This is a genomic window from Rhizobium sp. AAP43 (genome assembly GCF_001296045.1).
Classification (GTDB): domain Bacteria; phylum Pseudomonadota; class Alphaproteobacteria; order Rhizobiales; family Rhizobiaceae; genus Allorhizobium.
Genome location: NZ_LJHS01000009.1, coordinates 169,183 through 211,932, shown reverse-complemented (window position 1 = coordinate 211,932; position 42,750 = coordinate 169,183). Strand labels below are relative to the sequence as shown.

Here is a 42,750-nt window from a genome sequence, read left to right as displayed (position 1 = left end):
GACAGGCTGCTTCTGGCGCCCCGTCCGAGACAAGTTTCAAGCACACCCGGAGGGAGTGATCCCGACCGGCGGCGAAGCTTGGGGTTTTTGACAGATTGAACACCATCGCTTCCCCCTCATGCTGAGGTGGGAGCGATAGCTCCCCTCGAAGCACGAGGCCACGAGGACAGCCCTGCAACAGATTATTTGGATGCTTCGAGGCCTGCGCTCTGCGCGTGCACCCCGGCATGAGGGCGTTGTGACAAGTGGCCTCCCGGGCCTTCTCCCTCACAAACAAAAGCCGCGGCGTTTGTCGCGCCGCGGCCTTAAGGTCAGATCGATGCCAGCCGATCAGTTCGGCAGGGCATAGGCGATCACGTAGTCGCCGCGGTCGGGCGACTGGCGGGCGCCGCCGGCCGAGATGACGACATACTGCTTGCCGGTTTTCGGCGACTTGTAGGTCATCGGGGTGCCCTGGCTGCCAACCGGCATGCGGGCCTTCCAGATTTCCTGGCCCGTCGCGGAATCGAAGGCGCGCAGGTAGTAGTCCTGGGTGGCGGCGAAGAAGACCAGGCCGCCCTGGGTGGCGAGCGAGCCGCCGATGGTCGGCATGCCGATCGGGATCGGAACGCCCATCTTGATACCGAGCGGGCCGGTATCCTCGACAGTGCCGAGCGGCACCTGCCACTTGATCTTCTGGGTGTCCATGTCGATTGCAGTCAGCGTGCCGAATGGCGGTTCCTGGCAAGGAATACCGAGCGCCGACAGGAAGCGGTTCTTGTTGACCGCATAGGGCGTGCCCTTCATCGGCACGACGCCCATGACGGTGTTGACCGCTTCGGAGCCGCTGGCGACCGTGGTGGCCGGGGCTGCTTCCGCCATCTGGATCCACAGGCCGAGACGCATGTCGTTGACGAAAATGGTGTTCGTCGTCGGGTCGGTGGAGAAGCCGCCCCAGTTCATGCCGCCGAGCGAGCCCGGGAAGTTGAGCGCGAGATCCGTGCCGGGCACCGTGTAGACGCCGTCATAACGCATGCCCTTGAAGGCGATGCGGCACAAAAGCTGGTCGAAGGGGGTCGCACCCCACATGTCGCTTTCGGTCAGCGTCTGGGCGCCGATCTGCGGCATGCCGACCGACAGTTTCTGCGTCGGTGCATAGGGCTCGTTCGGGATCTTGCCCGGCTTGACCGGCACGTCGGCCACTTCCGTCAGCGGCTGGCCGGTGGCGCGGTCGAGCACCCAGATCTGGCCGGCCTTGGTGCCGAAGGTGAGAGCCGGAACGGTAGTGCCATCGGCCTTCTTGAAGTCTATGAAGGACGGCTGCATCGGGGTGTCGAAGTCCCAGAGGTCGTTGTGGACCGTCTGGTAGACCCATTTTTCGCGGCCGGTGGTGGCGTCGAGCGCCAGCATCGAGGCGCCGTATTTGTGGTCGAGTTCGGTGCGGGTGGCACCATAGAGATCGACCGACGGGCTGCCGACCGGCAGGTATACGGTGTTGGACGCAGCGTCATAGGACATGGCCGCCCAGACGTTCGGCGTCGAACGCGTGTAGGTCTGGCCTTCCGGCGGCAGCGCGGTGATGGCCGGATTGCCGGGGTCGAACGCCCAGCGCAGCTGGCCGGTGATGACGTCGAAGCCGCGCATGACGCCGCCCGGCATGTCGACCTGGACGTTGTCGGCAATACGGCCGCCAACGACGACAGTGGTGCCGGCAAGTGTCGGTGCCGAGGTCAGAACATAGCTCGGATCGGCCGCTTCACCGAGGCCGACCTTGAGGTCGACGCGGCCATTGGTGCCGAAATCGGGGCAAAAGGCGCCGGTGTCGGCGTCAAGCGCGATGAGTTCCGCCGTGATCGTGTTCATCAGGATGCGGCGTTCGCACAGCGCACCGGGGGCGACCGTTGCGGCCATGACCGGGGTGGAGCCAGGTGCCGTCGGCTGTTGCAGCGGCCGGGTCGCGTCGAAATAGGCAAGACCGCGGCACCGCATCCAGACCTTGGACTGGGCGTTGATCTCGTTCTTCCAGATTTCCTTGCCGGTATCGGCTTCGAGAGCGATGACATTGTTGTGGGGCGTGCAGAGGAAGACCTTGTCGCCGACCTGCAACGGGGTCTGCTGGTCTTCCGCGCCGCCGCCGCCGGGGCTGATCGGGGTGTCACCGGTCCGGTAGGTCCAGGCGACCTGCAGTTCCTTGACGTTGTTGCGGTTGATCTGGTCGAGCGCAGCGAAACGCGAGCCGCCGGGCGTGTTGCCGTAATGCTCCCAGTTCTTCTGCTCGATTGCGGGGTCGACCGGCTTCAGGTCCGCGACCTGACCCGAGAAGGGGACCGTCGGATGCGGGATCATCATGCCGGCAAAGCCGGCCGCCGAGACGAGGGCGATGACCGCGCCGAGGACGACGGATGGCACGGTGGCCGGTGTGCGACCGGCGGCCTTCTGCAGCAGCGGATAGGTGAAGGCGATGACGGCGGCGCCAACGCCGAAGGCGAGGAGGCGCGAAATCAGCGGCCAGAAATCAAGGCCGGCGTCCCAGAGGGCCCAGGCTATCGTCGCGATGGTGACGAGGCCGAACAGGAGGGCGCCGGAGGGCTTGCGCAGGAGGACGAGCAAGCCGGAGACAATGATGGCGATACCAGAGATGAGGAAGTACCAGCTGCCGCCGAGCGAAACGAGCTTGCCGCCGCCAATGGCGAAGAACAGGCCTGCGATGATGAGGACGGCACCGAGCACGAACAGCCAAATCTTGGCGATCGCGGACAGGGTGCCCTTAGAATTTTCCATGGGTGTCACTTGCTCCGATTGTGGATTCGACAGTGTCGACGGCCGAAGTCCAGGGCGGTGCCATCAGAAGCGGGAGAAATCATCAAATGCGTTTACCGTACTGCTGTCGATGAAGCGCAGGCGGCGGGCCGATCTTGCGTCGGCGGGTCGGGAGCGCCTCGATCGAGGACTTCGAGCACCATCCGCGCCTCCCAACGCATGACAGTGGTTGGTTTTTTGGCCCAACGCATGCGGTATAGTGCCGCGTCCGAGATGATGGCAAGTGAAATTGGTGCCTGCCTGGGCAACACTGATTTCACAAATCCGACACTGCCTGTTGCTGCAGCGATCGCGTGCCCGGTCGCCCATGGTTGGGTCCGGATCGACCCGTCGCGGCTGTTGGCTGGCAGGCAGACCAAGCAGGGAATGCTGAAGAGGCCTTTATCTTCGGCCTATCCGGGAAAAGGCACGTATTCGACATTGTCCGGGCTTGAACAATGAGGGGGGTGTTGCCCATCTTGCAGGCGAGGCAATGATGCGGGAGGTGACGTGATGACGATAGAGGCAAGCAACAGCGGTTTGACCGCGACGGCGGAAGCGCGGATCCTGGAGTTGCTGCGTCGGCAGAAGGCAGGTTGGCGGGCGCAGATCAATCCGGCGCTTGAGATCCGGCTGGACCGCCTCGCGCGTCTCGATTCCATGCTGACGATCTGGCAGGACAGGTTTGCCTCGGCGATCTCGCAGGATTTTGGCCATCGCCCGGCGATCGTGACGGAGCTGACCGATGTCGTGCCGGTCCGGGCCGCAATCCGCCATGCGCGCCGGCATCTGAAGGAATGGATGCGTGCGCGACGCGTGGCGCTCGGCTGGACCGGCAAGCCGGCTTCGGCGATTGTGATGCGTCAGCCGCTTGGCGTGGTCGGCATTGTCGCGCCCTGGAACTATCCGCTCAACCTGATGCTTTCCCCGCTCGCCGGAGCGCTTGCCGCCGGCAATCGTGCCATTCTCAAGCCGTCCGAACTGACGCCCGCCTTTGCCGAGGCGCTTGATGCGGCTGTGCGGGAATTCTTCGCCGAGGATGAGGTGGCGGTGGTCACCGGCGGGCCGGAGGTTGCCACTGCCTTTACGGCGGCGCCCTTCGATCACCTGATCTTCACCGGCTCGACCGCCGTTGGCCGCAAGGTGGCGGAGGCGGCGGCGAAAAACCTGACGCCGGTGACCCTCGAACTTGGCGGCAAGTCGCCCGCCATTCTCGATAGCTCAGCCGATTTCGGCCAGGCCGTGCCCCGGCTCATCTGGGGCAAGCTCCTGAATTCCGGCCAGACCTGCGTTGCCCCCGATTATGCGCTGGTGCCGCGCGAGAAGGTTGCGGATTTTGTCGCGACGGTGAAGGCCGAGGTGGCGCGGCAATATCCTGGTCTTCCCGACAATCCCGACTATACCTCGATCATCAGCCCGCGCCATTTCGAGCGACTTGTCGGACTGGTCGAAGAAGCGCGCGCGGGCGGTGCCGAGATCATCGATTGTGGCGGGGCGAGGGACGTCGAAAGACGGCTGTTTTCGCCGGTCCTGGTGATCGGGGCGGGTGACGAGACGGCGCTGATGCGCGAGGAGATTTTCGGGCCCATCCTGCCGGTCGTGCCCTATGACACGCTCGATGAAGCGCTCGACTACATCAACACCCGCGACCGGCCGCTGGCGCTCTACTGGTTCGGCACCGATATGGCACACCGCGACAGGGTGCTCTCCGGCACGATTGCGGGGGGCGTGACGGTCAATGACACGATCCTGCATCTGTCGCAGGACGACCTGCCATTCGGCGGTGTCGGTGCCTCGGGCTATGGCAGCTATCACGGCGAGGCGGGTTTCCTGGCGCTGAGCAAGGAAAAGCCGGTGCTCAAACAGTCGAAATGGTCCGGCGTGAAGTTGCTCTACCCACCCTATGGGGGGCTCGCAAAGGGCATGTTGAAGTTGCTCGGGCGGATGGGGTGAGGGGCGGCAGGGTGCCGTAGGCGGCTTAGCCGGCGGCGAGACGGGCAGCTGGTCGCAGTGTTCCGCTTGCTGCCGGCCGCTCCGGTGGTGCGGAGAGTAAGGCCTCGAATTCAGCCAGCGGCATGGGGCGGCCGAAGAGCCAGCCTTGAAAGATTTCGCAACCGGCCTCGTCGAGGAATGCGAACTGGGCCTGCGTTTCTACCCCTTCAGCGACCGTGCGGAGACCGAGATCCTGGGCGAGCGTGAGGATCGAGCGAACAAGGGCGGCGGCGCGGTCGCTTTCGGTAATGCTCGCGACGAAGCTGCGATCGATCTTGAGCTCCGCCACCGGCAGGCTGCGCAGATAGGCAAGCGACGAGAAGCCGGTGCCGAAATCGTCCAGCGAGAAGGTAACGCCGAGCGTGGTGAGCTCCGCCATCTTTTCGGCGACGGGCTCAAGCCCGGCGATCAGGACGCTTTCGGTGAGCTCCAGCTGGAGCCGTTTCGGATCCACGCCATGGCGCGACAGGAGGTCTCGCACCGTGACGCAGAAATCGCTCTCGTTGAACTGGCTGGCGCTGACATTGACCGAAAGGGTGAGGGCCGCACACTTTGGATCTGCCTGCCAAAGGGCGAGGGTGGAGAGCGCTTGGTCGAGTACGTAGCTGCCGATGATCGGCATCAGCCCGACGTCTTCGGCGGCGGGGATGAAGCTTGCGGGCGAGATTGCCCCTTTTGTCGGATGATTCCAGCGCAGCAGCGCCTCGGCGCCGACAACCTTGCCCTCGCTATCGACCTGCGGCTGGTAGGCGAGTGTCAACTCCCCGCGCTGCATCCCGCGCACGAGATCTCGGGCCAGACCGGTTGGAGCCGAAAGGTGCTTCTGCAGGACGTAGATCGTGCTGCAGAAGACGAGTGTTGCAATTGCCGGGTTCATCCAGATCCCGACGCCGCGCAGTTCAGCCGGCAGGGGGTCGGCGAAGGGGAGCCTGAGGTCGGCGGCGTGCAGGACAATAAAGGTGATGACGCTTGCCGCGATAATCAGGATTTGCAGGCGCGATGGCCGGCGCAGGTGGTTGAGGTAGCCGAGCATGCCAAGCACCGGCAGGAAGAGATGCGTGACCCTCGGAAAGCCAGGTTCTGGTACATCAAACATCAGCGAAAAGCAGATGATGAAGACCAGAAAGGAGATCTGAACGATCAGATTGACCAGGCCAAACTTACCCCGGCTGACGAGAACGAAACAGGCGAGAGAGATGATGACCGGGACGCTCTCGGCGATAGCAACCGCGGGCAGGCCATTCATGGCGAAGATAAGCGTCCAGACGGAAGAGAACAGCGCGACCGCAAGGGTGGCAGCCTGATAGGCGCGGATCACCCGGATGGTCTTTTGTTCTTCGCTGCCCTTGCCGATCATACTCCGCCTGTCAGAACATGCCGTGCCTTGGAAAGTGCCCTGATGCTTGTGCGCGCAAGGCTCAATTTAGCACAACCTAACATCGAAATCGGAAAGAATCAGTGTTGCGGGATGCTTAAGGCGCGGTTAGTCCGACCGTTTCGGAACACACTTGCTGGAAGAGAGAAAGCGGCCGACCATTGCTGGCCAGCCGCTTGCCCGCGGACCGTTTGGTCCCTTCTCCCCCCGGAGATTTATCAACCAGCCTTTGCCATGCGCATGACCTCGGGGTCATAGACCCGGCCGAAGCGGTTTTCGAGGAAGGCGGGAAGGCTGATTTCTTCCTGGCGGACGAAGCCCTTCTGCGGCAGGGTGCCGTCGGCGAGCAGGTCGAGCACGGTGCAGATGCCGGCCGCCGTGGTGATCTGGATGGCGCTCATCTTCTTGCCCGCGACCACGCCGGCATAGACCTTGTTGGCATAGGTTTCTTGCAAATAGCGGCCGTCCTTCCAGCCGCAGACGGTGACGAAGACCACGACCACGTCTTGCATCGTGGCGGGCAGTGCGTTTTCGAACAGGTCCTTCAGGACATCGCGGCGGTTCTTCAGGTTGAAGTCGTTCAGAAGCGCCTTGATGATCGCCTGGTGCCCCGGATAGCGGATGGTGCGGTAGTTCATCGTGCGCACACGACCGTCGAGCGTTTTGGCCAGCGTACCGAGGCCGCCCGAGGTATTGAAGGCCTCGTAGGTGACGCCGTCGAGCGAAAATTCCTCACGCTCTTCCATGGCTGGCACGATCGTCAGCTTGCCCTCGACGATGGCTTCGCAGGGCTCGATATACTCGTTGATCAGGCCGTCGGTCGACCAGGTGAGATTGTAGTTGAGCGCATTCGACGGGTATTGCGGCAAGGCGCCAACGCGCATGCGAACCGTGTCCAGTGTGTCGAAATGCTTGGTCAGGTCGTTGGCAACGATCGAGATGAAGCCGGGGGCGAGGCCGCATTGCGGAATGAAGGCGGAGCGGGCGCCGCGAGCGAGTTCTTCGACCTTGCGCGTCGTTGCAACATCCTCGGTGAGGTCGAGATAATGGGTTGCCGTGCGGGCGGCACTTTCGGCAATCGCGCCGGTCAGATGGAAGGGGGCGGCGGAAAGCACGGCAAACTGGCCGGCAAGGGCGGTGTCGAGCGCCTGGGCATCGGAAATGTCAAGTTCCAGCGTCTTGACCGCCGCATGGGCGTCGAGCTTCGCCAACTGCTCGGCGCTCCGGTCGGCGATGGTTACGGTGTAATCGCCTGTTTCGGCCAGCATGCGGGCAATCGCTCCGCCAATCTTGCCGGCGCCGATGATGGTGACATTTTTCATGGTGGCCCCTCGTAAGCTTGCCCTCACGGCGCGGGCCGGAAGGCTTGTCATTGGTCAAGCCAGTGTGGTTCCAAGCCCTGCCGATTCCAAGTGACGGAATGGGCAATTCGTCGTATGAATTTCGGCGAAACGACATTGGATTTGATCGGAATGCAAATATCGGACAAGGATCGGGCGCTTCTCGCGCTGCTTTCGGAAAATGCCCGCATGCCGGTGGCGGAACTGGCGAGGCGGCTCGATCTGTCCCGCACCACGGTGCAGGCAAGGCTTGAGCGGCTGGAGGGGCAGGGCGTCATTGCAGGATATCAGGTGCGGCTCACGGATGCCTATCAGAGTGGCTTGATCCGGGCGCATGTCATGATTGTGATTGCGCCCAAGGTGCTCAATGCGGTGACGGCCGAGCTGTCGGCGATCGGCGAAGTGACGGCGCTTTATTCGGTCAACGGACCTTATGACTTGATCGCGATCGTCGCGGCTCCGTCAATTTCAGAACTCGACCGGCTCATAGACCGGATCGGTGAACTTTCCGGTGTTGAACGCACAGTGTCGTCGATCATTCTGTCGACCCGCATTGCGCGCTAGATCGTCTCGACCAATCTACCGCAGACGTAACTGAGAAAATCAGAAGGCGAGGGATGTGAAAAAGCGCAACCTGATGTAAACTCAACTTAATGGGGTTGGGGGACGTCATGAAAAAACTACTGGTGTTTCTAGTCGCGCTTCTGTTTTCTTCTTCCTTGGCGGCACACGGACCCTTTAATGCGCAAGGCTTCACCGATTTCGACAGTCTGTCCGGGACCTCCACCACCTGGGTCAACGAACTGGGGTCGGTGATGACGATTGACGTTGATCGGAAGGGCGGAGTCACCGGCTATTTTGTCAACAATGCCCCCGGGACCGGTTGTCGGGGCCTGCCCTATGACCTCAGTGGCCACGCGCATGGCAGCACGATTGCATTCAGCGTGGTCTGGTCGAATGGGATTGCAGACTGCAGGTCCGCGACATCCTGGGCAGGGTATGCGCGCAAGACCTTTGGCGGCGGCGTACAGATCGTGACGCAGTGGTCGCTGGCCTTTGTCGGCAAGGCCGGCGGGAAAATCGAAACCGGGCAGAACGTCTTCACCTATCAGGCTTACGATGCGCAGCCGTCACCGGCCGACAAGTAGTCGGCCATGAGGGCTTCGCCTGCATTCGCCGGGATCAGGCAGCGATCAATTGTGCACTGTTCAGGGCGCGTTCGAGCGCGTTGATGCAGCTCGCATCATGATGCCGTCCAGCCGTTTCCCAGAGGATTTCCAAGGCTTTGTGGACTGGAAGGGCTGCCCGATACGGGCGGTCGGCGGTCAGCGCGTCGAAGACGTCTGCAGTCGCGACGATGCGCACGTCGAAGGAAATCTCGTCGCCACGAAGACCACGGGGATAGCCGGTGCCATCGAGCTTCTCGTGGTGACTACCGCCGATCTTGGCAATGTCGGCAAAGGCAGAGATGCGTGACAGGATTGCTTCGGAATACTGGGCGTGGCGCTTCATCTGCTCCCACTCATCGCCGATCAGGCGACCGGGCTTGTCGAGCACCGCATTGGATACGCCGAGCTTGCCGATATCGTGGAGAAGGGCAGCGCGCTTCAGACGCCGGCGCTGCGCGGGCTGCATGTCCAGCTGTTCGGCGATCATGTCGGAGAACAGTGCCACGCGATCGCTGTGACCGGCGGTATAGGGGCTTTTGGCATCAATAACGCGGGCAAAACCGGCCGCGATATCGTCCAGATAGTCTTCGTCTGCAAAGATCTGCTGCTGGCCTGGTTCTGCCGCAAGCACGATCTGCTCGATGTCCGGGCGCACCAGATCGGTCCAGAAGCGGGCTTCGCTGGCGCTGCGCAGGAAGGCTTCGACAATGACCGGATCGAACCAGCCGCCGGACCGCTTGATGACTTCCGCGACAGCGGCTTCAGGTCCGGAAGCGCTGAAGAAGATATCGATGATCTGCGCCATCAGCGCGATCCGGGCAAAGATATGGATGTCGTTTCCGGCCTTGCCGAGTGGCTTTCCGCCACCATCGAAATGCTCATCGAGATCGAGGATGCCCTGCGCCACCGCTTCGGAAAAGCGCATCTGGCGGGCAATGTCGGCACCGCGCTGGCAGCGCGTGTGAATGAGGCTGGTGGCGATTTCCTGGCCGTTCTTCAGAATGTTAACGAGGCCGCGGAAACGCTCGGCGAGGCCGGCCTGCATGCCGGTATGGGACAGGACGAATTTCAGCACCTGCGGGAAGGTGCCGTCGACCAGCTTGAAGTCGCGCTTGAACTTCAGGTCGTCAGCCAGATACAGTTCACAGATGCGGGCGGCATTCGACGAACAGCCGAGATCCTTCAGGAGCAGCGTGTAATAGAGGTCGCGCAAAGCGCCTTCGCTCAAGCCGAGCTGGCGGCCGATCGCAGTGCCGATATGACAGCAGCGAACGCAATGACCGGCCGGCTGACCTTCGGTCATGTCCAGGGCATGGCTCAGCGCCTCGATGATTTCGGCCAGTCGGATTTCCGTCGCCATGTCCAGGTTTCTGTTGCAGTTTGGCGGGATCGTGACAGCGGGGAGTTAAAATCCCGTAAGTTGCGACGGGGCTTTGCATCTGCGAATTCTCTTGAGGAGCTAACCTCCTGTTCATCGCTTGCATGCTTGTCTTTTTCCCGCATTGTCTTAAGCCTGCAGACGCACTATGTGCGGATGAGCCAAACGCAAAAAGGACTATCCCCTGTGATGAACGAAGACGAAGACGACAAGAGCAAGGAACTGCCGATCGGCAAGGAAACGGAAGCGAACCTCTTCAAGTCGCGTTCGATCTTCATCTATGGCGGTATCACCATGGAACTGGCGCAGAAGGTCTGCACCCAGCTCGTGGCGCTCGCGGCCGCTTCCGACGAAGATATTCGCGTGTTCGTCTGCTCGCCCGGCGGCCATGTTGAGGCTGGTGACGCGATCCATGACATGATCAAGTTCATCAAGCCGAAGGTTTATATCATCGCGACCGGCTGGGCCGCCTCTGCGGGCTCGCTGATCTTCGTTGCCGTGCCGAAGGAGCGCCGTCTGGCGCTGCCGAACACCCGCTTCCTGATGCACCAGCCGTCTGGCGGCACGCGCGGCATGGCATCCGACATCGAGATCCAGGCACGCGAAATCATCAAGATGAACCAGCGCCTGATCAAGATCTATTCCAAGGCCACCGGCCAGTCGGAAGAGAAGATCGCCAAGGACATCGATCGCGACTACTGGCTGACGGCGGAAGATGCAGTCACTTACGGTCTCGTAGGCCGGATCATCGAAAGCCATGCCGACATCGGCTGATCGCTTTTGACATTTGGATACAAAGAAACCGCCGGAATTCCCGGCGGTTTTTTTATTGCGATATCAATGGAGTGTCCGTTCAGATGATCGGGCAGCCGCGGCGGTTGGCAAAGCGAATGCGCTCCGGTCCGCGACGCGTCATGCCCTGAACGGTGACGCTGCGTTCCGTGACACGAACGACTTCGGGGCGGCGCAGTCCTTCCTCGGCGGCCGCGGCGCGGGCTTCGCGCGGGCTGCAGCCGCGATCGCGGTCACGTTCCCGGATGACAGGACGGACACCATTCGGGCCGATGCGCAATTCGACATCCTGTGCGGACGCTGTCGTTCCGAAGGAGAAACTGGTTGCGAGCAGGGCCAGGGCAAGGGCGGATCGGGTGAAGGTGATGGGCATCGGCATCCTGAAATTCCTCATGGGGGTTCTGCGGCCAAGAACGGTGATCACGGCACAAAGGTTCCGTCACTGTCAGGCTCAGAGGCGCTTTATCCGCGTTATCCGCGACGTCCTGTGAGCCCCATCACGAAGCGTGCAAGACGGAAGGCGAGCGGACCGACGCCAAGCGAAAGGACAAAGGCGGTTGGGAAGGCGATGAGGAAGCTTTTTGCCCATTCGGTCAGCCAGGCGGTTGTCGGGCCAAGATGCAAAAAGCCGAATATGCCGGTCATCAGGCCAGCCATCATGCAGGCGATCAGGGCCTGGGCGAGGATCAGGGTTTTCTTGTCGGTCACATCTGTCTCCACGTCAAAAAGGGGTGGAGCGTGTTGGGAGCCTTTTGTCCATCACAGCACCACCCGGTCAAGGGTTGGTGCCGTGGATTCACTTGCGCACAAGCGATTAGGTCTCGCAGCGGCTGCGAGGGCCGGGCTAACCTGACCGGCCTGACGTTTTTCGGCAGGACGAGGGATAGGCGAGGGGCATGACCCTGTCAACTGCGGCCTGTTCAGGCGGGTGGCATGCATTCGAAAGAGAGTAAATGCGGCGGTGCGGGGTCGAAGGGCTGACCGGATTTTGTCCAGGTGATCATCTGCGGCGCGTAGAGTGCCGGGTCATCGAGGCTTGCCGGCGTGACGATGAAGACCTGCGGCATGGCAGGGAACGTCATCCAGACCGCAGAGCCGCAAACGGGGCAGAAGGCGCGCTGCTTGACCGTGCCGCCATCGCCGACCGACGGCCAGTGGCTTGCCTCACCCTCGAGGGTTACCTCGGCGTTGACGAAGGTCATATGCGACTGATGGCCGGTGCCGCTGTCGCGCTGGCACTGCCGGCACTGGCAATCAAGCATGATGGCGGGCTCGCCCTGCACGGCATAGCGGAGACGGCTGCAGGCGCAGCCGCCAGAATAGGTCTTTCCCATGGTGTGGTTCTCCTGACGGGCTGTCGATCAGTGCTGTGTGTCGGCCAACAAGTCATCGCTGATCAGGCTGTCGAGCCGCCCGACGACGGTCTTCCAGCCCTCGCTCATCACCTTATGAGCGCTTTCATTGGACGGCAGGACAAAGCCCGAATGGATCAGGCGAATTCGTGTGCCGCCCTCGACGCGGGCAAGGCTGAAGGTCACCACCGTATCGAGCCTGGAGCCATAGCCCTGATTGCCGGCATCGCCGCCGCGCCATGCATAGGAGAGCCGTTCATTCTCGATGACTTCCAGCACTTCGCAGCGGATGGTGCCATCCCAGGCGCCAGCCGGCCGCGTGGTGAAGGTGAATTGCGTGCCGACAACCGGCTGAAACCCCGCAGGTGGCATAAGCCAGCGGGCGATCAGCGCTGCACTTGTCAGCGCCTGCCACACGATCGGGAGGTCATGGGGAAAGACTTCGTCGAGGATGATGGATGCGTGCTCGGTGCCTGTGGTGGTCGTCATGGGTCGATGTCCTTCAGCAGGGATCTGAGATTGGTGAAACGCTCATGCCAGAAGAGGTCGTAGTGCTGCATCCAGTCGATCAGTGGGGCCAGTCCTTCGGGACGGGCGCTATAAAAGACCTGTCGTCCTTCCGGCCGGTCACTGACGAGGCCTGCCTGTTTCAGAGCTTTCAGGTGCTGCGAGACAGCGCCCTGGGTGACGCTGCTGGCGCGCGTGAGCTCGATGACGGTGACTTCCCTGGCGCGGACGATGCGCTCGAAGACGGCCCGACGGGTCGGGTCGGCCAAGGCGCGCATGATGGTGGTGACGGTCTCTGTGGTTTCCATGCTGAATCAGTAGTCGAGGCTAATTGAATAGTCAAGACTAATTGATTTGTGCTCTCGCGGGCGTGGGTGGCCGGTTCAGCGCTCGCTCATGCCCATTCGTAGAGTTTGGCGCCGCTCAGTGGGCGGGTGTTGACCAGGGGCAGGCTGCCTCCCGCGCTTTGTGCATGGCCAAGCGCCTCTGCCGCGTCGTTGAAGCCGATGAAGACCATGGACAGCGTGCGGGTCTTGGGATGGCCCTTCTTGCGATAGGAGAGCTTGACTGCGCAGTGGGGATAGGCCGCGTCCAGCACGGCCCCCTCCGGCAGCGCATCCGACAGAGCGAGATGGGCGCCGAGGCCGAGGAACCGGTCGATGGCGGCAAAGGCGGTCGCTTCCGGCAGCTGCTTGTTCTCGGTCGAGCCAGGCGCACGACCCCAGAACAGGCTGTCAACCACGCCCTTAACCCGCTTCGACTTCACCACCACGAGACCACCGGCTGCGACAAGCTCCAGATGGGCGTCCCAGGTCTGGAAGAGGTCGGGGGTTTGGTGAAGTTCTGTGAGGAGGGGGCGGAGTGCGGCGGTGAGGTCGGCGTAGAGAGCAGGGGGCATGGGCGGGTGTCTCGGCGAGTGTGGGATGGTGTGTGGCGGCCTCGTAGCATGGCGGGGGCGGGGTGGATACGGGGATGGCCAGACTGGCGCACAGCGCAGGCTTCAATCGAGGGGTGCCGAACATCACACGCCCTATGCTTTTGAGAGAAAGCGGCAAGTTTTAGACAGGCGATCGCCTGAAGACGCAGATACGATCTGGCCAATTACGAATCCCTTTTCCGGAACACAGAATTTCGACGGTGTTGATGATCCGCAAAACATTTCTGTCGGCCCTGGCCGGCGCAACATGCCTGCAGCCCAGCATGGCCGGAGCTGCCACGGTTTACATCAACAGTCTGACGCCAATCTATACCGGGTCAGAATATGGATCCGACATCATCGTCCTCAACGACCATCTCCGGCTTGGCACCGTGGGCGTCGATGCGACGCTCACATCCCCTCTCTACATGGAGAATGAAGACGGCACGCTGTCCGTGACAACAGGCTCGACGCTCCGTGTTTCCGATATCTCGCTCAGGCTGAACTATGACCTGACGCTTGGTTCGGCGGTCGACCAGGGGACACTCGTGCTCGGGTCATCCAGTTCGCCTATTCTCATGCCGACGACACCGGCGGAGGCCGCAGACATCACCATTGCCGGCGGGACGGTTGATGCGCTGGACAGCGGATATTTCTACCGGGCTCACTCGACCACCATGGCGGCCGGGACAGAGCTGCTGATGAACGACTTCGCCACCCTTTCGTCCCTCACGGGGACTGGTACGCTGGATGGCCGCGGCAATGACATCGGCATCCATGGCGCGAGCTTTTCCGGCTTGATCGAAAATGTCGGCACGCTCGTTTTCTCCAGCGGCTTCTCCTGGTCGGAATACAGCCAGTCGTCGATGCAGGGCGTGTTCAGCAATGTGGACGTCATCATGATCGGTTCGGGTGTCACCTATTTCGGCGCTGCCCAGACGGTGGACAGTCTGGCCGATGTCTCGGAACTCTATCTGTGGTCGGGCTCATTGCTGAACATGTCGACACTCTCCGGCACGATCAACAACCTCAATGGCGACGGGGATATCGATACGACCGGCTCGCTGACGGTCAATGGTGGTGCGTTCAACGGCAATCTGGATGTCGACGGGACCCTGACCTTTGACGGATATACGCAATGGAGCGGTCTCTTCCTTGGTACGGGGAGCGTGCGGGTTTCCTATAGCGGCGACCTATCCACTTTCAATTCCGATGTCTTTGACAGTGATGTGGCTCTGGAGGTCGATGGGGTCTACAGGGTCAATGCGAGCACGGAAATCGGCGCTCTGACGGGCAGTGGTGCAGTCTTGCTTGCCTCTGCCGATCTGACCGTCGATACGGGCGGAGTCGACAGTCTGTACAATGGCCATACCTTCGGCGACGGTTTCCTGATCAAGGAGGGCGCGGGCGCCCTGACCATCGGCAGTGGTGGTTCTCTTCAGGCCGATACCATTGTGGAGGACGGATCGCTGGTGCTGCAGACATCTGTTCTGACCGGCGATATCGAGAACAATGCCGACCTCATCTTCGATCTTGGCACCACCAATATTGCGTATAATGGCGCGCTCTCCGGCACGGGCGATTTTACCAAGCTTGGCAATGGTACGCTGACACTGACAGGCTCGAACGCCTATTCCGGCAGTTTTTCCGTACTCGACGGTCGTGTCGTCAGCGATACGCTCGGACTTCAGGGAGCCGTCTTCAACCAGGCCGCCGTCACCTTCGACCAGATGGGTACTGGCACTTATGCCTCGACGATGTCGGGCAGCGGATCGCTGAGCAAGACCGGTGCCGGGCAGCTGATCTGGACGGGTATCGGGACTTATACGGGCGCAACCGAGGTTGACGAGGGGCTCCTGACCGTCAACGGCAGTCTTGCCTCCAGCGTCACGGTCGGTTCCGGTGCCGCCCTTGGCGGATCGGGCAGTGTCGGCGCCATCGATGCCCTGTCCGGAGCAACAATTGCACCGGGCAATTCCATCGGCACGCTGACGGTGGCAGGCACTGCCAACTTCGCCGCCGGTTCGATCTATGACGTTGAGGTCAACGGGCTTGGCCAGAGCGACCTGCTCGATGTCGGCGGTGTGCTGACCGTCTCGAGCAGCGCCAGCGTGACCGTCGGGCCGGAAAACGGCACTGATACCGGTATCGATTATGCCTCGCCGATCACCTACACAATTGCGACCGCTTCGGGCGGCGTCAGCGGCACGTTTGGATCGGTGGCCGACAGTTTCGCCTTTCTCGACGCGTCGCTGTCCTATGATCCCAACGCCATCTACCTGACCCTGACCCGCCTCTCGTTTACCGATTCCGCGGGAACGCCGAATGAGGAAGCGGTGGGGGATGCAGTGGACAGCCTGCCGAACGGACCGGTCACGGATGCGCTGCTCGGTGTGACCGACGAGGAGCGGGCCGGGGCACTGCGCGATCTGGCGGGCGAGATCCATGCCTCTCTCGGCCAGGGCCTGTCCGATGCCGCCGGGGTGGAGCGTGACGGGGTTCTCTCGGAGCTTGCCGCACCGGGGCGCGGGCGCTTCTGGAGCGTGGCGCATGGCACGGTCAATCGCTGGCAGACCGACGAGGTTGCCAGCGGCGGCAGCCTTCAGGGCGGCGGGATCACCTTTGGCGGCGATCTCTTCCAGGCGGACACTCTTACGCTCGGCATCATGGCGGGTTATGACAGCCTTGCCATGGACCTGTCGGAAACGCGGGCCGAAGCTGATGTGGAGAGCGTGCATGTTGGTGCCTATGGCGCCTGGAAAGGCGAAGCCATGGCGCTGCGCTTTGGCAGCATCTATTCGAGCCACGCCATCGACACTGCCCGCAACGTTGATGTTTCCACCCTGAACGAGCACCTCACCGCCGATTATCGCGGCGACACGGTGCAGGCCTTTGCCGAACTCTCGACCGATGCAGCCCTCGGCGATGTCTCCATCCAGCCCTTCCTAGGGGCGACTGTCATCCATAGCCAGCAAGAGAGTTTTTCGGAAAGCGGAGGTGCTGCGGCGCTGAGCGGCCGGGCGGAACAAGAGCTTTTCGCCGAAACTTCACTCGGCGTCCGCTTTGACCACACCATGTCGGTCGGCGAACAGGCGCTCCGTCTCTACGGTGCGCTTGGTTTTACCCATGCAATCAGCGAGGACCGCTCCAGTGCCACCCTTGCCTTCGATGGCAGCCAGGATTTCACCGTGCAAGGCAAGGAGGCTACGCGCAATTCCGGTGCGCTGAAACTTGGCCTTGCGACAGAGATTGCCGAAGGCGCCACCTTCGACCTCAATTACGGTGCGCAGATCGCGAGCGGGGATTTTCGGCAGTCGGTGAAAGCGGGGGTGCGGGTGGCGTTTTGAGGGGGGATCTCAGCCGATACCTGGTATCAGATCTATGGGGCTTTCCTCAACGTCATGCTCGGCCTTGTGCCGAGCATCTGCCGTGTCATCCGCACTCTCGACCGTGCCGCCTGTCGCTGACGGCAGCAGATCCTCGGGACTGCGCCCGAGGATGACGACCGTCGAGGCTTTTGGCTAACAGAAAACCCCGCCAGATCGCTCCGGCGGGGTCCGTATTCCCTCAAGCCTCAAGCGCTTAGCCCGCGCTCTTAGAACTCGACAGCGCGATCGCCGTTCTCGTCCTGAATGCGAGTCGGCAGGCCGATCTTGTTGAGCAGATTGATGAAGGGCTTGGGCGGCAGTTCTTCGACGTTCGCCATCTTCTTCACGTCCCATTCGCCAGTCGCGACGAGCATGGCGGCGGCGACCGGGGGGACGCCGGCGGTGTAGCTGATGCCCTGGCTGCCCACTTCGTTATAGGCTTCCTTGTGGTCTGCGACGTTGTAGAGGAAGACGGTCTTTTCCTTGCCGTCCTTGAAGCCCTTCACGTAATCGCCGATGCAGGTCTTGCCTTCGTAGTTGGGGGCAAGCGATGCAGGATCGGGCAGGCAGGCCTTGACGACCTTCAGCGGCACGACTTCGTCGCCGTTTGCCAGCTTCACCGGCTGTTCGGAGAGAAGGCCGATCGATTTCAGCACGGTGAAGACGTTGATGTAGTGATCGCCGAAGCCCATCCAGAAGCGCACGTCGGCGCCGTCCATGTTCTTGGCCAGCGAATGCACTTCGTCATGGCCGCAGAGATAGGCGCGGCGGGTGCCGACGACCGGCAGGTCGTAGTCCTTGCCGATCTCGAACATCTTGTTGACCTTCCATTCGCCGCCCTGCCAGGAATAGACGACGCCGGTGAACTCACGGAAGTTGATTTCCGGGTCGAAATTGGTGGCGAAGTATTTGCCGTGGCTGCCGGCATTGATGTCGACGATGTCAACGTCGGTCACCTTGTCGAGATATTCGTCCTTGGCGAGACGCGCATAGGCATTGACCACGCCCGGATCGAAGCCGGCGCCGAGGATGGCGGTGATGCCCTTTGTCGCGCATTCTTCAGCACGCTTCCACTCGTAGTTTCCGTACCACGGCGGGGTCTCGCAGATCTTGTTCGGCTCTTCATGGATGGCGGTGTCGATATAGGCGACGCCGGTGTCCATGCAGGCGCGCAGCACCGACATGTTGAGGAAGGCGGTGCCGACATTGATGACGATCTCAGTGCCAAGCTTTGTGATCAGAGCCTTGGTGGCCTCGATGTCCAGCGCGTCAAGCGCATGGCCTTCGAGCACGCCCGCCTGCTTCATCGCCTTCTTTTCGTGAACCGAAGCGATGATGGCGTCGCATTTCGACTTGGTGCGCGAGGCGATATGGATGTCGCCAAGCACGTCGTTGTTCTGCGCGCATTTGTGGGCAACAACCTGGGCGACGCCGCCGGCGCCGATGATGAGCACGTTCTTCTTCATAATGGGACCACTCCTTGCGTCCAATCGTCAGAACCTGGGCTTGAAGGATTTCAAGACAGGCTTTGTTCGTAGTCCGTGTAGTCAAACTCACGGACCGTCCTGAGGCTGCCATCCAGTTCGCGGATGGCGATTGCCGGCATTTGCACGCCGTTAAACCAGTTTTTCTTGACCATCGTGTAGCCGGCGGTGTCCTGCAGCGAGATGCGGTCGCCGATGTTCAATTCCTGTTCGAAATTGAATTCGCCGAAGATATCGCCAGCAAGGCAGGACTTGCCGCAGACCTGGTACCGGTGCGGTCCCTGGTTGGGGTGGACCTTCGCGCTTTCCCGGTAGATCAGGAGATCGAGGAGATGCGCTTCGATGGATGAATCCACCACGACAAGGTCCTTGCCGTTGTAAAGCTTGTCGAGCACGGTGACTTCGAGCGTTGTCGACTTGGTGATCGAGGCTTCGCCGGGCTCCAGAAAGACCTGGACGCCGAACTCGCCCGAAAAGCGCTTCAATCGCTCGGCGAATTTTTCCAGCGGATAGTTTTCGCCGGTGAAGTGGATGCCGCCGCCAAGCGAGACCCATTCGGCCTTCTTCAGAAGGGGGCCGAACTTCTGTTCAATATCGCCGAGCATCTTGTCGAAAAGGTCGAAATCGCCGTTTTCGCAGTTGTTGTGGATCATGAAGCCGGAGATCAGGTCCATGACCGGCTCGACCTTGGCGAGATCCCATTCGCCGAGCCGCGAGAAGGGGCGGGCGGGGTCGGCAAGATCGAAGGTCGAGGAGGAGACGCCGGGGTTCAGCCGCAGGCCGCGGATGATGCCTGCGGACTGGCGCTCGAAACGGGTTAGCTGGCCGATCGAGTTGAAGATGATCTTGTCGGCATGGGAAACGACTTCGTCGATCTCGTAATCGGCATAGGCCACGGAATAGGCATGGGTCTCCTTGCCGAAACGCTCATGGCCGAGGCGGACTTCGTTCAGCGAGGAGGAGGTCGTGCCGTCCATGTAATCGCGCATGAAGTCGAAGACCGACCAGGTGGCGAAACATTTGAGCGCCAGGAGCGCCTTTGCGCCGGAGAGTTCGCGCAGCTTGGCGATCTTCTCCATGTTCTGGAGCAGCTTGGATTTATCGATCAGGTAATAGGGAGTCTGGATCAAGGCTTTATCCTTCGTGAACCCAGCCATAGCAGGCGGAAGTGAACGGGACGCCCCGAATGCGTCGGAGGGGGTCCATAGGCAAAAGGGGGGCAAAAGGCAAGCGGAAGCTCTGCCTTTCAGCCGGATGCCAGTGCTGTGCGCCATTTGCGTGAAATCCGCATGACGGGCACATTTCAATCCTTCGACATATCCACTGCGTGCCGGCGTTTGCTCTGCCTTGCAAGGCGCGAATGGCTGCCATGCGCATATCTTTGGCTTTTTTCAGTAAATTGAAATGTATGTCTTGCTATAGGATCGCCAACTGCCATAAATTCATAATCCTCATGCATCTTGATATCCCAACAATTCTTATCCTTCATCCCCTGTCTCTGTTCATTGGTGCCTGCTGTTTCCTGTATATGCGGTGGCGTTCGCGCCGCAGCCGGGGACTGGGCAAGATGGCGGTCGCTTTTCTCATGCTGGGCGGCGGTTCGTTTATGGCGGGCGCGGGTGTGCAGGGGGTTGTTGCCTACGAGACATGGACCCTTCTGAGCTTTGCCTCTGGGCCGATTGCCTATGCACTGTTCTGGATCGGTCTGGTCAATGTCGTGACCGAGAAGGATGCCGGTGCCAATAACTGGATCTATCTGCTGCCCGTCGTGCTGATCGGTTCAGCGCTGGCCACTGGATTTTATCTGATAGACGTTGTTCGTTCCGGCATTTTTCTCGTGGCGATGGCGCTGACCTCTCTGGCCAACGGCTGGCTGGTCTTGTCGGATCCACAGGATGAGCGCCTGACGAGCCGGTATGGCCTGGCCGGTGCGCTGATGTTCAAGACCCTGGTGGCGCTCGTGACGACCTGGGCGATGCTGGATCCCAAGGCGGCTGGGGCCTGGCCCGCGATCAGTTTCCTGTTGTTGATCCTGGATCAGTTTGCCATCGCGATGTTCGTGCTGATCATGGTGCAGGAACGCGCAGAGCAGCGGCTGGTTGCCTTGACCGAAACGGACCGCCTGACCGGCGTCCGCAATCGCCACTGGCTGATGGATCGTCTGCCGCGCGAAGTTGCCGCTGGCAGCGCTTTTGTGGTCATCGACATCGACCACTTCAAGAGCGTCAATGATCAGCATGGTCATCTTGCCGGTGACGAGGTGCTTGTGGCCGTGGCGCAGGCCATGGCGATGCGCAACGGCGCAGATGCACTCTTTGCCCGGTTGGGTGGTGAGGAGTTCGGTCTCTATGTGCCGCACACCACCGAGACGAATGTTCTGGCATGTGTCGAACTTTTGCGCCGGACAATCGAGGCCCTTCCGATAACTCATGAGGCGCGCCCGATTGCGGTGACCATCAGCGCGGGCGTCTCGGTCGCCGATGACGTCATGCCGTTTACCCGGTTGATCGCTCAGGCTGATGAGGCACTGTATGAAGCCAAGCGCGGCGGGCGCAATCGTGTTGTTCTCTTCCATTGCGCCGGCATTACCCCCATGCCGGAGATTGGCGGAGTTCTGGCGGCGGAATAAATCCGACAGCTGTGTGCTGCTGTTGTCCGGCGCCAACCGAACCGCGAAAGGCTGGAAGGGCCTTGTCAGGCCGGGCGGAATTTGATTGGCCTGTGGCACACATCCAATGCTGCCGAGGCCCGCCATGCTGAAAGACTTTTCCCCACAAGCTGCCTTCATGGGCGTGCTGGTTGCCTTTGTCGGTTTTGCCAGTTCGTTCGCCGTCGTTCTGCAGGGGCTGAAAGGCGTCGGAGCCACGGATTATGAGGCGGCGTCCGGATTGATGGCGCTGTCGGTCGCCATGGGCATTTGCGGCATCGTGCTGAGTGTCTGGACGAGGCTGCCGGTCTCCGTTGCCTGGTCGACGCCGGGGGCGGCGCTGATGGCGACGGCAGGCATACCCGTCGGCGGCTTTCCGGCGGCGGTCGGGGCGTTTCTCGTCTGTGCGGGGCTGATCGTGCTGGCTGGTCTGATCAGACCCTTCGGTCGGGCAGTGGCGGCCATTCCGGCACCGATCGCGAACGCGATGCTGGCTGGTGTCATCCTCAATCTGTGTTTTGCGCCGTTCAAGGCTGTCGCGTTTGACGCGGCTCTGGGGCTTCCAATCCTGGTCGTCTGGGCGGTGGTTGCGGCCTTCAAGCGACTTTATGCCGTGCCGGCAGCACTGCTGACCTTCGTTGTTGTCATCGTTTTTGGCGTCGACTTGCCGGAGGGGGCGATGGCGAGTTGGGCGGCTTCCCTTGCGCCGCCGGTGGAACTCGTCTTGCCAGCCGTTACGCTGCCGGCGCTGATCTCGATTGCGCTGCCGCTCTTCATCGTCACCATGGCTTCGCAGAACATTCCGGGCATCGCGATCCTCAAGGTCAACAAATTTAACCCGCAGCCGGGGCCGATGTTTGCGGTGACGGGTGTGTTTTCGGCGCTCTCAGCACCGTTTGGCGGCCATGCGGTAAACCTCGCGGCGATCACGGCGGCGATGTGCGCTGGCGAGGATGCGCATCCCGATCCTGGCAAGCGCTATTGGGCGGCGATCATTGCCGGCATTGGCTATGTGCTGCTTGGCCTTGCCGCCGGTGCCGTCACCGGCTTCGTGTCGCTTGCGCCGCCCATCCTCATCCAGTCGGTTGCGGGGCTTGCGCTGATCGGAGCGTTTTCCGGCTCGGCGGTGGCGGCCTTTCAGGTGCCGGAGACGCGGGAGGCGGCGGCGGTCACCTTCCTGGTCACGGCCTCGGGGATTTCGATCCTCGGGATCTCAGGGGCTTTCTGGGGTTTGATTGCGGGCGTGGCGATGCTGGGGCTGTTGCGGACTGCACGGAAGGGTTGAGCGGTTGCCGTTCTCCATGCTTTGATGCGGCATGGAGTTCGAATTCGATCCTGTGAAAAGCGAGGCGAACAAGGCGAAGCACCGAATCGATTTCGTGGCGGCGCGGGAGTTGTAGTATGATCTCTATGCTGTCGATGCGGATGCCGGACATCCGGCGGAAGCGAGGCGGATCCGAGTAGGTCGGATCGTCGGTGTTTTATGGACAGGTGTGTACGTTCTGCGGAATGGGCGCGTTCGGATCATCTCGGTGCGCCGAGCAAGAATTCAGGAAAGGCGTCGCTATGAAGACAATCAGCGCTGAAGAGTTCGACCGCAAGTTCGATGATGGCGAAGATATCAGCGAATACGTCGACTGGAGCACGGCGACACGTCCCAATCTGGAGCCTGTAGCGTTGACCGTTACCATTATGCGTGGAACCAAACTGAGGCTGGATCGTCGGGCGAAGGAGCTCGGTGTATCCGTGGATTCCCTACTCGAAGATTGGCTGCGCGAAAAACTGGATGCTGCGAGGCCATCCGCTGCCGAATAACACCCTTGCGCGATTCAATTCGTCGCGTTATTCCTCACGCCATGAAGATCAACGGCACGACCATTGCTGCGACTGAGATGACGGCCCGCGCTGCGGCCGGTTTTGTCGCGTCGGTGCCAAACTCGCTTCTTCTTCTCGGCCTTATCCGCGGTTGCCGGGTCCATTGAGGAGCGCCCGGCGGCCGGGTCAGCCGTTTGGCGATTGCTCCTCGAAATCTCCCTTGTAATGCAATTGATCCCTTAAAAAGGGCCCGGGCAGACGTGCCAAAGCTTCGCTGATTTGCTATCAGCCTTGCACGCTGCGGGTAAGAGAAGAGACGAGACCGATGATTTTGAAGACCCATTCCGTCAAGCAGGGCATGCAGGACGCTTCGCAGAAGTACCGCCCGTATCCGCAAATCGATATTGCCGACCGCACCTGGCCATCCAAGGTGATCGACAAGGCGCCGATCTGGTGCTCGGTCGACCTGCGCGACGGCAACCAGTCGCTGGTAAATCCGATGGGCCATGACCGCAAGGCCCGCATGTTCCAGCTCTTGCTCGACATGGGCTTCAAGGAAATCGAAATCGGCTTTCCCTCGGCCTCGCAGACCGATTTCGACTTTGCCCGCTGGTGCGTGGAGGAGGGTGGCGTTCCCGCCGACGTTTCGCTGCAGGTGCTGGTGCAGTGCCGGCCGGAATTGATTACGCGGACGTTTGAGGCGCTGGAAGGTGCGACGAACCCGATCATTCATTTCTACAATTCCACATCCGAGCTGCAGCGCCGCGTGGTCTTTGGCAAGGACGTCGCTGGCATAAAGCAGATTGCCGTCGATGCCGCCAAGATGATCATGGATATGGCAGCGAAGGCCGGTGGCGGCTATCGCTTCGAATATTCACCCGAAAGCTTCACTGGGACCGAGCTGGACGTGGCGCTGGAGATCTGCAACGCCGTGATCGCCGAAGTGAAGCCGACGGCGGAGAACAAGCTGATCCTCAATCTGCCGTCCACCGTCGAGATGTCGACGCCGAACATCTATGCCGACCAGATCGAATGGATGTGCCGCAACATCGACAACCGCGAAAACGTCATCATCTCATTGCATCCGCATAACGACCGGGGCACCGGCATTGCCGCGACCGAACTCGGTCTGATGGCAGGTGCCGACCGTGTCGAAGGCACACTGTTCGGCAATGGCGAGCGCACCGGCAATGTCGACATCGTGACGCTGGCGCTGAACATGTATACGCAAGGGGTCGATCCGGAATTGGACTGCTCCGACATCGAGCGGATCAAGGCCGTCTACGAATATTCGAACGAAATGGTCATTCCCGAGCGCCATCCTTACGTTGGCGAACTGGTCTATACGGCCTTCTCCGGCTCGCACCAGGATGCGATCAACAAGGGCATGAAGGCGATCAGGCAAGCGAATTCGCCGATCTGGGAAGTGCCTTATCTGCCGATCGATCCGCAGGATGTCGGCCGCACCTATGAGGCAATCATCCGTATCAACTCGCAGTCGGGCAAGGGCGGCATCGCCTATATCCTGCAGGAAGACTACGGTATCAACCTGCCCCGGAACCTGCAGATCGAGTTTCGCGAGGACATTCAGCGGATCACGGACGAGGAAGGCAAGGAACTGCCGTCGAAAAAGATCTACGAGCGCTTCATCGAGCGCTACGTCGACCAGACAGGCGCGCGGATCAAGTTCGTCGATCACCACACCTATCCGGATACCGAGAAGAAGGGCATCCGGATCGTCGCTGCCGAGATCACCGACAAGGGTGAGACGAAGCGGATCGAAGGCAAGGGGACAGGGCCGATCGATGGGTTCGTCGATGCGCTGTCGACCTATCTCGGCATTGATCTCTCCGTGCAGGACTATTCCGAGCACTCGTTGCAGCACGGCTCCAACGCGGCGGCGATCGCCTATGTCGAGATGGCGCATCAGGGCGGCAAGCTGTTCGGGGCTGGCATCAACACCAATATCGTGACGGCTTCGCTGGAAGCAATTGTGTCTGCGGCCAACCGTGTGCTCGACGAGCAGGCGAAGGCCTGATAGCCATGACACTCTTCGCCGAGGAACGACACCTTTCCTCGGCGAAGCCACCCCTGGTCCTGCTGCATGGTTTCGGCGGGATCGGGGCGCTCTGGCGGCCGGTTACCGACCGGCTCTTTGCTGAGCAACCACTTCTCATTTACGACCTTCCCGGGCATGGACGCTCACTGGAGAGCGAGGGCATCCGCCACGCGGGCGTGATGGCCAAGGCCATTCTGGCTGATCTCGAAAAGCGTGATATTGGACGCTTCCATCTCTGCGGTCATTCCCTGGGCGGAGCGGTCGCAAGCCTCATCGCAGGCAGGGCGGGGACCCGCGTGTCGTCGCTGACACTGCTGTCTCCAGGTGGGTTTGGGCCTGAGATCAATGCTGTCGCTTTGCGGCGCTATGGGCTCGCAGAAACGGTTGCAGAGCTCAGTGGTGCCATTATTGGCATGATGGCGCCCGGTTTCGAGCCATGCAAGAGCGATCTGGGCCGGCTCGCAGACGCCCGGCATAGGCCCGGCGCGACGGATCGATTGATGCAGATTCTGGCCTCCTTCCTGGTCGAACGTGATGGAGGGGTGGGGCAGGGCACCCTGCCGCTTGCTGCCTTCACAGACCTCGATGTTCCAACACGGATCGTCTGGGGCCTGGAGGATCCGATCCTGCCGGTTCTGCAGGCGGAGCATGCATGGGATGGGGCAGAGATCATCCGGATTGCCGGTGTCGGCCACATGCTGATTGAAGAGGCACCAGGCGTGGTTGCGGCGGTTCTCGGCAAGGCGCTTTCTAGCGGGTGATATCCGCCGGGATCAGAGGCCGTGCAGTCTCTCGCTGTGGTCCAGCACGAGCGGTGCGTCTTCGCTTTCGATCCGGTAGCGCTGCCAGTCGAGCTGCCAGTTCCCGGCTTCGCCGTCGATCTGAAACAGATTGAAGCCAGCGGCCGGCTTTTTGGCGCCGGGGCCCTGGCTTGCCGAGGCAATGCCGATGACTGGCACTTTCTTCTCACGGTCATTCAACCAATAGAGCGTGTTCAGATGGGTGTGGCCGTGCAGCACGAGCTCACAGCCACCGGTGCGGATGGCGGCAGCGAAGCGGCGGATGCCGATCATGCGCTTGTGGCGGGCGGCGGCACCGCGGATTGGCGGGTGATGGATCATCACGACGCGGAACAGCCCCTCTTCACCGGCGGCCTTCAGCAGATTGGCCGTCTCGCGCGCCTGACGGCCGCTGAAATAGCCAGAGGCGGAAAAGGGCGGCGTGGCAATCGAGGTGGAGCAGCCGATCAGCGCGACCGGGCCACGGCGGCGGATATAGGGAAAAAGCTTGTGTCCCTCGTGATAGATCAGGGGATCGTCGTCGCCGCGGACATAGTCGTACCAGGCATGCATGGCCCGGTCATGAGCGCCGGGCACATAGGCGTCGTGATTGCCCGGCACGACGGAGGTGTCGAGCGGCGCACCGGCTTCCTTCAACCATTCGGCAACAAGGCTGATTTCGAGGCGCGAGGCGAGATTGACGAGATCGCCGGTGATGGCCAGGTGATCGGGCGACTGGGCGCGCAATCCCTCCAGAACCATATCGAGCGCATGCGGGAAAAGATGCTTGCGACGATTGCGATGCCAGTTCAGATAGCCGGTGATCCGTTTCGAGGCCAGCTCCCGGATGGTCAGGTTCGGCAGAGGACCGAGATGGACGTCGGATATGTGGGCGAGTTTGAACATGGCGTTGTCTTAAACGGGCAGGAAATGAGGGGCAAGGGAAATGAAACCAGCCAAGGATGACATTGGTTCAAGGCTTGGATGGCCAAAACGGTTCCTTGTCCGTTTGCTGCATATCTATTTCGCCCTCAGCCGTGGCATGACACTCGGCGTCCGGGCCGCCTGTTTTGATGCGGAGGGTCGCGTTTTCCTCGTGCGGCATACCTATGTTCCGGGCTGGCATCTGCCGGGTGGTGGGGTCGAGCGCGGCGAAACGGCGCTTGATGCGCTCACCAAGGAGTTGCGCGAGGAGGGCAATCTGGTGATGACGGCGGCCCCCTTGCTCTTCCAGGTCTATTTCAACCATGCGATCAGCGGGCGGGACCATGTGCTGCTTTACCGGGTTGCCGTGCAGCAGACGGCTATCCGTCCGCCGGACCGGGAAATCGCCGAGGCTGGGTTTTTCAGCCTCAGTGATCTGCCGGCGGACACGACGGCGGCAACCCGGCAAAGGCTGGCGGAGCTTGCGGGGCTCGCCGCGCCGGCCGGATACTGGTCCTGATCAGGCGCTCAGCACGTCGCGGCCATGCGGGGCATTCAGATCAAGCTGCGGGCCAACGGGCACGACGCCGGTCGGATTGATCGTGCCATGGCTGCGATAGTAGTGGTGCTTGATGTGGCGCATCTCCACCGTCTCCGCCACGCCCGGCACCTGATAGAGGTCGCGCAGGTAGGCCGAGAGGGCCGGGTAATCGGCGATGCGGCGAATGTTGCACTTGAAGTGGCCGACATAAACAGGGTCGAAGCGCAGCAGCGTGGTGAAGAGGCGCCAGTCGGCTTCCGTTTGGCTGTTGCCGAAGAGGTAACGCTGATTGGTCAGCCGCTCTTCCAGCCAATCAAGCGTTTCGAACAGCGGATAGACGGCACTTTCGTAAGCGTCCTGGGTCGTGGCGAAGCCGGCCTTGTAGACCCCGTTGTTGACCGTGTCGTAGATGCGGGCATTGACGGCGTCGATCTCGGCACGCAGTGCTTCGGGATAAAAATCGAGGGTCGAGCCGGTCAGGCCGTTGAAGGCCGTGTTGAACATGCGGATGATCTCGGAGGACTCGTTCGAGACAATGGTGCCTTCCTGCTTGTCCCAGAGAACCGGCACGGTGACACGGCCGCTGAAGCCGGGATCTGCACGGGTATAAACCTGCCAGAGGAAATCCGAGCCGAAGAGATGATCGGCGGTTGCGCCATCGCGATCATGGAATTCCCAGCCATTTTCCAGCATCAGCGGATCGACGACGGAGACCGTGATCAGGTCTTCGAGCCCCTTGAGGGCGCGGAAGATCAGGGTGCGATGCGCCCAGGGGCAGGCATAGGACACATAGAGATGATAGCGCCCGGCCTCGGCCTTGAAGCCTGCCTTGCCCGATGGGCCGGCTGCGCCATCGGCCGTCAGCCAGTTGCGAAAACTGGAATCGGCACGCTTGAAATGCCCTGATGTCGCTTTCGTATCATACCAGACGTCATGCCAGACGCCGTCTACGAGCTTGCCCACGGTGATATCCTTCCTGATATTTGCTTGTCGTGGAAAATACGGCGCTGCCCGCAGAATGCGAGGGGCGATCGGATGAACACTGCGTTTTCCGTTGGACGGGTGGAAAATTTGCTGCTATCGAAACCCACCGAAAACGAAAGAAAGCCCTGATGACCAACCCACGGAACTTGCGACGACGCTGATGCTCATGGACGCGACACACGCGTCTTCGTGAACCCTATTGCTGTCTGTCTGCTGGTTTTGGTCATCCATGTTGAACTCCGGGCTTGTCTACCTCACTGAGGATGCGTCGCACGACGCGATTATCGAACTCATCAACGAAGAAGCTTTCGGCCCTGGCCGGCATACGCGTGCAGCAGCCCGCATTCGCGAGCAGGGGCCGCATGATCGCTCGCTCTCGTTCATCTGCGCCGATCGCGGCGAGACAATCGCTTCGGTGCGGATGACGCCTGTCATGGCGGGTGATGTGAAGGCACATCTGCTCGGGCCGCTTGCGGTCCGGCCCAGCCACAAGAACATGGGTATCGGCCGCGAACTGGTGCGGATCGCGATCGAGGCGGCCCGCCGCAAAGGTTCCGACGGGGTGATCCTGGTTGGCGACCCGCCGTATTACATGCCGCTCGGCTTCGAGAAAGTCGCGTGGAAGGCGCTGGAGTTTCCAGGCCCCGTCGATCCCGGTCGTGTGCTGATCGTCCCGCTTGGCGCGGATGTGCATCAGAGGTTGAAGGGCGTGATCGCCTGGCGGGATTGTCAGGTTCAGAGCCTGGCTGAGATTGATGCCGACGCACCGGTCAAGGTCTATGCATCGGCTTGAGCCTTTACCGCGCAGCGCTTAGCGCCGCCGAACGGGCGGCGTGATCTCACGTACCAAGTGTTGGAGGCTGCGCTGATCATGGGTGTTCGTCTTGTCGAAAATGGCGGCGAGTTGCGATTTGACCGTGCCGTCGGACACGCCTTGCGCCTCCGAAATCTCTGCCCTCGATAAACCGTCCGCCACATAACCCACCACACGTCGCTCGGCCCCGGTCAGCGCAAACAGGGCCGCAATCGCATCGATGGCGGATTGCACGACGGTGCCCGCTGCGGCGATGAACACGGCCGCTGCCGCGCGACTTTCGAAGCGCTCGCGATTGATCCGGTTCTGCAGGGGAAGGACATGAGCGACGGCCGGATTGCTGCTCGACCCCAGCGGCACATCGATGCCAGCAGCCCCGAGTGCCACTTCATCCCGGACGCCGAGCCCGACCGTCTTCACCAGGGCGGCCTGGGCATAGGGATGGCGGGCGATCAGCTTGCCGGTGCGTTGCTCGATGACTGCCTGATCGCGCAACCTGTCCTCGGCCGCCGCATTGGCAAACAGGATCGACATGTCGTCGGCGACGATGACCACGGCCTGATCGAGCGCGCCGATGACATCGCGCAGCACGGCGTTTTCCGTGCGCTCCATTTCCAGCATGTCGTTGATGGTCACGGCGCGGCGAATATGGGGGCCGAGAAGGGCCACAAGATTGAAGACGCGCCGGTCCGTCGGTTCATATTGAACGGAAATGTTGATGGTTCCGACGCGGGTCGGACGTTTCAGCACGGCCATGTCGATCGAGTTCAAAATCTTGTAGGGCGCATGGAAGTTGCGATAGAGGGCGCCATTCTTCCACACGGCCTCACCGTCATGGCCATAGAGGTTGAACATGCGTTCCAGCGTGTCGGGTTCGTCGATCGCCATGCGATGCAAGAGGTGAAAAAACGGCACGTCCCTGGCATGCTCGATCAGCGCCCTGATGGCTTCGGGATCGTCGCAGGCCACCTGGGCCAGGCGGGCGGCCCGGGTGTTGGTGTCGAAGACCGCAAGCGTGGTCAGGAAGCCGTTGGCCTGACGGTTGATCAGAGACAGCGCCCGCGTCCAGAGGCTCTCGCTCGCCACGCAATCGTAAATGCTGCCGATCAGATCGGATAAATCCCGTTCCATCTGCCCTCTCCCGTTTTCTTCGGTGCCCGGATCAGTCGAGGTTTTGCGGCATGGGTGAGGATGCCCATGACCGGAACGATAACACAGAGTTGTAATTTTCAAATCATCCCCCGCACGGGAGATGGCGGGCGAAACTCTATCCGTACAGTCGCCACCACGGGTCGGGACCGCGGCGTTCGACGCCCGGTTTGATCTGTGTTGAGGCAATGTTTGGAGGCAATTTCAATATGATACCGAGAACAATCTTGCTGGCGGTCGCAATGCTGCTGGCGGGTGTGCCGTCTTTTGCGGCGGCCATCAAAAATGACTTTCTGGGCGAGGTGCGGCAGGCCAATGCCCGCTTCGTCAGTGTCGCCCAAGCCGTCAAGGAAGGCTATGCGCCTATTCCGTGTACCAGTGGCATCGATGGCGGAGCCATGGGCATCCACTACGTGAACGAAAAGCTGATCGCCGATGAGGCGCTCGATATCGCAAAGCCAGAGGCCGTCATGTACGAGCCCGACGATAGCGGCCAGCTGCATCTGGTAGCGGTGGAATACATCACCACCAAGGGACCTGCGGCGCTGGGCGGTCAGCTGTTCAGTCTGACCAATGCACCAAACCGGTACGGCTTGCCGGCCTTTTACGAACTGCATGTCTGGGCCTGGCGGGATAATCCCAAGGGAACGTTCGCAGACATGAACCCGCGTGTCAGCTGCAACAACGCGCACTGACGATCGAACCTCTTCCATCAAGGAGACTGAAATGCCGCAATTTGTCATTGAACGCACGATACCGGGCCTCGGCGACCTCGACGCCGAAACGCTGAAGGCGATTTCGGCCAAATCGAACGCAGTGGTCGCCTCCCTTGGCGAGCCGTATCACTGGATCACGAGCTATGTCACAGGTGACAAGATGTACTGTGTCCACGAGGCGGAAAGCGCCGATGTGGTCTATCGGCACGCGAAAGAGGGAGGTTTCCCGGCGGACCGCGTCACCGAGGTCAAGACGCTGATCGGTCCGCAGACCGGCCGTTGATGTATGTTTCTCCCGTGGCCATGGAACACGAGGCCATGGCTGCGGGAGGAAACGTTTGCCTGCTGACCGCTGTTTGTCGGGATGATGGAACCAATCGCTCGGCCAGCCCTTCTGCTGTTTCGTGACGTCCTACAGCTCGCGTTAAAACGGCGAGCATCATGCTGAAACAGACAGGAGACTGACATGTTGAAATTCATCGGTGGTACGATCGGCGCAATTTTTCTGATCGGACTGATCGTCGTTGTCCTGTTTTTCAAGCTGATCTTCTGAGCGAATAACCGCCTCGAAAGCGCATTAAGCGCCTGAGCAATTTAGTCGAAACGTTTGATCATCCAGCTGATTTCGAGACCTGCTGTGAAATTTTCGATCCGCCCAAAGGTTGTGTAGCCGGCGCGTTCATACGCGCGTCGGGCATCCGGGTTGATGGTGTCGATATAGGCGCCGATACAGCCGCGCGCTTTTGCTTCGTCTTCCGCTGTCGCCAGCAACTGGCCTGCTAGACGCTGCCCACGCAAGCGCTCGGGCACGAACAGCATCTCGACATAGAGCCAGCCCCGACCTGTATAGCCCACGAGCCCGCCATCAACAGTCTCGTCGTCATCCACGAGCGGAATGAAGATGTCGCGGCGATCCGTGGGGCCGAGCAACGTCTCGTTATGGGCCTTGAGGCCGGCGAGGATCGTGTCACGGGCAGCGTCGGGGACGGTGTCGAAGAGGGAGAGGGGCGGGGTCATGAGGGCTAAGACTAGGCGAGGGTGGATGGTTTGTCGAGGTGTTGGCTCAGGCTTCTGTACCCTGCTGCTCGATGGGCCGAACCGATAACCGTAGACCCATGCTCTTGAGCAGGGCGTTCAGGCTTTTCAGTTCCGGATTGCCCTTTTCGGATAGGGTTCGATAGAGCTGGGTTGGGTTGAGTTCTGCGGACTTTGCCACAGCCGCGACGCCCCCAAAGGCCTTCGCCATCTGTCTCAATGTAACGAGTAGTTCTCCCTGGTCGCCATCGGCAAGGATCGCGTCCAGCGTCGCTGCTGCCAATTCTGGGTCTTCACGGAAGAGGCTTGCCATCGCGTCGTCGTGGGGCTGGTCCTTCATCTGCATTCCTGTTCAGTTATGGCGGCTTGACCAGTCGAGCCAATACGAGGTGGCCCGTTCGATGTCGTGGTCCTGGCTCCGTTTCGTCCCTGCACACAAGAGCAACACTACAGTCTTTCCAGACCTCGCATAGTAGATGCGGTAGCCCGGTCCAGTATCGATCCGCAGCTCGCAGACGCCATTCTGCAGGGCCTTGAAATCCCCGAAGTTGCCCTGTTCCAACCGGTTCAGTCGACGGACGATCGCGACTTCGCCGATCGGATCACGGAGGTCGCGCAGCCAATCGAGAAGAGGATTTCGACCATTACGATCAATATAGTGCCTTATATCTAGCATGATCGCGCCTTCGTTTAAAGACGAATTTAGTCGCCAGAGTTCTCTGAGGGCTCCAATTGCCGCACGAAGCGGCGACCGTCAAAATCCGCAAATACAACACCATGCAAGGGAAGACCGGCTGAAACGAGCGTCGATTTAGTCCCGTCTTCGCAACTTGCCATTTCCCGGATTTGGTATGCGGTCGCCCTGCCATTCGGACATTGGTACAGAAACCGACTGATTGATCTCAGTATCAAACCGATCCGTCGTCGGACACAAACGTCACGGCCTGTCCGCAAGACGAGCAGGCCAAAACAACCATTGAAGACATTAGGATTTTTCTGAACAATTCGCGGCCTCCGCATCAGGCTGAAACATGACCGCTGTCTGTCCTGCTTGCAACTGCAGGACGAGGTCCGGTTCATTTGTATGGCACCCTACCGCCCCTCACGCCACCACATGGCCGAAACCGCCAGGAGCAGGATGCCCAGGCCACCAAAGCCGGCAAACAGCGGCAGCGTGTTGACGCCCTTCAGAACCGTTTCGTCTGTCAACCTGATCAGCATTCGGCGGTCATCGGCGACGCGGACTTCGCCGCGCACCGGCAGAATGTCGGGCAGGCGGATGCCGTTATTGCCGTCGTCGAGGCGGGCGGTGAGGCCCTTTGAGTTCGCGGAGATCGGCATTAGGCTCTCCGTTGTCGAGACCATGGCGCGGAATTCCGGCGCGTCGACGGCACCGACATGCACGAGGGTGGTGAAGTTGCCATTGGTGACGGTGAAGAGGCCTGTTTCGGTCATGCGGCGCTCGCCGCGATAGAGACCGGGTTGGATTTCCGAGAGGGCCAAAGTCTGGGTTTCGCCCGAGGGGGCAGTGATCGTTGCTTCGCCGGGGGCATCACCGATGGTCTGGCGGGTCACTTCAAGCGCGCGACCGACGGCGCGGGCCTTCAGCGCTTCTTCCTCCAGCTCCGGTTCCTTCATCAGCCAATGGGCGATGCGGCGATAGAGCGAGACATGCGGGCCGCCGCCTTCAAAGCCGCGGGCCCAGAGCCAGCCCTGATCGGAGAGCAGCATGGCAACGCGGCCTTGGTCGGCGCGGTTCAGCACCAAGAGCGGGCGGTCGCCATCGGCCGTCATCACCGTTTCGCCGGCTTCACCCGTCACCTCGACACTGCGGAACCAGCGTCCCCATTGCGGCGGCTCGGCGGCAGAGCCATCCAAGCCACGGGTAACCGGGTGGCGCTTGCCCTGATCGGAGAGGCGCGGGAAGAAGCCGGCCTGATGCACTTCGCCAGTTGGTGTCGCCGGAAGAACGGAGGCCAGCGGCGTCAATGCGATGGAATCCTGCCCGGCATGTTCGGGACCGGCTGCGATCAGAAGCGCGCCGCCGTTTTTCACATATTCGGCGATGTAGTCGTAATAGAGGATCGGCAACACGCCGCGATGCTGGTAGCGGTCGAAGATGATCAGGTCGAAATCGTTGATTTTTTCTACAAAGAGTTCGCGGGTCGGGAAGGCGATCAGCGACAGCTCGTTGATCGGGGTGCCGTCCTGCTTCTCCGGCGGGCGCAGAATGGTGAAGTGTACAAGATCAACCGAGGCATCGGACTTCAGCAGGTTGCGCCAGGCGCGCTCACCGGCATGCGGCTCGCCGGAGACGAGCAGCACACGCAGGTTCTGGCGGATGCCCTCGATCAGGTGGATGGCGCGATTGTTGACGTCGGTGACTTCGCCCGGCGTGCCGGCGACGGAAAATTCCAGCACGTTATTGCCCCCGCGCGGCACGCGGAAGGCAAAGGACGTTTCGGCGCCGGGGGTGGCTGGCACTGTGCCAAGATCCTCGCCATTCATCTTGACCGAGACATCTGCCGGCTGGCTCGAGGCGGTGCCATCGTCGAAGACGCGGAAGGTGAGTTCCTGTTCCTCATCGACAATCCCGAAGCGCGGGGCGCGTATGATCTCGATGCGGCGGTCGAACTCTCCGGCCTTGCCGGTGACAAGCGCGTGAAGCGGCGCCTCGAAGCCGAGCTTCTGGCCTTCGCCCGGAAGGTCATGCACCTGGCCATCGGTGACGAAGATCGCGCCGCCAATGCGGGCAGGCGGCACGTCGGTGGTCGCTGCCGTAAGCGCCTCGAAAAGCTTGGTGGAGGGCGTATCGGTATCGCCGGGATCGGCGACTTCGACAATGCGCGGTTCGAGGTTGGGGAAGCGGGCGAGGCGTTCGCGCAGGCCTTCAAGGGCCTTATCCGTCTGGGTCGCGCGGCCGGCGATCTCCTGGCTCTGGCTGCGGTCGACGATGACGGGGACGATGGTCGTCAGCGGTTCGCGTTCTTCCTGCATCAGCAGCGGATTGGCGAGCGCTGCCAGCACAGCAAACGAGGCGCCTAGGCGGATCGCGGTGCCGCGCACGCCGCGCAGGAAACCGAGGCCGGAGATGGCGATGGCAAGCACGGCCAGCACGGCGATGATGGCCCAGGGGATGAAGGGCGAAAATTCGATCGTCATCTCACTGCCCCAGCCGTTCGAGGAGGGCGGGAACATGGACCTGGTCCGCCTTGTAGTTGCCGGTCAGCATATACATCATGATGTTGACGCCGGAGCGGAAGGACATTTCCCGCTGCATCTCATCGGCGGGCACGACCGGCATGACGCTGCGGCCGTTCTCGTCGATGGCCCAGGCTCCGAGAAGATCGTTGCCGGTGATCATGATCGGCGTCACGCCATCGCCGGTGGAGGCAACGCCGCTATTGCTAGCCTGCGCTTCCTGGCGGGCCTCAACCCAAAGGGGGCTTCCTTCATAACGGCCGGGAAAGCCCTGCAGCAGGTAAAAGGCGCGGGTCAGAACGTGATCGGAGGGCACGGGTTCGAGCGGCGGAATGTCGATATTGGCAAGGATCGCCTGCAGCCGCTCGCCGTTCGGCGATGGGGCACCGGTATTGCCAAGGCTGGAAATCTGGTCGCGCGTATCGAAAAGCACGGTGCCACCGGCGCGCATATAGGCGTCGATCCGGCTGATCGCGGCCTGTGTCGGCATCGGGGCTGAGGCCGAGATCGGCCAGAAGATGATCGGATAGAAGGAGAGCTCGTCGGTCGCAATATCGACGCCGACTGGTGCCGAGGGTTCAAGCGTCGTGCGGTAGGTGAGGAAGTCGGTCAGGCCGATAAGGCCCTGTTCGGACAGGCGGTCGACATTCTCTTCGCCGGTCTTGACGTAAGCCAGATGGGTGTTTTCCAAGCGCTCGAGGATCACCTCGTCGCCCGGCTTGTCATCGGCGGCAAATGTCCGGTCGAGCGGCAGGGACGAAAGGCCAAGTGCCAGCGCCAGAAGCGAGGCCGTTGCCGCGCGCTTCGGCAGACGGGAAAAGGCGCCGCCGATGAAGAGCACGACAAGGCTGTCGACGACCAGAAGCACGAAGGCGAGGCTGAGCAGCCCCGGTTTCAGCGGCGTTGCGGCAGTTCCGGCCATGGGCTCTCTGGTCAAGGTCAGTCCATTCGCTGGGGAAAGGGGACGCAGCTTTGTATCCGATGGCAGGAGGTTGAGCGCGGTGAAGCCGTCCTCGTTGCCATAAAGGCCGGGCGGATTGTCGAAGGTTGCGGATTTCGGCTGGTCCGGTCCGAGCGGCAGCGGCCGTGCCGTTCCGGCTTCCGTCGTCAACGCGCCGCGTTCGGTCAAAAGGCGGAAGGGCGGCAGGGACGGTGCGGTCGACTGGCCATTCTCGGCATCGGCGGCTCCAACGCGGGTGAGCTGCACGATACGGCGGAGCATTTCGACAAAGGTGCCGGAGATCGGCAGATCGGACCAGGTCGCCTCGGCGCTGACATGGAAGAGGACAACGCGGCCGGCCGCATTGTCCTCGACGGTGACGAGTGGGGTGCCATCGGCAAGGCTTGCCCAGGTGCGGGCGGCGAGATCCGGCGTTGGCTCGGCCAACACCTGACGCTTGACGAGAATGCCTTCGGGGCGCGGCATGCCGGCAAAGGGGCCGAAGCCTGGGAAATCGGCAAGCGGCTGAGGCTCGGCCCAGGAGAGGGCGCCGCCGAGCGCGCGCTCGCCCTGGCGCAGGATGACCGGGACGAGCGGATCGTCTGAGGGAGCGGCAGCGAGGCGCGGACCGGCAAAGCGGATCAGGGTGCCGCCCCGCTGGATCCACTTTTGCAGGGGGTCATAAACGTCGGCCGGCAGGCGCCCGACATCGGCGAGCACCAGAGCGGATGGGTTTTGCGCCAGGATTTCAGGAATGGCGACGGCAAGGTCGCTCTGGCCGGGCTTGACGACATCGGCATAGGGACCAAGCGCGCGCTCGATATAGTAGAGCGGTGACAATAGCGGCTGGAAACCGTCGCCGCTATCGCCCGACACGAGTGCCACCTTGCGGCGGCGGAAGCCGTCATCGAGCAGATAGGTTGCGCCGGCAGAGCCGATGCCCGAGATCGACAGGCGGGCAAAATCATTGCGCAGCTCGAAGGGGGCGGCAATCTCGCCGCTTGCCTCACGGGTGCCGGCCGGAAAATCGACCTGGCCGGAGGCGATGATGCGGCCCTGGCGATCCTGTGCATCGACGATGAGGGCCTGGGCGTCTGTCGCATCGAGCCGGGACAGGGAGACTGTCAAAGCATCTGTGCCGTTGGTAGCCCCGGTGATGGCAATGCTGGTCGCACTGCGGTCCTCGATCAGGCGCAGTTCTGCCGGCAAGAGGGTGGCGAGATCGCTGAGGAACGGGTCGGTCTCGTCGACGGCGATGCTATCGGAGACGTAGACGAGCGTACCGGGTTTTTCATCGGCTAGGGCCACTCGCAACGTCTCAAGGGTGCGGCTGCGATCGGGGCGCAGCGGGCGGGGGGCGGCGGCACCCAGTTTGTCGAGGGCGGCGGCAGCCGTTCCGGGCGTCGCGTCATGGGTCTGATCGGCGGTGAACAGGATCGAGACCGGCAGGTCGCGATCCGTTGCGTCACCAATCAGCGTTGTGGCTGTTTCGACGCGACGCTCCCAGTCGCCGACGGTTGCCCAGCTGTTGTCGATCACGAGAACCAGCGGACCTTCGCCAGACAGGGTCGCCGTGCGCGGATTGAGCACGGGATCGGCGAGCGCGAAGATCACCAGCGCTGCCATCAGCATGCGCAGAAGCGTCAGCCACCACGGGCTCTTGGCCGGCGTTTCCTCGCGCTTCAGCACGCTTGCGAGAATGCGAAGAGGCGGGAAGACCTCGTATTTCGGCCGTGGCGGCGTGAGCTTCAAGAGCCACCATATCAGTGGCAGGGCGGCAAGCGCGGCGAGGATGACAGGTGCCCCGAAGGCCAGGGGAAAGCCGCTCATGGGGCGCTGCTCCTGCCATGCGTGGCCGGCATGCCGGACAGATGCATGTGGACTGCAACCAGTGCTTCCGAGGCGAGGCTGTCGGTCAAATGGTGGGTGAAGCTCCAGCCCATGCGGCGCAATTGGTCGGCAATGCTTTCGCGGCGGGCGATATAGGCCTGGCGGTAATCGCTTCGCAGTGTTTCGGCGCGGCCGGAGGTGAGTTTCTCGCCGGTTTCCGGATCCTGGAATTCGGTGCGGCCGGAGAAGGGGAAGCTTTCCTCGGCCGGATCGGCGATCTCGACCACATGGCCGCGCAGGCCCCGGCGGGCGAGGGGCGTGATCCGCTCCATGACCTTGCCGGCTTCGTCGAGAAAGTCGCCGATGAGAACAATGTCACTCGCCCCGCGGATCATGCGGGTATCCGGCAGACCTGACGTGGCCGGCGCATGCATGATGGCGGCCGCCAGTCTTTCGGCAGCGTTGCGAGCGGAGATGGGCTCCATGATGCCCGGGCAGCCGATGCGTTCGCCGGACCGGGCGAGGATTTCGGCCAGAGCCAGCATCAGAACGAGTGCGCGGCTTTCCTTTGAAACGGTCGCCAGCGTCGACTTGTACATCATAGAGGGCGACATGTCGGCCCAGAGCCAGACGGTGTGTGCGGCTTCCCACTCGCGGTCGCGGATATACATATGGTCATCGCGGGCCGAGCGGCGCCAGTCGATGCGGGTATAGCTTTCGCCATCGGCAAAGGGGCGGAACTGCCAGAAATTCTCGCCAATCCCACGCTTGCGCCTGCCGTGCCAGCCGGCGATCACGGTGTTGGCGATGCGTTTGGCCTCCACCATGCAGTCGGGCACGAGCGCTGCGCGCTGGCGGGCGCGTGACAGCACCTCGCTTCCGGGTGTCTGCTCGACGATCTGGCCAATGGATGCCACGCTCTCGTGTCCTTCCTCAGCCGCGCAGGGACTTGACGAGGCCGGCGATCACGTCGCGTACCGTCATGCCCTCGGCGCGTGCCGCGAAGGTCAGCGCCATGCGGTGTTCGAGAACGGGTTCGGCCAGTGCTGCAACATCGTCGATCGATGGCGCAAGGCGGCCTTCATAGAGGGCGCGGGCGCGGGCACAGAGCATCAGTGCCTGGCCAGCGCGCGGGCCTGGACCCCAGGCGACATGCTTGTCAGTCTCGGCACTGCCGTGGCCGGGACGGGCCGAGCGGACGAGGGTGAGGATCGCGTCGACCACGGCGTCGGAGACCGGCATCTGGCGGATCAGCCGCTGGATTTCCAGGAGACGCGTGCTGTCGATCACCGCGCTGGCCTTGCCCTCGGCGATGCCGGTCGTGTCGAGAAGGATCTGCCGTTCGGCGGCCAGTTCCGGGTAGAGCACGTCGACCTGCAGCAGGAAGCGGTCGAGCTGGGCTTCCGGCAGCGGATAGGTGCCTTCCTGCTCCAGCGGGTTCTGGGTGGCGAGCACGTGGAATGGGGCCGGCAGCTGGTAGGCCTGGCCGGCGATGGTGACGTGATATTCCTGCATCGACTGCAGAAGGGCAGACTGGGTGCGCGGGCTTGCGCGGTTGATTTCGTCGGCCATCAGGAGCTGGGCGAAGACCGGCCCCTTGACGAAGCGGAAGGAGCGGCGGCCGTTTTCGTCCTGGTCCATGACTTCCGTTCCCAGAATATCGGAAGGCATCAGGTCCGGCGTAAACTGGATGCGGTTGCCGTGAAGGCCGAGCACTGTGCCGAGCGTCATGACCAGCTTGGTCTTGGCAAGGCCGGGCACGCCAACCAGAAGCGCATGACCGCCGGAGAGAATGGCGAGCAACGTGTTCTCGACAACCTTTTCCTGCCCGAAGATCACTTTGGCGACTTCGGCGCGGATCGCAGCGATATCGTGCAGTGCCTTCTCGGCCTGTTCGATGATTGCCTTCTCGTCGAGTGCGGAATCCGGATTTGGCATCACGCCCATGGTCTGCTCCGATCGGTTGCGTCGCGTGGCGAATCGAACATTCGCGCGTGCTGAAGCTTATGAAACTAACTTATTGGCGACTTGACGGCTGACAAGCGCGTTTCGAATGACTATCTCGTGACTATCATGCTTACAGAAGAAACCGGGACGCGACTATGGCAGGCGAGACGCTGAAAGCTGAGACGGATGCGGCCGGGCTTGCGGCGATGATCGCGCGCGCCTCGGACCAGACCGCTGGCGGCAAGCCGGGCCTACCCCCCGTGGAGCGCTGGGAACCGCCGTTTTGCGGCGATTTGGACATGGAAATCCGGGCTGACGGCACCTGGTTCTACATGGGTACCCCCATTGGCCGGGAAGCCCTGGTTCGCCTGTTTTCGACGGTCTTGCGCAAGGACGAAGACGGGAAAACCTATCTCGTCACACCTGTGGAAAAGGTTGGTATCCGGGTCGAGGATGCGCATTTCATCGCCGTCGAGATGAGTGTGGCCGAGCGGGACGGGCAGCCTGTCCTGTTTTTCCGGACGAATGTCGGGGATCTTGTCGAAGCGGATGCGGACCATCCGCTGCGCTTTGAGATCGCTGGCGAGACGCAGGAGCTGAAGCCCTATCTCCGGGTGCGCGGCCGGCTCGATGCGCTGGTTTCGCGGGCAGTCATGTATGACCTTGTCGATCGCGGCGAGGTCATCACCGTGGACGGGCGCGAGATGTTTTGTCTGCGCTCGGGCGCGGCGGTGTTTCCTGTCATGCCCGCCGATGAGCTGGACCGTTTGTCGCGATGAGTGCAGTCCCGTTTTCGGCCGCTGATTTCCGTGCAAGGGCGCTCGAGCAGATGGGTGTGCCGCTCGACCATGCCTGGCGTGATCATGGCGACCATGCGCTGAACCGGGACGCCATTCTTGCGATCGAGCAGCTGAAGCTGAAGGATGCAGCCGTGCTGATCGGGGTGGTCGATGATGGCGGGGAGGCGCGGGTAATCCTCACCCAGCGGACCGCGAAGCTTCGCAAACATGCCGGCCAGATTGCCTTTCCCGGTGGCGGGATCGACGACACCGACACATCGCCGGAAGAGGCCGCATTGCGTGAGGCCGAAGAGGAGATCGGGCTCGATCGGGCTTATGTCGAGACGGTTGGCCGCTTGCCGCAATATCTCTCAGGCACCGGCTTTCGCATCCAGCCGGTTCTGTCCGTCGTTCGCGGCGGCTTTACCATCACCCCCAATCCGCATGAAGTGGACAGCGTTTTCGAGGTCCCGCTCGCCTTTCTCATGGACCCTGCCAATCATCGGCAGGACAGCCGGATGTGGCAGGGGGCGGTGCGGCACTTCTATGTCATGCCCTATGGCGAGCGGCATATCTGGGGCATTACGGCCGGGATCATCCGGACACTTTACGAAAGGCTCTATGCATGACGAACCTCGCCAACCAGAGCTGGTTTCAGTCGCCCGGCTTGCAGAAGATCCTCACCCTCCTCAACAAGGACGGGGCTGAGACGCGGGTGGTGGGCGGTGCCGTTCGGAACAGTCTGATGGATCTTGCCGTCGGCGATATCGACCTGGCCACGACCCTTCTGCCGGAAGAGGTGATGGGGCGGGCGGCTGCGCGCGGCATCAAGGCGGTGCCGACCGGGATCGCCCATGGCACGGTGACGCTGGTGGTCGACGGGCAGCCTTTCGAGGTGACGACGCTGCGGCGCGATGTGGAGACCGACGGGCGTCATGCGCAGGTCGCCTTCGGCGCGGACTGGCAGGAAGATGCCGATCGGCGAGACCTCACGATCAATGCACTCTATGCGCGGGCCGATGGCGAAGTGGTCGATCTCGTCGGCGGGCTTGCCGATATCGAGAGCCGGACGATCCGCTTTATCGGCGATGCGGAACAGCGGATTGCCGAAGATTATCTGCGGGTGCTGCGCTTCTTCCGTTTCTTTGCCTATTACGGCAGTGGCAGGCCCGATGCGACGGGGTTGAAGGCCTGTGCCCGCGCGCGGAGCCAGCTGAAGTCGCTGTCGGCAGAGCGCGTCTGGAGTGAACTCAAGAAGCTGTTGTCGGCGCGGGACCCAGGCCGTGCCCTGCTCTGGATGCGGCAATCCGGTGTTCTCACAGAAATTCTGCCTGAAAGCGAGAAGTGGGGTATCGACGCGATCCCCGGGCTGATTGCAGCCGAACAGGCCCTGGGCTGGACGCCGGACCCCTTGCTGCGCCTTTCTGCGATCGTGCCGAAGGATGCGGGCCGGATGGCCGGGCTTGCGACACGGATCCGACTATCCAATGCCGAGGCTCTGGCGCTGGAACGCTTTGCGCGCACTCCAAAGCCGCAGGACACCGTGACGGACGTGGCCTTTGACCGCGATCTCTATCGGTTTGGCAAGGAAGGCTTCATCGCCGTCTTGAAGCTGGACCTGGCTTCAACGCGCGCGAATGCTGAAAGTGATCCCAAGGCAATGACGCGCAGCGCGCGGCTTTCTGCTCTTCTCAAACGGGCGGAGGCCTTTGTCCGCCCGGTCATGCCGATCAAGGGAAGTGATCTCCTGGCCTGCGGTGTCCCGTCCGGTCCGAGGATCGGCGAGATCCTCGGCACGCTCGAAGAAAGCTGGATTGCATCAAGCTTCACCCTGGATCGGGAACGGTTGCTCGCCCGAGGCGCCGAACTGGCGGCGAAGTAACCTCGGGCCTGGCGCAGCCTTTTCAGTTGGTTCGCGAGTTTTGCATCTCTTCGGTGATGCGGGTCTTGATGTGGTCGATCATTGACGGGCGGATGACCTCCTCGCCATGGGTGATGCGGAGATGTTCGACCGTTCGGCGAACCACTTCTGCCTCGTCGTCGGCGCGGGTGTGCCAGTCACATCCAGGGACCAGGGTTCCGCATTGGAACTTTTTCATGCTCGTCTCCTCCTGTTTATGCTCGAGGCATAACCATTCA

General features: G+C 61.7%; 41 protein-coding genes. 17 read left to right on the top strand and 24 right to left on the bottom strand.

The window, feature by feature from the left end:
* Nucleotides 1-330 precede the first annotated feature (330 nt).
* Nucleotides 331-2,760: a glucose/quinate/shikimate family membrane-bound PQQ-dependent dehydrogenase gene (locus IP76_RS08585; RefSeq protein WP_054157785.1), complete on the bottom strand. Its 2,430-nt coding sequence runs from the start codon at nucleotides 2,758-2,760 to the stop codon at nucleotides 331-333.
* Between the two features lie 531 nt (nucleotides 2,761-3,291).
* On the opposite strand from IP76_RS08585, the gene IP76_RS08580 reads away from it, so the two are divergent.
* Complete coding sequence (locus IP76_RS08580; RefSeq protein WP_054157784.1) at nucleotides 3,292-4,731, top strand: coniferyl aldehyde dehydrogenase; 1,440 nt, start codon at nucleotides 3,292-3,294, stop codon at nucleotides 4,729-4,731.
* Between the two features lie 25 nt (nucleotides 4,732-4,756).
* Here the strand turns inward: IP76_RS08580 and IP76_RS08575 are convergent, their stop codons facing one another.
* Nucleotides 4,757-6,127, bottom strand: a complete 1,371-nt coding sequence (locus tag IP76_RS08575; RefSeq protein ID WP_054157783.1) for a bifunctional diguanylate cyclase/phosphodiesterase — start codon at nucleotides 6,125-6,127, stop codon at nucleotides 4,757-4,759.
* Nucleotides 6,128-6,363: 236 nt separating this feature from the next.
* The gene (locus IP76_RS08570) at nucleotides 6,364-7,467 is read right to left on the bottom strand and encodes a saccharopine dehydrogenase family protein (protein WP_054157782.1); all 1,104 of its coding nucleotides are present in this window, start codon (nucleotides 7,465-7,467) and stop codon (nucleotides 6,364-6,366) included.
* A gap of 150 nt (nucleotides 7,468-7,617) precedes the next feature.
* Between IP76_RS08570 and IP76_RS08565 the strand changes: the two genes are divergently transcribed.
* Both IP76_RS08565 and IP76_RS08560 read left to right on the top strand, forming a co-directional pair.
* On the top strand, nucleotides 7,618-8,049 hold the full coding sequence (locus IP76_RS08565; RefSeq protein ID WP_054157809.1) for an Lrp/AsnC family transcriptional regulator: 432 nt from the start codon (nucleotides 7,618-7,620) through the stop codon (nucleotides 8,047-8,049).
* 107 nt (nucleotides 8,050-8,156) lie between these two features.
* A complete protein-coding gene (locus tag IP76_RS08560; RefSeq protein ID WP_245281424.1) occupies nucleotides 8,157-8,633 on the top strand; it encodes an avidin/streptavidin family protein in 477 nt (158 codons plus the stop codon).
* Between the two features lie 34 nt (nucleotides 8,634-8,667).
* On the opposite strand, the gene IP76_RS08555 is transcribed toward IP76_RS08560, so the two are convergent.
* Nucleotides 8,668-10,014 (bottom strand): HD-GYP domain-containing protein, encoded by a 1,347-nt coding sequence (locus IP76_RS08555; protein ID WP_054157780.1) that lies wholly within the window; start codon nucleotides 10,012-10,014, stop codon nucleotides 8,668-8,670.
* Between the two features lie 207 nt (nucleotides 10,015-10,221).
* Here IP76_RS08555 and IP76_RS08550 point away from each other — a divergent pair, with 207 nt between their 5' ends.
* Nucleotides 10,222-10,806 carry an ATP-dependent Clp protease proteolytic subunit gene (locus IP76_RS08550; RefSeq protein ID WP_054157779.1) on the top strand — a complete coding sequence of 195 codons (585 nt, stop codon included), beginning with the start codon at nucleotides 10,222-10,224 and terminating at the stop codon, nucleotides 10,804-10,806.
* A gap of 79 nt (nucleotides 10,807-10,885) precedes the next feature.
* On the opposite strand, the gene IP76_RS08545 is transcribed toward IP76_RS08550, so the two are convergent.
* The 6 genes from IP76_RS08545 to IP76_RS08520 form a co-directional block, all read right to left on the bottom strand.
* Entirely contained in the window at nucleotides 10,886-11,203 is a 318-nt protein-coding gene (locus tag IP76_RS08545; protein ID WP_156318519.1) for a hypothetical protein, read from the bottom strand.
* 92 nt (nucleotides 11,204-11,295) lie between these two features.
* Complete coding sequence (locus IP76_RS08540) at nucleotides 11,296-11,532, bottom strand: DUF2798 domain-containing protein (RefSeq protein WP_054157778.1); 237 nt, start codon at nucleotides 11,530-11,532, stop codon at nucleotides 11,296-11,298.
* Between the two features lie 212 nt (nucleotides 11,533-11,744).
* Entirely contained in the window at nucleotides 11,745-12,158 is a 414-nt protein-coding gene (locus IP76_RS08535; RefSeq protein ID WP_054157777.1) for a GFA family protein, read from the bottom strand.
* Nucleotides 12,159-12,185: 27 nt separating this feature from the next.
* Complete coding sequence (locus IP76_RS08530; protein WP_054157776.1) at nucleotides 12,186-12,665, bottom strand: SRPBCC domain-containing protein; 480 nt, start codon at nucleotides 12,663-12,665, stop codon at nucleotides 12,186-12,188.
* Nucleotides 12,662-12,991 carry a helix-turn-helix transcriptional regulator gene (locus IP76_RS08525; RefSeq protein WP_054157775.1) on the bottom strand — a complete coding sequence of 110 codons (330 nt, stop codon included), beginning with the start codon at nucleotides 12,989-12,991 and terminating at the stop codon, nucleotides 12,662-12,664. The genes IP76_RS08530 and IP76_RS08525 overlap by 4 nt, the downstream gene beginning before the upstream one ends.
* 86 nt (nucleotides 12,992-13,077) lie before the next feature.
* Nucleotides 13,078-13,581 (bottom strand): hypothetical protein, encoded by a 504-nt coding sequence (locus IP76_RS08520; RefSeq protein WP_054157774.1) that lies wholly within the window; start codon nucleotides 13,579-13,581, stop codon nucleotides 13,078-13,080.
* 245 nt (nucleotides 13,582-13,826) lie between these two features.
* On the opposite strand from IP76_RS08520, the gene IP76_RS08515 reads away from it, so the two are divergent.
* The gene (locus IP76_RS08515; protein ID WP_054157773.1) at nucleotides 13,827-16,946 is read left to right on the top strand and encodes an autotransporter domain-containing protein; all 3,120 of its coding nucleotides are present in this window, start codon (nucleotides 13,827-13,829) and stop codon (nucleotides 16,944-16,946) included.
* A 248-nt stretch (nucleotides 16,947-17,194) separates the two neighbouring features.
* On the opposite strand, the gene IP76_RS08510 is transcribed toward IP76_RS08515, so the two are convergent.
* From IP76_RS08510 to IP76_RS23280, 3 genes are all read right to left on the bottom strand, one after another.
* Nucleotides 17,195-18,433: a saccharopine dehydrogenase family protein gene (locus IP76_RS08510; protein ID WP_054157772.1), complete on the bottom strand. Its 1,239-nt coding sequence runs from the start codon at nucleotides 18,431-18,433 to the stop codon at nucleotides 17,195-17,197.
* 50 nt (nucleotides 18,434-18,483) lie between these two features.
* Nucleotides 18,484-19,581, bottom strand: coding sequence for a carboxynorspermidine decarboxylase (locus IP76_RS08505; RefSeq protein WP_054157771.1), 1,098 nt, complete (start codon nucleotides 19,579-19,581; stop codon nucleotides 18,484-18,486).
* Between the two features lie 173 nt (nucleotides 19,582-19,754).
* On the bottom strand, nucleotides 19,755-19,940 hold the full coding sequence (locus IP76_RS23280) for a hypothetical protein (RefSeq protein WP_197278320.1): 186 nt from the start codon (nucleotides 19,938-19,940) through the stop codon (nucleotides 19,755-19,757).
* Between the two features lie 78 nt (nucleotides 19,941-20,018).
* Here IP76_RS23280 and IP76_RS08500 point away from each other — a divergent pair, with 78 nt between their 5' ends.
* From IP76_RS08500 to IP76_RS08475, 5 genes are all read left to right on the top strand, one after another.
* Nucleotides 20,019-21,080 (top strand): GGDEF domain-containing protein, encoded by a 1,062-nt coding sequence (locus IP76_RS08500; RefSeq protein WP_197278319.1) that lies wholly within the window; start codon nucleotides 20,019-20,021, stop codon nucleotides 21,078-21,080.
* 124 nt (nucleotides 21,081-21,204) lie between these two features.
* Nucleotides 21,205-22,383 (top strand): benzoate/H(+) symporter BenE family transporter, encoded by a 1,179-nt coding sequence (locus IP76_RS08495; RefSeq protein WP_054157769.1) that lies wholly within the window; start codon nucleotides 21,205-21,207, stop codon nucleotides 22,381-22,383.
* 281 nt (nucleotides 22,384-22,664) lie between these two features.
* Nucleotides 22,665-22,913 carry a CopG family antitoxin gene (locus IP76_RS08485; RefSeq protein ID WP_054157768.1) on the top strand — a complete coding sequence of 83 codons (249 nt, stop codon included), beginning with the start codon at nucleotides 22,665-22,667 and terminating at the stop codon, nucleotides 22,911-22,913.
* Between the two features lie 325 nt (nucleotides 22,914-23,238).
* Nucleotides 23,239-24,951, top strand: a complete 1,713-nt coding sequence (gene leuA / locus IP76_RS08480; protein ID WP_054157767.1) for a 2-isopropylmalate synthase — start codon at nucleotides 23,239-23,241, stop codon at nucleotides 24,949-24,951.
* Between the two features lie 5 nt (nucleotides 24,952-24,956).
* Nucleotides 24,957-25,733, top strand: coding sequence for an alpha/beta fold hydrolase (locus IP76_RS08475; protein ID WP_054157766.1), 777 nt, complete (start codon nucleotides 24,957-24,959; stop codon nucleotides 25,731-25,733).
* A 12-nt stretch (nucleotides 25,734-25,745) separates the two neighbouring features.
* On the opposite strand, the gene IP76_RS08470 is transcribed toward IP76_RS08475, so the two are convergent.
* Nucleotides 25,746-26,657 (bottom strand): metallophosphoesterase, encoded by a 912-nt coding sequence (locus IP76_RS08470; protein WP_054157765.1) that lies wholly within the window; start codon nucleotides 26,655-26,657, stop codon nucleotides 25,746-25,748.
* 40 nt (nucleotides 26,658-26,697) lie between these two features.
* Between IP76_RS08470 and IP76_RS08465 the strand changes: the two genes are divergently transcribed.
* Nucleotides 26,698-27,195, top strand: coding sequence for an NUDIX domain-containing protein (locus tag IP76_RS08465; RefSeq protein WP_054157764.1), 498 nt, complete (start codon nucleotides 26,698-26,700; stop codon nucleotides 27,193-27,195).
* On the opposite strand, the gene IP76_RS08460 is transcribed toward IP76_RS08465, so the two are convergent.
* Nucleotides 27,196-28,179, bottom strand: a complete 984-nt coding sequence (locus IP76_RS08460; protein WP_054157763.1) for a glutathione S-transferase family protein — start codon at nucleotides 28,177-28,179, stop codon at nucleotides 27,196-27,198. It lies immediately after the preceding gene.
* A gap of 250 nt (nucleotides 28,180-28,429) precedes the next feature.
* Here IP76_RS08460 and IP76_RS08455 point away from each other — a divergent pair, with 250 nt between their 5' ends.
* Nucleotides 28,430-28,993 (top strand): GNAT family N-acetyltransferase, encoded by a 564-nt coding sequence (locus IP76_RS08455; protein WP_054157762.1) that lies wholly within the window; start codon nucleotides 28,430-28,432, stop codon nucleotides 28,991-28,993.
* 18 nt (nucleotides 28,994-29,011) lie between these two features.
* On the opposite strand, the gene IP76_RS08450 is transcribed toward IP76_RS08455, so the two are convergent.
* Complete coding sequence (locus IP76_RS08450) at nucleotides 29,012-30,145, bottom strand: helix-turn-helix transcriptional regulator (protein ID WP_054157761.1); 1,134 nt, start codon at nucleotides 30,143-30,145, stop codon at nucleotides 29,012-29,014.
* Between the two features lie 260 nt (nucleotides 30,146-30,405).
* Here IP76_RS08450 and IP76_RS08445 point away from each other — a divergent pair, with 260 nt between their 5' ends.
* Both IP76_RS08445 and IP76_RS08440 read left to right on the top strand, forming a co-directional pair.
* Nucleotides 30,406-30,858 carry a hypothetical protein gene (locus tag IP76_RS08445; protein ID WP_082352465.1) on the top strand — a complete coding sequence of 151 codons (453 nt, stop codon included), beginning with the start codon at nucleotides 30,406-30,408 and terminating at the stop codon, nucleotides 30,856-30,858.
* Between the two features lie 31 nt (nucleotides 30,859-30,889).
* Nucleotides 30,890-31,162 carry a DUF4242 domain-containing protein gene (locus IP76_RS08440; protein WP_054157760.1) on the top strand — a complete coding sequence of 91 codons (273 nt, stop codon included), beginning with the start codon at nucleotides 30,890-30,892 and terminating at the stop codon, nucleotides 31,160-31,162.
* A 311-nt stretch (nucleotides 31,163-31,473) separates the two neighbouring features.
* Here the strand turns inward: IP76_RS08440 and IP76_RS08435 are convergent, their stop codons facing one another.
* From IP76_RS08435 to IP76_RS08405, 7 genes are all read right to left on the bottom strand, one after another.
* Nucleotides 31,474-31,896: a GNAT family N-acetyltransferase gene (locus tag IP76_RS08435; RefSeq protein WP_082352461.1), complete on the bottom strand. Its 423-nt coding sequence runs from the start codon at nucleotides 31,894-31,896 to the stop codon at nucleotides 31,474-31,476.
* Nucleotides 31,897-31,942: 46 nt separating this feature from the next.
* Entirely contained in the window at nucleotides 31,943-32,254 is a 312-nt protein-coding gene (locus tag IP76_RS08430) for a DNA-binding protein (RefSeq protein ID WP_054157805.1), read from the bottom strand.
* A gap of 12 nt (nucleotides 32,255-32,266) precedes the next feature.
* On the bottom strand, nucleotides 32,267-32,590 hold the full coding sequence (locus IP76_RS08425; protein ID WP_054157759.1) for a type II toxin-antitoxin system RelE/ParE family toxin: 324 nt from the start codon (nucleotides 32,588-32,590) through the stop codon (nucleotides 32,267-32,269).
* Between the two features lie 416 nt (nucleotides 32,591-33,006).
* Nucleotides 33,007-35,076 (bottom strand): hypothetical protein, encoded by a 2,070-nt coding sequence (locus IP76_RS08420; RefSeq protein ID WP_054157804.1) that lies wholly within the window; start codon nucleotides 35,074-35,076, stop codon nucleotides 33,007-33,009.
* Nucleotide 35,077: 1 nt separating this feature from the next.
* Nucleotides 35,078-37,885: a DUF4159 domain-containing protein gene (locus IP76_RS08415; RefSeq protein ID WP_054157758.1), complete on the bottom strand. Its 2,808-nt coding sequence runs from the start codon at nucleotides 37,883-37,885 to the stop codon at nucleotides 35,078-35,080.
* A complete protein-coding gene (locus IP76_RS08410) occupies nucleotides 37,882-38,802 on the bottom strand; it encodes a DUF58 domain-containing protein (protein ID WP_054157757.1) in 921 nt (306 codons plus the stop codon). The genes IP76_RS08415 and IP76_RS08410 overlap by 4 nt, the downstream gene beginning before the upstream one ends.
* Nucleotides 38,803-38,818: 16 nt before the next feature.
* Entirely contained in the window at nucleotides 38,819-39,832 is a 1,014-nt protein-coding gene (locus IP76_RS08405; protein WP_054157756.1) for a MoxR family ATPase, read from the bottom strand.
* Between the two features lie 155 nt (nucleotides 39,833-39,987).
* On the opposite strand from IP76_RS08405, the gene IP76_RS08400 reads away from it, so the two are divergent.
* Genes IP76_RS08400 through IP76_RS08390 form a run of 3 tightly spaced genes read left to right on the top strand, consistent with a single transcriptional unit; the run spans nucleotide 39,988 to nucleotide 42,493 of the window.
* Complete coding sequence (locus IP76_RS08400) at nucleotides 39,988-40,611, top strand: DUF1285 domain-containing protein (protein ID WP_054157755.1); 624 nt, start codon at nucleotides 39,988-39,990, stop codon at nucleotides 40,609-40,611.
* Nucleotides 40,608-41,240, top strand: a complete 633-nt coding sequence (locus tag IP76_RS08395) for a CoA pyrophosphatase (protein ID WP_054157754.1) — start codon at nucleotides 40,608-40,610, stop codon at nucleotides 41,238-41,240. The genes IP76_RS08400 and IP76_RS08395 overlap by 4 nt, the downstream gene beginning before the upstream one ends.
* Nucleotides 41,237-42,493: a CCA tRNA nucleotidyltransferase gene (locus IP76_RS08390; RefSeq protein ID WP_054157753.1), complete on the top strand. Its 1,257-nt coding sequence runs from the start codon at nucleotides 41,237-41,239 to the stop codon at nucleotides 42,491-42,493. The genes IP76_RS08395 and IP76_RS08390 overlap by 4 nt, the downstream gene beginning before the upstream one ends.
* A gap of 22 nt (nucleotides 42,494-42,515) precedes the next feature.
* Here IP76_RS08390 and IP76_RS08385 read toward each other — a convergent pair whose 3' ends face one another.
* Nucleotides 42,516-42,710 carry a DUF1059 domain-containing protein gene (locus IP76_RS08385; protein ID WP_054157752.1) on the bottom strand — a complete coding sequence of 65 codons (195 nt, stop codon included), beginning with the start codon at nucleotides 42,708-42,710 and terminating at the stop codon, nucleotides 42,516-42,518.
* Between the last annotated feature and the right edge of the window lie 40 nt (nucleotides 42,711-42,750).

Coding starts and splice junctions, on each gene's coding strand:
- IP76_RS08470 (WP_054157765.1), bottom strand. CDS start 26,657: ATGTTCAAACTCGCCCACATATCCGACGTCCATCTCGGTCCTCTGCCG.
- IP76_RS08510 (WP_054157772.1), bottom strand. CDS start 18,433: ATGAAGAAGAACGTGCTCATCATCGGCGCCGGCGGCGTCGCCCAGGTT.
- IP76_RS08495 (WP_054157769.1), top strand. CDS start 21,205: ATGCTGAAAGACTTTTCCCCACAAGCTGCCTTCATGGGCGTGCTGGTT.
- IP76_RS08415 (WP_054157758.1), bottom strand. CDS start 37,885: ATGAGCGGCTTTCCCCTGGCCTTCGGGGCACCTGTCATCCTCGCCGCG.
- IP76_RS08455 (WP_054157762.1), top strand. CDS start 28,430: ATGTTGAACTCCGGGCTTGTCTACCTCACTGAGGATGCGTCGCACGAC.
- IP76_RS08385 (WP_054157752.1), bottom strand. CDS start 42,710: ATGAAAAAGTTCCAATGCGGAACCCTGGTCCCTGGATGTGACTGGCAC.
- IP76_RS08405 (WP_054157756.1), bottom strand. CDS start 39,832: ATGGGCGTGATGCCAAATCCGGATTCCGCACTCGACGAGAAGGCAATC.
- IP76_RS08425 (WP_054157759.1), bottom strand. CDS start 32,590: ATGCTAGATATAAGGCACTATATTGATCGTAATGGTCGAAATCCTCTT.
- IP76_RS08550 (WP_054157779.1), top strand. CDS start 10,222: ATGAACGAAGACGAAGACGACAAGAGCAAGGAACTGCCGATCGGCAAG.
- IP76_RS08525 (WP_054157775.1), bottom strand. CDS start 12,991: ATGGAAACCACAGAGACCGTCACCACCATCATGCGCGCCTTGGCCGAC.
- IP76_RS08500 (WP_197278319.1), top strand. CDS start 20,019: ATGGCGGTCGCTTTTCTCATGCTGGGCGGCGGTTCGTTTATGGCGGGC.
- IP76_RS08485 (WP_054157768.1), top strand. CDS start 22,665: ATGAAGACAATCAGCGCTGAAGAGTTCGACCGCAAGTTCGATGATGGC.
- IP76_RS08395 (WP_054157754.1), top strand. CDS start 40,608: ATGAGTGCAGTCCCGTTTTCGGCCGCTGATTTCCGTGCAAGGGCGCTC.
- IP76_RS08545 (WP_156318519.1), bottom strand. CDS start 11,203: ATGCCGATGCCCATCACCTTCACCCGATCCGCCCTTGCCCTGGCCCTG.
- IP76_RS08435 (WP_082352461.1), bottom strand. CDS start 31,896: ATGACCCCGCCCCTCTCCCTCTTCGACACCGTCCCCGACGCTGCCCGT.
- IP76_RS08575 (WP_054157783.1), bottom strand. CDS start 6,127: ATGATCGGCAAGGGCAGCGAAGAACAAAAGACCATCCGGGTGATCCGC.
- IP76_RS08535 (WP_054157777.1), bottom strand. CDS start 12,158: ATGGGAAAGACCTATTCTGGCGGCTGCGCCTGCAGCCGTCTCCGCTAT.
- IP76_RS08580 (WP_054157784.1), top strand. CDS start 3,292: ATGACGATAGAGGCAAGCAACAGCGGTTTGACCGCGACGGCGGAAGCG.
- IP76_RS08570 (WP_054157782.1), bottom strand. CDS start 7,467: ATGAAAAATGTCACCATCATCGGCGCCGGCAAGATTGGCGGAGCGATT.
- IP76_RS08420 (WP_054157804.1), bottom strand. CDS start 35,076: ATGACGATCGAATTTTCGCCCTTCATCCCCTGGGCCATCATCGCCGTG.
- IP76_RS08555 (WP_054157780.1), bottom strand. CDS start 10,014: ATGGCGACGGAAATCCGACTGGCCGAAATCATCGAGGCGCTGAGCCAT.
- IP76_RS08445 (WP_082352465.1), top strand. CDS start 30,406: ATGCTGCTGGCGGGTGTGCCGTCTTTTGCGGCGGCCATCAAAAATGAC.
- IP76_RS08530 (WP_054157776.1), bottom strand. CDS start 12,665: ATGACGACCACCACAGGCACCGAGCACGCATCCATCATCCTCGACGAA.
- IP76_RS08465 (WP_054157764.1), top strand. CDS start 26,698: ATGAAACCAGCCAAGGATGACATTGGTTCAAGGCTTGGATGGCCAAAA.
- IP76_RS08430 (WP_054157805.1), bottom strand. CDS start 32,254: ATGAAGGACCAGCCCCACGACGACGCGATGGCAAGCCTCTTCCGTGAA.
- IP76_RS08450 (WP_054157761.1), bottom strand. CDS start 30,145: ATGGAACGGGATTTATCCGATCTGATCGGCAGCATTTACGATTGCGTG.
- IP76_RS08390 (WP_054157753.1), top strand. CDS start 41,237: ATGACGAACCTCGCCAACCAGAGCTGGTTTCAGTCGCCCGGCTTGCAG.
- IP76_RS08585 (WP_054157785.1), bottom strand. CDS start 2,760: ATGGAAAATTCTAAGGGCACCCTGTCCGCGATCGCCAAGATTTGGCTG.
- IP76_RS08565 (WP_054157809.1), top strand. CDS start 7,618: ATGCAAATATCGGACAAGGATCGGGCGCTTCTCGCGCTGCTTTCGGAA.
- IP76_RS08400 (WP_054157755.1), top strand. CDS start 39,988: ATGGCAGGCGAGACGCTGAAAGCTGAGACGGATGCGGCCGGGCTTGCG.
- IP76_RS23280 (WP_197278320.1), bottom strand. CDS start 19,940: ATGAAGGATAAGAATTGTTGGGATATCAAGATGCATGAGGATTATGAA.
- leuA (WP_054157767.1), top strand. CDS start 23,239: ATGATTTTGAAGACCCATTCCGTCAAGCAGGGCATGCAGGACGCTTCG.
- IP76_RS08440 (WP_054157760.1), top strand. CDS start 30,890: ATGCCGCAATTTGTCATTGAACGCACGATACCGGGCCTCGGCGACCTC.
- IP76_RS08520 (WP_054157774.1), bottom strand. CDS start 13,581: ATGCCCCCTGCTCTCTACGCCGACCTCACCGCCGCACTCCGCCCCCTC.
- IP76_RS08560 (WP_245281424.1), top strand. CDS start 8,157: ATGAAAAAACTACTGGTGTTTCTAGTCGCGCTTCTGTTTTCTTCTTCC.
- IP76_RS08515 (WP_054157773.1), top strand. CDS start 13,827: ATGATCCGCAAAACATTTCTGTCGGCCCTGGCCGGCGCAACATGCCTG.
- IP76_RS08475 (WP_054157766.1), top strand. CDS start 24,957: ATGACACTCTTCGCCGAGGAACGACACCTTTCCTCGGCGAAGCCACCC.